Origin of the sequence: Kocuria palustris (genome assembly GCF_007666205.1) — a bacterium.
In the GTDB taxonomy this organism is placed as follows: domain Bacteria; phylum Actinomycetota; class Actinomycetes; order Actinomycetales; family Micrococcaceae; genus Kocuria; species Kocuria palustris_A.
The window spans coordinates 1-56,577 of record NZ_VDOR01000007.1 but is presented as its reverse complement, the minus strand read 5'-3'; the positions used below and the strand labels follow the sequence as shown (position 1 = coordinate 56,577).

The following is a 56,577-nucleotide window of genomic DNA, read 5'->3' as shown; positions in this document are numbered from 1 at the left end:
GGACGCCTTCGTCGCGCACAGCGCCGTGCTGATCGGCGACGTCGCGATCGGCGCCGGCAGCGGCGTCTTCTACGGCTCGGTGGTGCGCGGCGACCGCTCGCCGCTGCGCCTGGGCGCCGGCTCGAACCTCCAGGACAACTGCACCGTGCACTCGGATCCGGGCAACCCCTGCACGATCGGCGACGGCGTGTCCGTGGGCCACGGCGCCGTCCTGCACGGCTGCACCGTGGAGGACGACGTCCTGATCGGGATGAGCGCGACCGTGCTCAACGGCGCGGTGATCGGCAGCGGGTCGCTCGTGGCGGCAGGGGCCGTGGTGCTCGAGGGCACCGAGGTCCCGCCCGGGAGCCTCGTGGCCGGGGTCCCCGCGAAGGTGCGCCGGCCGCTCGAGGACGAGGAGCGCGACGCCGTGCGCCGCAATGCCGAGCACTACCTCGAGCTCTCCCGGCGCCATCGCCGGATCGCCGACGAGGCTGCCGGCGACTGAGACCGCGCCCGCGGGGTGCCCGGCCCGCCAGGAGACGGGCGGGCCGGGAGCGGCGGATCACACGGCTGCGCCGCGTGGGCGGCGGCCGATGGCCACAGCGATCTTCTGCCCGCCCTTGAGGATGTACTCGGCGTCCGCGACGTGGATCGTCACCGGATCGGCCCCGCGGGAGGCGCCCTCGAGCTCGAGGACCTCGTGGTCGATGCAGACCCTGATGATCTGGCCGCGGTAGAGCACCGTGAAGCTGACGTCCTCGAGCTGCGGGGGCAGGTGCGGGCTGAACTCGAGCCACTCGCCGCGCACGCGCAGCCCCGCGTAGGCGCGGGTGACGACCTCCACGGATCCGGCCATCGCGCCGAGGTGGATGCCCTCCCCGGTCGTGCCGCCCTGGGTGTCGTCGAGGTCGATCACGAGCGCGTCCTGGAAGGAGGCCCACGAGCGGTCCGGGTTCAGCCACGCCTGCACCGAGGCGTTGACGACCTTGGACAGCGACGAGCCGTTCGACGAGCGCTGGATGTAGTAGTCGACCGTGCGCTGGACGACGTCGTGGTCGATGTCGTAGCCCATGCGCCCGAGCTCCTCGATCAGGCCCTCCGGGCCCAGCAGGTGCACCAGCATGATGGTGTCGGCCTGCTTGGACAGCTTGTAGTTGTTCGTCATGTCGCCCTCGTTCTCCAGCAGGAGATCGAGGCGGCCGATGTTCCGGTACTTGCCGCGGTAGTAGTCCCAGTCCAGCTCGTCGAGCTCGTCGTAGCCGTCGTACTGGGAGATCGTGCCGTCCGAGTTGAAGGGCACCGCGAGCTTCTGCGACAGCTCGTGCCAGTGCTGGGCCTCCTCGCGGCTCACGCCGTAGCGGGCCGCGAGCTCCTCGCGCTGGTGCTCGACCATGTCGTGGAAGATGTGCGCCGAGTGGCGGAAGAGCCACGCCGCCAGGACGTTCGTGTAGGCGTTGTCCTTGAGCCCGCCGCCGTGCTGGCCGCGGGGGCCGTCGTGGTACTCGTCCGGGCCCATGACGCCGCTGATGTGATAGCGGCCGTCGGCCTCGTCGTACTCGGCCAGGGAGTCGAACAGCCGCGTGATGCCGATGATCAGCTCGGAGCCCTGGCCCGAGAGCCAGTCGAGGTCGCCGGTGGCCTCGTAGTACAGCCAGGCGTTGTAGGCGATGGCCAGGCCCACGTGGAACTGCCGCCACGAGTTGTCGGGCATCCAGCGCTGCGAGTGGTGGTTGAACAGCTCGGGAGGGGTCTCCTCCCGGCCGTCGGAGCCGGACTGCCACGGGAAGGCCGCCCCGCGCAGGCCGAACTGCTGGGCCCGGAACTGCGCCTGCGCGAGGCGGCGCCAGCGGTAGGACAGCAGCGAGCGGGTCACGTGCGGCTGATGCAGGGAGATGATCGGCAGGATGTAGAGCTCGTCCCAGAAGATGTGGCCGCGGTAGCCCTCGCCGTGCAGGCCCCGGGCCGGCACGCCGGCATCGCGCAGGGACATGTGCGGGGCCAGCGTCTGCGCCGTGTGGAACGCGTGCGTGCGCAGGGCCAGCTGCGTCAGCACGTCCTCGGGACGGGGGTCGTCCTCGAGGTCGATGTCGACGTCGTAGCGGTTCCACAGCTGCTGCCACTCGATCAGATGGGCCGCCAGGATCTGGCCGAAGTCCTGCGGGTTGCGGTCCAGCTGGGCCAGGGCTCCGTCGCGCGGGGAGCCGATCGCGGCGTCGCGGCTCGTGACCACGGCCGTCGTCTGATCGATCGTGACCGGCTCGCCCTTGCGCAGCGCGATCTGGTGGCGGCGGAACTCGGTGCCGCCGGGGCGGATCTCGCGGCGGGCGCGCACCGAGGCGGCGCCGTCCACGTGCGTGCGCTGGGCGGTCGCGATCTGGATCTGCGACTGATTGGTGGCCACCAGGCTGAGCAGCGTCTCCTGCTCGTCCGGGAGGGTGGTCGAGTCCATGAGGACCAGGTGGTGCGCGTTCAGCTCGCGGTACTCCTGGACGCCGTCGTTGACGACGCTGGGGTCGATGCCCGTGCGCACGTGGATGCGCCCCGTGAAGTTCTGCGACTCGAAGACCGTCTCCTGCGCCCCGATGTGCCGCTGGCGCAGCGAGACCACGCGGCGCTGGGTCACGCGCAGGACCGCGCGCTCGCCGGACTCGGCGACGTCGCCCTCGCGGTCGGTCAGCGTCATGGTGCGCGTCATCAGGCCCTGGCGCAGGTCCAGCTCGACGCGCTCGTCGGAGTAGTCGAACCCGCCCTCGGACAGCCAGGAGCCGCCCGAGATGCGCACGTCCAGGTGCGTCCAGTTGGGGACGTTGACCATCGACTCGTGCTCGACGTCGCGGCCGTTGATGTGGCTGACCACGCGGTTGAACACGCCGGCCAGGTAGTTGCCGGGGCTGTGCACGCTGTCGCGCGAGCGCTCGCTGTGCGAGCCGCGCACGCCCATGTAGCCGTTGGACAGGGTCATGAGGGTCTCGCGCCGCGCCTGCGCGGCCGGATCGAATCCCTCGAAGACGAGCTTCCAGGGGTCGTCGCGCCGCGCGCCCAGATCGAGCTCGCCGACGTCGTTGAGCACCACGTGGGCGCCGCCGCGGTAGAGGGCCTGGCGGTCGCCGTGGCGGGCGATGCCCACGACCAGGCCGAACCCGCCGGCCGAGCCGGCCTGCACGCCCGAGACCGCGTCCTCGACGACGACGGCCTCCGACGGGTCGACGCCCAGCTCGGCGGCGCAGCGCAGGAACGTGTCGGGGGCGGGCTTGCCCGGCAGACCCTCGGCCTTGGCCAGGGCGCCGTCCACGATGAAGTCGAAGAGCTCAGCGACCCCGGCCTGCTCGAGGACCATCGCGGAGTTGCGGGAGGCGGTGACCAGGCCGGCCGGCACCGAGCCGTCGCGCAGGCGGCGGATGAGCTCGACGGTCGCGTCGAAGACCCGGACGCCCTTCTCCTCGAGGGCCTCGGTGAAGTAGTCGTTCTTCAGCGCCGCCTGGCCCTGGACGCTCCATGCGCCCGGCTCGTCGTCGTCGGAGCCCTCCGGGAGGTGCGCGCCGCGGGAGGCCAGCAGGGTGCGGATCCCGTCCTCGCGGCGGCGTCCGTCCACGAAGTCGCGGTAGTCGCGGGCGATGTCGAAGGGGCTGCGATCGATCTCGCCGTCCGTCTCGAGGGCCATGAGGCGCTCATCCGCGAGCAGCGCGTCGAACAGCGACTTCCAGGCGCTCGCGTGGACGGCGGCGGTGTCGGTGACCACGCCGTCCATGTCGAAGACGACGGCCGCGAAGCGGGTCCGCAGGCTGTCGGCGGACGGCTCGACGGCAGCGGCGCCGCCGTGCTGGATGCGGTCCAGGGAAGCGGTGAAGGTCGATTCGGCAAGGGCGTTCACGGGCACTCCTGTGTTCCCGCGCTGCGGCCCCGGACCGGCCGGCGGGCAGCCGGCAGTGCGAGGTCGTGGCGCGGCTGTGCGTCGGACGTGGTGGGCGCCTCCGGCAGTCGATCCTGCGGCGCGCCCGGGACTCCTGCGGCGCGCGCTGCCGGAAGCGCGTTCTCTCGCAATCGTAGCGTCGAGCGGCCCTCGGCGCAGTCCCGCGCGGCGCACCGCAGGTGAACAGCGGGGCCGGCGGGTGCCGACGAGCGCCGCGGAGGCTCGGACGCGCGGACCACGGGCCGCGTGCCGCGTGAGCGGGCGCACTAGAGTGGAGCTGCGCGTGCCGATGCGAGTCGGCGCACGCTGGAATCCCGCCGGCGCGGCCGTCCCGTCCTCGAGGGCGACCGCCTCGATGCGACCACAGGCCGCCTCCTTCGCGGAGGGCCTCACAGGAGGAGACCTCATGAGTCCCAGCAGACCCACCATCACCGACACGCCGCTGTCGGAGGTCGACCCGGAGATCGCCGCGGCGATCACCGCCGAGCTCGGCCGCCAGCGCGACACCCTCGAGATGATCGCCTCGGAGAACTTCGCCCCCCGCGCGGTGCTGGAGGCCCAGGGGTCGGTCCTGACGAACAAGTACGCCGAGGGCTACCCCGGCCGGCGCTACTACGGCGGGTGCGAGCACGTGGACGTCGTGGAGAACCTCGCCCGCGACCGCGCAACGTCGCTGTTCGGCGCGTTCCACGCGAATGTCCAGCCGCACTCGGGCGCCCAGGCCAACGCCGCGGTGATGGCCGCGATGATGCAGCCGGGCGACACCCTGATGGGGCTCTCGCTGGCCCACGGCGGTCACCTGACCCACGGCATGAAGCTCAACGTCTCCGGCAAGCTCTACGACATCGCCGCGTACGAGGTCGATCCGGACAGCCTGGTCCTGGACATGGACAGGGTCCGCGAGCAGGCGATCGCCGCCCAGCCCAAGGTCATCGTGGCCGGCTGGTCCGCCTACTCCCGCCAGCTCGACTTCGAGGCCTTCCGCTCGATCGCCGATGAGGTCGGGGCCACGCTGTGGGTCGACATGGCCCACTTCGCCGGCCTGGTCGCCGCCGGGCTGCACCCCAACCCGGTGCCCCACGCCGACATCACCACCTCGACCGTGCACAAGACCCTCGCCGGCCCGCGCTCGGGCCTCATCCTCACGACCGAGGAGTGGAAGAAGAAGGTCGACTCCAACGTGTTCCCGGGCCAGCAGGGCGGCCCGCTCATGCACGCGATCGCCGGCAAGGCCGTGGCCTTCAAGATCGCGGCCTCCGACGAGTTCCGCGCCCGTCAGGAGCGCACCCTCGAGGGCGCGCGCATCCTGGCCGAGCGGCTCACGGCCTCCGATGTCGAGGAGGCCGGCGTCTCCGTGCTCACCGGAGGCACCGACGTCCACCTGGTGCTGGTGGACCTGCGCGACTCGGAGCTCGACGGCAAGCAGGCCGAGGACCTCCTGCACGAGGTGGGTATCACGGTCAACCGCAACGCGGTGCCCTTCGATCCGCGCCCGCCCATGGTCACCTCGGGCCTGCGCATCGGCACGCCGGCCCTGGCCACCCGCGGCTTCGGCGCCCAGGAGTTCGAGGAGGTCGCGGACATCATCGCCACCGCCCTCAAGCCGGGCGCCGATGTCGCCGCGCTGCGAGGCCGGGTGGACAAGCTGGCCGCCGACTTCCCGCTGTACGAGGGGCTCGAGAACTGGTGACGGCGCAGACTCTGGACGGGCGCGCGACGGCCCGGAAGGTCAAGGAGGAGCTGGCCCAGCGCGTCGCGGCGCTGGGCGAGCGGGGCGTCGTGCCGGGACTGGGGACGGTCCTGGTCGGGGACGACCCCGCCTCGCACTCGTACGTCGCGGGCAAGCACCGCGACTGCGCGGAGGTGGGCATCACCTCGATCCGGCGGGACCTCCCGGGGGACATCTCCCAGGAGGACCTCGAGGCGGAGCTCGAGGCGCTGAACCGGGATCCTGCCTGCACGGGCTACATCGTGCAGCTGCCGCTGCCGAAGCACCTCGACACCCACCGGATCCTCGAGCTCGTGGACCCGGACAAGGACGCCGACGGCCTGCACCCGACCAACCTGGGGCGGCTGGTGCTCAACGTGAGCGAGCCCATGGCCTCGCCGCTGCCCTGCACGCCGGCGGGCATCGTGGAGCTGCTGGACCGCCACGACGTCGACCTGCGCGGCAAGGAGGTCCTGGTCGTCGGTCGAGGCGTCACCGTCGGGCGCCCCATCGGGCTGCTGCTCACGCGCCGCGAGATCAACGCGACGGTCACGCTGGCCCACACCGGCACCCGGGACCTCGCGCCGCTGCTGGCCCGCGCCGACGTGGTGATCGCGGCCGCGGGCCAGCCGCACATGATCCGAGCGGCGCAGATCAAGGACGGCGCCGTGCTGCTCGACGTCGGGGTCTCCCGGGTCGAGGACGAGCAGACCGGGAAGAAGGTCCTGACCGGGGACATCGACCCGGCCGCCGCCGAGCGCGCGTCCTGGCTCTCGCCGAACCCCGGCGGAGTGGGGCCCATGACGCGGGCCATGCTGCTGGCCAACGTGGTCGGGGCCGCCGAGCGCATGGACCGGCAGGGCTGAGCCCGGGGCTCAGCCGACGCGCCGAGTGCGCGGGGCCGAGCCGACCGGGCCGGGCCGAGAGGGCTCCGGCCCGGCCCCGGCCCGGTTCGCCCGCCGCGAGAGCCGCGGACCGTGATTCGCCGGGTGCGGAGCCGATGCGGAACAATGTCGGGCATGCAGCAGATCGGCACCGAGTCCCAGGCCCCTCAGAAGTCCCCGTCCGCGAGCGGACGAGCGGGGCTGTGGATCTCCGTGATCGGCATCGCGGCCCTGGTGGTGATCTTCGTGGTGGCCCTGCTGCAGGCCGCCGACACGAACTCGCTGCTCGGCTGGGTCCTCGCCGGCATCGCCCTGGGCTGGCTGCTGCTCGCCGTGTTCGTGCTGTGGTCGGTGCGCAAGGCCGCCCGCTACGGCGCCCGGCAGATGGAGCAGGCGCAGGAGAACGCCCAGCGGGCCTTCGGGCGCGCGCCCGCCGCCGCGGCCAGCTCCGCGGCCCCGGACCGCTCGATCACCGACCAGAAGATCGAGCACTCCTTCCAGATCATCATGGTCCAGACGCGTGTGATCGCGGCCAGCCTGCCGGCCGCCGACGGCTCGAGCGAGGGCGACCGGGCCCAGGTCGACCGCGCTCTGGATACGATCGCCGTGACCGCCTCCAACGGCATGGGGATCGTCCAGGACTCCTCCGCGCCCGTGGACGGCGACATCGTCGACTGACCGTCGCCGATCCGGCCCTGGTGCCCCTTCCGGCCCCCGCCGGAGCGGGTGAGCGGCGGAACGGCCCCTGGCCCGACCGCCGCGTCGGTGCGGCCGCGGCACCGGTCGGGATCCGCCGCCCCCGGTCCCCGGCCGCGGCGGCGGGGGAGACGACGACGCAGGACCGATCAGCAGTACCGAGGCCGCCGCGCGGCCGCGCACGAGAGGAGCTCCGGTGAGCGAGCAGACCACGTCCGATGCCGACGAGCAGACCGGCCGGGGGGCGGCCGCGGGCCCCACGCCCCCGCGGGAGCAGACCCTGCGCGTGGCCAGCGTCAACGTCAACGGCATCCGCGCCGCCTACAAGCGGGGAATGGCCGACTGGCTGGCCCCGCGCGACGTCGATGTGCTGTGCCTGCAGGAGGTCCGAGCGCCCGACGCCGTGGCCCACGAGCTGCTCGGCGACGACGTCTGGGACATCCATCACCACGAGGCCGAGGCCAAGGGCCGCGCCGGAGTGCTGACCGCCGTCCGCCGCGACGCCCACGGCGGCGCGCTGAGCCCCGAGGACCGCCGCGAGGGCCTGGCCGAGGGTCTCAACGACTCCGGGCGCTGGGTCGAGGACGACCTGCGGCTGCCGGACGGGTCGCTGCTCACGCTCGTATCCGCCTATGTCCACTCGGGCGAGGTCGAGACCCCCAAGCAGGTCGACAAGTACGCGTTCCTCGACGCCATGCTCACCCGCCTGCCCGAGCTGGCCGGGCACGCCGATCACGTCCTGATCGTGGGCGATCTGAACGTGGGCCACACCGAGCTCGACATCAAGAACTGGAAGGGCAATGTCAAGAACGCGGGGTTCCTGCCCGAGGAGCGCGCGTACTTCGACCGGTTCTTCGGCGACCTCGGCTACGTCGACGTCGCGCGCAGGCTCGCCGGCGACGTCCCCGGCCCGTACACCTGGTGGTCCTACCGCGGCAAGGCCTTCGACACCGACGCGGGATGGCGCATCGACTACCACATGGCCACTGCCGATCTGGCCGAGCGCGCCGTCAGCGCCGTCGTGGACCGCGCGCCGAGCTACGACACGCGGTTCTCCGATCACGCCGCGCTCGTCGTCGACTACCGCCTCTGACGACCCCGGTCGCGCCCCGGCCGCCCGCTCCGGGCCGCGACCGGGGCAGGCCCTCCTCACCCGCCTCCCGCCCGATCCCCGGCTCCGACGACGGCCCGCAACGGGCCCGCACATGAGAGAAGCTCCACCGTGACCTCCGCAGCATCCGCGACCTCCTCCGCCGACTCCGCGACCCCCGCCGTGCCCCGCGTGCTCTCGGGCGTGCAGCCCTCGGCGGACTCCCTGCACCTGGGCAACTACGTGGGGGCCATCCGCAACTGGGTGGCCATGCAGGACTCGAGCGAGTGCGTGTTCTTCGTGGCGGACCTGCACTCGATCACGGTGCCGCAGGACCCGGCCGAGCTGGCCCGCCGCACCCGCGTCACCGCGGCGCAGTACATCGCCGCCGGGATCGATCCCGAGCGCTCGACGCTGCTCGTGCAGTCGCACATGCCCGAGCACGCCCAGCTGGCCTGGGTCCTGAACTGCATCACGGGCTACGGCGAGGCCGCGCGCATGACGCAGTTCAAGGACAAGTCCGCCAAGCAGGGCGCGGAGTCCACGAGCGTCGGGCTGTTCACGTACCCCGTGCTCATGGCCGCCGACATCCTCATCTACCAGGCCGATCAGGTCCCGGTGGGGGAGGACCAGCGCCAGCACCTGGAGCTCACGCGCAACCTCGCCCAGCGCTTCAACCAGCGCTTCGGCGAGACCCTGCGCGTCCCGGCGCCGCGGATCATGACGGAGACCGCCAAGATCTACGACCTCCAGAACCCGACGGCCAAGATGTCCAAGTCGGCGGAGTCGGAGAACGGGCTGATCCGGCTGCTCGATCCCGCCAAGCGCAACGCCAAGAAGATCAAGTCCGCCGTGACCGACGACGGCACCGAGATCCGCTTCGACCGCGCGGCCAAGCCGGGGGTCTCCAACCTGCTGACGATCTACTCGTCGCTGACGGACCGCTCGATCGACGACCTCGTGGCGGAGTACGAGGGCAGGATGTACGGCCACCTCAAGGTCGACCTGGCCGAGGTCGTCGCTCAGACCCTCGAGCCGATCCAGAACCGCGCCCAGGAGCTGCTCGACGACCCCGCCGAGCTCGACAGGATCCTGGCGCGCGGCGCCCGGAAGGGCCACGAGATCACCTCGAGGACGCTCTCCGAGGTCATGGACGCCGTCGGCTTCCTGCCGCCCGAGCGCTGAACCGGCCATGTCCACCCGGCTCGACCACGAGCGCCCCGGCAGCCATCGCACTCAGGCAGGAGCGGCGTCGTACGTCCTGGAGCCGCCGGCGGTCCCGCCCTCCGCGGTCGACCGCGACGGCCTGCGCCGCGAGGCCAAGCGCCAGCGCTCGATCCTGCGCCTGAGGCGGCGCGAGGGCGCCGGTCCGCTGGCGATGCTGGGCAGCGTCCTGGGGTGGCTGCTGGCCTCGATGTGGACGTTCCTGCCGGGGCGGCTGATCATGCACTATCTCTTCCACGGCGGCCCGCTGATGGCCGCCGGGCTGTCGTACAACATGCTCTTCGCCTCGGTGGCCGTGCTCGTGATCGGATTCGCGGTCATGGGCAGGTGGCTCGGCTCGGACTCCGAGTTCCGGGACCTCGCCGTCGACGCCGTGGACCAGACCGTGCCGGGTCTGCTCAACACCGGCGACGGCGGCCTGCTGCCCGTGTCGATGCTCGAGTCGACCCAGCCGTTCACCATCACGTGGATCATCGGCGCGGCCGTGCTGGGCTTCACGGCGTGGCGCTGGGCCGCCGGGCTGCGGCTGTCGAGCCGCCGCATGTTCGAGGTCCCGCCCTCGCGCGGGGCGCCGGCCGCGGCCGTCCCCCGGGACGTCCTGGGCCTGCTCGTGCTGGTGGCGGTCCTGACGACCTCGCTCGTGCTCAACGCGGAGGCGGCGGGAGCCCTGCGCCTGCTCGAGGACCAGGTGGGCCAAGTCCCCCTGCTGAGCCCGCTCGTGCGGTTCATGGACGGCGACGTCGCCTTCGGGGCGGCCACGGCCGTGGGGGTCGGCGCCGATGCGCTGATGCTCTTCCTCATGTACCGCGTGGTCGCCCAGCTCAAGCCCTCGGCGTGGGCGATGACCTGCATGCTCATCCTGGGCGCGAGCGGCAACTACCTGCTGCGGGAGATCGGCGGCGTCGTCATCCAGGCCATGACCTCGAGCCCGTACCTGCTCTCGATCGCGATCACGGTCGGCGTCCTGCTGTGGTTCTACTTCTTCAGCCAGATCATCCTGGTCTCGGCTGCCTTCGGCGCGCTGGTGCAGGCCGACACCCACGGCGGCCACCCGCAGCCGGCGGGGGAGTCCCGGGCCGTCACCGCCGTGGCCGTGTCGACCCTGGACGAGGTCCGCACCCGGGAGCGGCGCCTGATCTGAGCTCCGCCCGGATCGCGACGGACCGCGACGGCGGGTGCGGGGCGGTCGCGGAGGCCTCCACCGACCTCAGCGGGCGGGCGGCGCCGCGGGGGCATGCGCGGACGACAGGAGCCCCGTCGGTCGGCGGACGACCGGCGGGGCTCCTGAGTGGGCTGCGGTGCGGGCCTGGGGAGGCCCGTCCGCGATGCCTTCGGGGATCACATCGAGGTGGACAGCGCCGCCTGCTTGACCTCGGCGATGGCCTTGGTGATCTGGATGCCGCGGGGGCAGGACTCGGTGCAGTTGAAGGTCGTGCGGCAGCGCCACACGCCCTCCTTGTCGTTGAGGATCTCCAGGCGCATGTCGCCGGCCTGATCGCGCGAGTCGAAGATGAAGCGGTGCGCGTTCACGATCGCGGCGGGGCCGAAGTACTGGCCGTCGGTCCAGAACACCGGGCACGACGACGTGCACGCGGCGCACAGGATGCACTTGGTGGTGTCGTCGAAGCGGGCGCGGTCCTCGGGGGACTGGTAGCGCTCGTACTCGGGCTCGTTGTCCTCGTTGACGAGGAACGGCATGACCTCGCGGTACGACTGGAAGAACGGCTCCATGTCGACGATCAGGTCCTTCTCGCAGGGCAGGCCCTTGATCGGCTCGACCGTCAGCGGCTTGGACAGGTCCAGGTCCTTGAGCAGCACCTTGCAGGCCAGGCGGTTCCGGCCGTTGATGCGCATGGCATCCGAGCCGCACACGCCGTGCGCGCACGAGCGGCGGAAGGACAGCGAGCCGTCGAGCTCCCACTTGATCTTGTGGAGGCAGTCCAGCACGCGGTCGGTGCCGTACATGGTGAGCTGGAACTCGTCCCAGGTCACCTCGGACGAGAACTCGGGGTCGTAGCGACGGACGCGCACCGTGACGTCGAAGGACGGAACGGCCTCCGACTGGGTGCTCTCCTCGGTCTTCTCAGCTGCGGCGGTCGACATCAGTACTTACGCTCCATCGGCTCGTAACGGGTGAAGATGACGGGCTTGGTCTCCTGGCGGATCCCGGCGGTGTCCGACGACGGGTCGTCGTAGACCATCGAGTGGACCATGAAGTTCTCGTCATCGCGCTGGGGGAAGTCCTCGCGGGCGTGGCCGCCGCGGGACTCCTCGCGGTGCAGGGCCGCGACGGACATGACCTTGGCCAGCTGGAGCAGGAAGCCCAGCTCGACGGCCTCGAGCAGGTCCAGGTTGTAGCGCTTGCCGCGATCCTGGATGGAGATGCGCGAGTAGCGCTCCTCCAGGGCGCTGATGTCCTGCAGCGCCTGCCAGATCGAATCGTGGGTGCGGAACACCTGCATGTTGGTGTCCATGGTCTCCTGCAGGTCCTTGCGGATCGCGCCGACCTTCTCCTCGCCGTGGTCCGAGCGGGCGTTGTCCAGCAGCGCCTGGGTGCGCTCGACGGCGTCGTCGGGGATCGGCAGGAACTCGGAGCGCTGCGCGTACTCGGCGGCGTTGATGCCCGAGCGCTTGCCGAACACGTTGATGTCCAGCAGCGAGTTGGTGCCCAGGCGGTTGGAGCCGTGGACGGACACGCAGGCGACCTCGCCGGCGGCGTAGAGCCCCGGGATGGTCTTCTCGGAGTCCTCGAAGACCTCGCCCTTGATGTCCGTGGGGATCCCGCCCATGCAGTAGTGCGCGGTGGGGAACACGGGGATCGGCTCGGTGTAGGGCTCGACGCCCAGGTAGGTGCGCGCGAACTCGGTGATGTCCGGGAGCTTCTCGTCGATGTGCGAGGGCTCCAGGTGGGTCAGGTCCAGCAGGACGTAGTCCTTCTCGGGGCCGCAGCCGCGGCCCTCGCGGACCTCGTTGGCCATCGAGCGGGCCACGATGTCGCGGGGGGCGAGGTCCTTGATCGTGGGGGCGTAGCGCTCCATGAAGCGCTCGCCGTCCGAGTTGCGCAGGATGCCGCCTTCGCCGCGGGCGGCCTCGGAGACGAGGATGCCCAGCCCGGCCAGGCCCGTGGGGTGGAACTGGACGAACTCCATGTCCTCCAGGGGCAGGCCGCTGCGGAACGCGATGGCCATGCCGTCGCCCGTCAGGGTGTGCGCGTTGGAGGTGGTCTTGAAGACCTTGCCGGCGCCGCCGGAGGCGAACACGACCGACTTGGACTGGAAGACGTGCAGCTCGCCCGTGGCCAGCTCGTAGGCGACGACGCCCGCGGGGCGACGGCCCTCGGGGGTGTCCACCATGATCAGGTCGAGCACGTAGAACTCGTTGTAGAACTCGATGTTGTGCTTGATGCAGGCCTGGTACAGGGTCTGCAGGATCATGTGGCCGGTGCGGTCGGCGGCGTAGCAGGCGCGTCGGACCGGGTTCTTGCCGTGGTCGCGCGTGTGCCCGCCGAAGCGGCGCTGGTCGATCTTGCCCTCGGGCGTGCGGTTGAACGGCAGGCCCATCTTCTCGAGGTCCAGCACGGCCTCGATGGCCTCCTTGGCCATGACCTCGGCGGCGTCCTGGTCGACCAGGTAGTCGCCGCCCTTGATGGTGTCGAAGGTGTGCCACTCCCAGTTGTCCTCCTCGACGTTGGCCAGGGCGGCGCACATGCCGCCCTGCGCCGCGCCGGTGTGGGAGCGGGTCGGGTAGATCTTGGTGAGGACCGCGGTGCGTGCGCGCTGGCCGGCCTCGAGGGCCGCGCGCATTCCCGCGCCGCCCGCGCCGACGATCACGACGTCGTACTTGTGAACCTGCATTCCAGATGTTCTTTCTCTAGGGAGTTCTAGGTCGAACAGCACTGCGCCGCGGAAGGTCTGCGCCGGACTCCGTCGTCGGCGGGGCCTTCCGCGGCCCGGCAGTCAGTTCGCGGTGCAGAAGCTGGCGAGCAGCTCGGGATCGGCGCCGGCGGGGCAGGGCTCGAAGGTGAAGATCACCAGGGTGCCCAGCAGGATGGTGAACCCGACGGCCACGAACAGGGCGATCTTGAGCCAGAAGCGCAGGCTGCTGCGCTCGGCGTAGTCGTCGATGATCGTGCGCATGCCGTTGCCGCCGTGCAGCAGGGCCAGCCACAGCAGGAGCAGGTCCCAGACCTGCCAGAACGGATTGGCCCACTTGCCGCCGACGAACCCGAAGTCGATCGCGTGGACGCCGTTCTCGGGGGCGATCAGGTTGGCGAAGAGGTGGCCGAACACCAGGATCAGCAGGACGACGCCGGAGATGCGCATGTAGAGCCACGCCAGCATCTCGAACTTGCTGCGCCCGGAGGAGGCCCGGTTGTACTTGACGCCGGCGACCTCGTGGTCGTGGCTGCGAGGGACGGCGATCTTGGACTTCAGCGGAGTGCTCATGTGTGTGGATCCCCTCGCGATCAGTGGAAGAACATGTTGGACACGTGGACGATGACGAACGGCACCATCACGACGAGCCAGGCGATGAGCACTGCCCAGAAGAGCTTCTTCTGGTGCTTCGCGCCGTTCGACCAGAAGTCGATGAGGATGATGCGCACGCCGTTGAAGGCGTGGTAGACGATGCCCGCGACCAGACCCATCTCGCCGATGCCCATGATCGGGTTCTTGTAGGTCGCCATCACGGCGTTGTAGGCCTCGGGGTCCACGCGGACCATGGCCGTGTCCAGGACATGGACCAGCAGGAAGAAGAAGATCCCCACGCCGCTGATGCGGTGGGCCACCCACGACCACATGCCGAACCCGCCGCGGTAGAGGGTTCCCGAGCCGATCTTCCCGGCGGAGTCCGGACGAGTCCGGACCGCGGGTGCTGTCGTCGTCACGATGTGATACCTCCCTGTATCGCCTCAGACGGGCCGCCCGGCAGACCTGTCGACGGGCGCAGCCGCGCATCGACGGTCGAGCGTCTGAGGCCGGTTGCATTGAATTGTCAGCGAATTCGGAGGTCATGCTATCAGTCGGACGGCTCCGCGGACTCCACTTGGTGACGAGGTGTCCGCCCTCCCGCGCCCGGTCCCGCGGGGTGCGCGGCGGCCCGAGGCCGCCGCTGCCGTCCGGGCCTCCGACGCCGCCGACGAGCGGCGCTGAGCCCGGCGGGGGCCCGCGGGCGATATCCTGCCGGGGTGACGGAACCTCTTGAGCATTTCCACCCCTTCATCCCCGCCGGCGGCGTGGGGTCCCGTCTGTGGCCCCTGTCGAGGGCCGACGCCCCCAAGTTCCTGCTGGACCTGACCGGCTCGGGGTCCTCGCTGCTGCGCGCGACCTACGAGCGGCTCGCGCCGCTGAGCGCCGGCCCGGTCATGGTCGTGACCGGGCGCAGCCACGCCGGGGCGGTGAGCCAGCAGCTGCCGGAGCTGTCGGCCAAGGATCTGGTCCTGGAGCCCTCGCCGCGCGATTCGGGCGCCGCGATCGGGCTGGCCTGCATGCTCATCGAGCGGCGCGATCCCGGGGCCGTCGTCGGCTCCTTCGCCGCCGATCACGTGATCGAGCCCGCCGACGTCTTCCAGGACGCCGTGCGCGAGGCCGTGCTCACCGCCCGCACGGGCAAGGTCGTCACCATCGGCATCCGCCCGACATCGCCGTCCACGGGCTTCGGCTACATCAAGGCCGCGGACCCGCTGTCCGTCGATGGCGCTCCGTCCGCCCGCGACGTCGAGCAGTTCGTCGAGAAGCCGGACGAGGACACCGCCCGCGCCTACGTGGCCGGCGGCGACTACCTCTGGAACGCGGGCATGTTCGTGGCGCCGGCGGCGCTGATGATCGAGCATCTGAGGACCAACGAGCCGGAGCTGCACGACGGCCTGGCCCAGATCGCCGACGCCTGGGGCACGGTGCGCCAGGACCAGGTCATGGCCCGGGTCTGGGAGCAGCTGCCCAAGATCGCGATCGACTACGCCGTCGCGGAGCCCGCCGCCGCCGCCGGCGACGTCGCCGTGGTCCCGGGGGCCTTCTCGTGGGACGACGTCGGGGACTTCGCCGCGATGTCGCGCCTGAACCACCCCGACGAGTCCGACGACGTGGCCGTGCTGGGCGAGAACCCCCGGGTGCTCGTCGACAGCTCCTCGGGCATCGTGGTCTCGGACACCGGCAGGGTGGTCGCGCTGATCGGCGTGGAGGACATCGTCGTCGTGGACACCCCGGACGCCCTCCTGGTCACCACGCGCGAGCACGCCCAGCGCGTCAAGGAGACCGTGAACTCCCTCAAGGCGGCCGGGGACACGGACGTCCTCTGACGCCTGAGACCCGGCGGGCCCGACGTCGGAGGACGGAGGCCCGGCGCGACGCGGGGCCGCGCGCCGGTGTCGGGCGGCCCGCGGGCTCGCCGTATCCTGAGGCAATGTCCGAATCCTCCCCCGAGTCCACCGCGATCCTGTCGGGCAGCCCGGTCCAGGCCCCGAGGCACTGGTCCGACGACGCCGGCCAGGCCCCGGCCATCGCCCCGTTCGTCCGCCGCTTCCTGCCGCATCTGATCGAGTTCCGGCGCGACCTGCACACCCATCCGGAGCTGTCCTACCGGGAGCACCGCACGACCGACCGGCTGATCGAGGAGCTCGAGGCCATCGGGCTGGAGCCGGTCCGCCTGCGCAGCACCGGGTGCTACGTCGACATCGGCAGCGGGGAGCTGGCCGTCGCGCTGCGCGCCGACATCGACGCACTGCCCATCCAGGAGGCCACGGGGCTCGAGTTCTCCTCCGAGAACGCGGGGGTCGCGCACATGTGCGGGCACGACATCCACACGACCGTGATGCTCGGCGTGGCCACGGTGCTCGCGGATCTGAACCGCAGCTCGCCGCTGGCCGGGCGGGTCCGCGTGCTCTTCCAGCCGGCCGAGGAGCAGCTGCCCGGCGGCGCCCTCACCGTGATCGAGCAGGGAGTCCTGGAGGGCGTGCCTCGCATCTTCGCGCTGCACTGCGAGCCCAAGGTCGACGTCGGCCAGGTGGGCACACGGATCGGCGCGATCACCTCCGCCTCCGACACGGTGCGCCTGCGGCTGTCGGGCTCCGGCGGGCACACCTCCCGCCCGCACCTCACGCAGGACCTGGTCTTCGCCATGGCCCAGATCGCGATCAACGTCCCGGCGATCCTGTCCCGGCGCATCGACGTCCGCTCGGGCGTCCAGGTGGTCTGGGGCGAGATGAGCGCCGGCGCGGCCCCCAACGCGATCCCCGCCGAGGGCAGCATGGCCGGGACCATGCGCTGCCTCGACGCCGAGGCCTGGCACCGGTCCGGCGAGCTGCTCGACCAGGTGGTCGGCGACGTCGCCGCGCCGTACGGCGTGCACGTCGACCTCGAGCACGTCCGCGGCGTGCCGCCGGTGGTCAACGGCGAGCTCGAGACCACCATGATCGAGAACGCCGCGCGCTCCGAGCTCGGGGAGGACGCGGTCGTGCTCGTCGAGCAGTCCATGGGCGGCGAGGACTTCGCCTGGTACCTCCAGGAGGTCCCCGGGGCCATGATGCGCCTGGGGACCCGCACCCGCGGAGGCGAGACCCACGACCTCCACCAGGCCGACTACATCGCCGACGAGGAGGCCGTCTCGTGCGGCGTCCAGGTCATGGCCAGCACCGCCCTGCGCGCCGTGATGCACCACGTGAAGGAGTCCGGCGGCCTGTCCCGCTGATGTCCCCTCGCTCCGGCGGTCCTGCGCAGCGGGCCCGCCGGAGTCGATGAGCCCCGCTGCGGCGCACGAGCACCCCCCCACGGCTCGTGACCGCACCTGCCCAGGAGCGTCCCCCGCCCATGACCGTTCCCGCCCCCGCCCCCTGCCGCGGGGCCGACCCCTCGCCGTCGCACGGCTGGGGGGAGCCCCATGCCGACGGCCCGCACCGATCCGGCCCGCACCGACCCGGCCCTCGTCGTCCCGATCCGGCCGACCGGAAGGGGAGACCGCCTCATCGGCCGCTGAGCGGGCTGTGCCTGGCGCTGTCGACGGCCCTGCTGCTCGGCTCGTGCGCGGCCGAGGGCCCCGGCGACCGGGGCCGGGCCACGAGCGAGGACTTCACCGGCTGCGTGCTCGGCTCCGACGGCGGCTTCCGCGACCGCAGCTTCAACCAGGACGTCTACGAGTCGACGGTCGCGCTGCGGGACACGCTGGGCATCGAGGTGCGCACCGAGGAGCCGACCTCCCCGCGGGAGGCGCAGCGGCTGCTCGAGGAGATGGCGGACCCGGCCGGCGGGTGCGACCTCGTGGTCGCCATGGGCTCGCCGAACGTCGCCCAGCTCGAGAGCGCCGCGGAGCAGCACCCGGAGCAGGACTTCGCCATCGTGGACGACACCTCGATCGACCTGCCGAACGTCCGGACGCTGGCCTTCGACGCGACGCAGCCCGGCTTCCTGGCCGGCTACGTCGCGGCCTCGGTCTCGGAGACCGGGACGGTGGGCGCCTACGGCGGCAGGGATCTGCCCGAGGTCCGCGAGTTCCTCGACGGGTACGCGGCCGGGATCGAGCACTGGAACGACGTCCACGACGACGACGTCGCCCTGATCGGCTGGGACCACCGGACGGGGCGCGGGGAGTTCCTGGGCGACTTCACCGACACCGAGGCCGCCGCCGAGCTGACCCGCCGGCAGCTCGACGAGGGCGCCGACGTGATCATGCCCGTGGCCGGGCGGGCCGGGCTGGGGACGACCGAGACGGTCGCCCAGCGCGACGACGCCCTGTTCGTGTGGGTCGACATCGACGGATGGGATGTGCTGCCGGATGAGCAGCGCACTCATCAGCTGACCTCCGTGCGGAAGGACCTGGGCTCCGCGGTCGCCGATGTCATGGCGCAGTCGGCCAGGGCCGAGCTCGACGCCCGGCCCTACACGGGGACCCTCGCCAACGGCGGGGTCGCACTGGGGGAGTACCACGACCAGGCCGATCGGGTGGGGCCCGAGACCGTGCAGGAGGTCCGGACCCTGCGCCAGGAGATCATCGACGGCTCCCGGGCCACCCGGCCCGCGGGCGCACCTGCGCCGTAGACTCCTGGCATCCCCGTCCGCCCGTCCCCGCCGGATGCCGCGGCCGCGCCGACCCGCGCCGGCCGTCGCGCCCGGAACAGCTCCCGGAGCCGCCATGACCTTCCGCCGCCGCGCGCTCGCCGCAGCCCCTCTCGCGGTCGCGAGCGCGCTCGTGCTCAGCTCCTGCGGCGAGCTGCCCCAGGACTCCGCGGTCGGCGGGGAGCAGGACGCCTTCGCCGGCTGCGTCGTCTCCGATCGGAGCGGGTTCGCGGGCGGCTGGTCCGGCCGCGGCGCCCTCGACGGGCTCGAGGCCGCGGCGGGCAGCACCGGGATCGAGGTCCGCGAGGCCGAGTCCCGGGCCGAGGACGACTACGGGCCCAATCTCGCCTCGATGCTCCAGAGCGGCTGCGATCTCACCGTCGCGGCCGGATCGCAGCTGGCCGACGCCGTCCGGGCCGCCGCCGAGCAGAACCCCGAGCGGGACTTCGCGGTGATCGGCGGCGGCATCGCCGAGCGGCCCGAGGACGGGCCCGACAACGTCAAGCCCGTGGTCCACGACTCGGCCGAGGCGGCGTTCCTGGCCGGCTATCTGGCCGCCGGGGTGAGCGGGACGGGCACCGTCGGCGCCTTCGGGGCGGAGCGGACCCCCGAGATCACCGAGGTCCTGGACGGCTTCGCCGCCGGCGTCGAGCACTGGAACGAGCAGAACGACGACGACGTCGAGCTGCTCGGGTGGGATGCCCAGGAGCAGGAGGGCGCGGTGCTCGAGCCTGCCGACGACGAGGAGGCCGACGAGGCCGCCCGCGCCGCGGCGCAGGAGCTCCTGGACCAGGGGGCCGACGTCGTCCTTCCGGCCGCGGGGCGCACGGCGGCCGCGGAAGCCGCGCAGGCCGTGGCCGAGGCAGGATCCGAAGCGGAGGAGGACGATGCCGCGGAGGACCCGCTGTTCGTGGGGATCGGGGAGGACGGCTACGACGCCCTGCCCCCGGAGCAGCGACGGCACCAGCTGACCGCGGTGCTGCTGGACGTCGCCGGGCCCGTCGAGCAGATCGCGACCTCGGCGGCCGACGGCGGCTTCGACACCGCTCCGTACATCGGCACCCTGGAGAACGGGGGCGTGGGCATCGCCGAGTACCACGACCAGGCCGACCGCGTGGGCGAGGACCTCGCCGCCGACGTAGCGCGGCTGCGACACCAGGTGATCGACGGCGAGGTCGCCGTCGAGTCCGGCAACCCGCCGCGGCCCCCGGCCTGACCCTCCGGTCAGCAGGGCCGCGGCACCGACAGCACGAGAGGATCACGGGATGACCGAGAGCATCAGGGGCGGCGCAGCCGCCGGGGAAGAGCACGCGGGGCAGGACGACGGGGCCGCGCAGCTGCGCGAGCTGCAGGCCCTCGAGCCCTGGGCGCAGCTGATCGAGGCCGCCCGGGCGGCGATGGCCCACGCCTACGTCCCGTACTCCGAGTTCCGCGTGGGAGCGGCGGCGCTCGTCGACGACGGGCGGATCGTGTCGGGGTGCAACGTGGAGAACGGCAGCTACGGGCTGACCCTGTGCGCCGAGTGCGGGCTGGTCTCCGCCCTGCATGCCACCGGCGGCGGGAGGCTGACTCGCTTCGTGTGCGTGGACGGCGGGGGAGAGGTCCTGATGCCGTGCGGGCGCTGCCGCCAGCTGCTGCTCGAGCACGGCGGGCCCGAGCTGCAGCTGCTCACCGTGAGCGGCCTGCGCACGATGGACCAGGTCCTGCCCGACGCGTTCGTGCTGTGAGGCGGCCGAGGAGGGAGATCATCATGAGCCGGCACCACCAGGACTCCGAGCGCCCGGGGCGCGAGCCCTTCGCGGCGGTCGACATCATCCGCGCCAAGAGGGACGGGCAGCGCCTCGACGACGAGCGGATCCGCTGGGCCGTGGACGCGTACGTCCGCGGCGCGCTGACCGGCGAGCAGATGGCGGCGCTGGCCATGGCCGTCTGGTTCCGCGGCATGGACCGCGAGGAGACCTCGGCGTGGACCGAGGCCATGATCGCCTCGGGCCGCCGGATGGACTTCACGTCCCTGCGCCGCGACGGCCGCGCGCTGCCGGCCGTGGACAAGCACTCGACCGGCGGCGTCGGCGACAAGACCACGCTGCCCCTGGCTCCGCTCGTTGCCGCCCACGGGGTGGCCGTCCCGCAGCTGTCGGGCCGCGGGCTCGGGCACACCGGCGGGACGCTGGACAAGCTCGAGGCGATCCCGGGCTGGCGCGCCGAGCTCGAGCACGAGGTCCTCGTGCGCCAGCTCGAGGAGGTCGGCGCCGTGATCTGCGCGGCCGGCGGCGACCTGGCCCCGGCCGACCGCAGCCTCTATGCCCTCCGCGACGTCACAGCGACCGTCGACTCCGTGCCCCTGATCGCCTCGTCGATCATGTCCAAGAAGATCGCGGAGGGCGCCGGCGCCCTGGTGCTGGACGTCAAGGTCGGCTCGGGGGCCTTCATGAAGGACCGCGCCGCGGCCGAGGAGCTCGCGCGCACGATGGTCGGGCTCGGGCGCGACCACGGCCTGCCCACGAGCGCGGTGCTGACCGACATGTCCGTCCCGCTGGGGCGCGCCGTGGGCAATGCCTGCGAGGTCCGGGAGTCGGTCGAGGTCCTCGCCGGCGGCGGCCCGGACGACCTCGTGCAGCTCGTGCTCGAGCTCGCCCGACGGATGCTCGCGCTCGCCGGGGTCGACGACGATCCCGCCGATGCCCTGCAGGACGGCCGCGCCATGGACGTGTGGCGCCGGATGATCGCGGCCCAGGGCGGCGACCCCGATGCGGAGCTGCCCCGGGCCCGGCACGAGCACCAGGTCCTCGCCCGGGGGTCCGGGACGGTCGTGGGCCTGGACGCCCTGGGCATCGGGACCGCGAGCTGGTCCCTGGGCGCGGGGCGCGAGCGCAGCCAGGACCCGGTCCAGGCCGGGGCGGGCGTGCTGCTGCATGCCAAGCCGGGGGAGACGGTCCGGGAGGGCCAGCCGCTGGCGACGCTCATGACGGAGACCCCCGAGGCCCTCGAGCGGGCGGAGGAGCTCGTGACCGGTGCGTTCGCCCTGGGGGAGGGCTCCGGCATCGCTTCGCCCGCAGCGGACGTGGTCCTCGGCGCCGTGGAATTCGGGGACTTGTGAGGCGCGACTTGTAGTCTGGTGCACAAGGACACCGGTGTCGCGACGCTGCGGCGCCGACGAACCGCTACGGACGACCTGGAGGACGAGATGGGACTTTTCAGCCGGAAGCAGACCCCCAAGAGCGAACCGCGCCAGGAGGTCCGGGAGCCCGAGGCCGCCGCCACTCCTGCCTCGCAGCGCCGGGAGCAGCTGCCGTCGGACGGCCCGCTGCGGCGCCTCGTGGACGGCCTGCTGGTGGACGGGGCCCAGCGGGGCAAGCTGACCCTCGTGCAGCGCGGCTCGACCATGAGCTACCAGTCCGAGCGCGCCGCGGCCGGCGGCTCCGCCGAGACCGACTCCGGTGTGGTCGACCAGGCCTCGCCGCTGTTCGATGACGTCGCGGCCCTGTACACCGAGTCCATGAACGCTCCCACCGGCGCCTGGCAGACCGTCGTGATCTCGGCCGGCGCCGAGGAGGCCGGCAGCCGCAGGGTCACGGTGGACTACGACTTCCCCTCCGCGGATCACCGCACCGACGAGTACGAGCTGGGCGGCGGCACCGGGGGCGCCGACCGCGGTGCCGCCCAGGGCTCCGAGCTCCGCGACTCCGATGCCCGGGGCGCCGAGGCGCCGCGCGACGGCGGGACCTCCCAGGACGCCGCCTCGCGCGGCCCGCTCGACGGCGACCGCGATCGCCGCTCGGGCGCTTCGGCCGCGGCTGTCGGCGCGGGTGCCGCTGCAGGCGCCGCTGCCGGGCGCTCCGGCGACCAGGAGGACCGGGTGCGCGTGGTCGACTCCGCCTCCCGGGACGCGGACCGCCGCGACGACGACCGGTCGCGCGGCGCGGACGAGCGCGGCCCGCAGCTGCGCGGCTCCGACCTCAGCCGCGACGAGGGCCGTCCGTCCGAGCGCTCCGATGCCGATCGCCCCGGAGACGGCTCCGCAGGCACGGGCGCCCTGGCCGGCTCCGGCATCGGCACGGGCGCTGCCGCGGGCGGTGCGGCCGCAGGTCGCGACTCCGAGCAGGATCGCGTCCCGGAGGGCCAGCTGACCGAGGACGGCACGGTCGACAACCTGGCTCCGCGCCAGCAGGGCCAGGAGCCCATCGAGGTGGATCGCGAGGTCCAGGAGTCGGTGGCCCGGACCGCCGGCCACCAGTCCACGGCCGGCAGCGACACGGGCCGGCACTTCGCGGACGAGCAGGACGGGCGCGAGAACCGCGCTTCCGGAGGCTCCGGCGACCAGGTCCCGTCGCACGTCGATCACGACGAGTGGCGCGACGACCAGCGCGGTGCCCGCGGGACCGGTGCCGCCCCCACGGGCGCGGCCGCGGCGCGGTCGGCGAGCACCCCGGACGAGGCGGGCGCCCCCACGATCGCCAGCGGCGCCGACGTCGCCCCGTCCTACCGCGCCGCCGAGCAGGCGGCCGGCGGCGACGAGCTGGCCCAGGGCAACAAGGTGCTCTCCCAGAAGGAGATCGCCCGCCGCGTAGCCGGCGCCCAGAAGCGCCTCTTCGGCCCCGAGGGCTCGGCCCGCGACGTCTCGACCGTCCTGGTCCGCGTCCGCACGCTGGGCACCTACTACGACGCCCTGACCCACGTCCGCCAGGGCGGGTTCTGGGATCAGCGCTCGACCTTCGACCTGATCCCCGAGGAGGACCTGCAGGTCCAGTCGCTCAAGCAGGACTCGTACGTCGAGGGGGAGGGCGCGCCGCTGGCGATCATGTTCCGCTTCCGCGCCGGCATCCCGCCCGAGGTCTCCTTCGACTACGACGACGAGGAGGCGTTCGTGCGCTACGAGAACCGCCTGCCGTCGCAGAACTACGTCGAGGAGCTGCGCATGTACCCGCGCACGGGCGCCAACATCCCGCAGCACGTGAACGACGCCCTCCAGGATTGGAACTACTGATCCCATGACCGAGATCCCGAGCGCCGGCCAGGCCGGCCGGCCCGGGAGCCAGGACCCCGCCGGCATGGCCGGCGGGGTCCTGCGCTCCCTTCCCAAGATCAGCCTCCACGACCATCTCGACGGGGGGATGCGCCCGCAGACCCTGCTCGAGCTCTCCGCCGCGGCCGGGCGCGAGGTGCCCGCCGACACGGCCGACGGGCTGGCCGCCTGGATCCGCGGCGCCGCGGACTCCGGCTCCCTCGAGCGCTATCTGCAGACCTTCCAGCACGCCCTGGCCGTGCTGCAGGACGCCGGCGCCCTGCGCCGCACCGCTCGCGAGGCGGTCGAGGACCTCGCCGACGACGGCGTCATCCACGCCGAGCTGCGCTGGGCGCCCGAGCAGCACCTGTCCGGCGGGCTGAGCCTCGGCGAGGCCGTCGACGCCGTCCAGGAGGGCCTGCGCGAGGGCATCGCCGCCGCGGCCGGGCAGGGCCGGGAGATCTCCGCGGGGCAGCTGCTGTGCGCCATGCGGCAGGGGGCGCGCAGCCCGGAGATCGCCCGGCTCGTCGTGGAGCGCTTCGCTCCCGACGAGCCCGGCGGTGTCCTGGGCTTCGACCTGGCAGGGCCGGAGGACGGCTTCCCGCCCAGTGCGCATCGCGAGGCGCTCGATCTGCTGGCCCAGCACCTCGTCCCGGTCACGCTGCACGCGGGGGAGGGCTCGGGACTCGGCTCCCTCCGCTCGGCCGTCGTCGACGGACGGGCCCTTCGCCTGGGCCACGGGGTGCGGATCGTCGAGGACATCGAGCTCTCCGACGCCCCCGACGACGACGTCTCGATCGAGCTCGGCGAGCTCGCGCGCTGGGTGCGCGACCGGGGCATCGCCCTGGAGGTCTGCCCCCGCTCGAACGCCCAGACGGGGGCAGTGGCCGCGTGGCGCCCGCCGGGCAATCTGGTGCGCGTGCTCGGGCCGGGCACCGACCGCCATCCCGTCGGCTTCCTGCACCGGGCCGGATTCCGCGTGGTGATCGGCCCGGACAACCGGCTCGTCTCCGGCTCGGACATCACGACCGAGCTCGGCGACCTGATCACGCTACACGGGTTCACGCTGGACGACGTGGAGGCCCTGCAGCGCAGCGGCGCCCAGGCCGCCTTCCTCCCGCTGGACCGGAGGCTGGCCCTCGAGGCGCGGATCGGCGCGCAGTTCGACGCCGTCCGGCAGTCGGGGATCCCGCTGGGCCTCGGCGACCTCATGGCCGCGGCTCCGACGGCCGGGCAGCAGTGAGCGCCCCGCAGCAGCGGGGGGCCGCACCGGGGTCCGAGCCGCAGCAGCCCGATGCGCGGCAAGGCCCCGGCGGCACGGGGCAGCGCTTCGAGCGGCTCACGGAGGTCATGGACCGGCTGCGCTCGCCCGGCGGGTGCGCGTGGGATGCCCGGCAGAGCCACGAGTCCCTGCTCAAGCACCTGATCGAGGAGTCCTACGAGGTCGTGGAGGCCGTCGAGGCCCCCGGCGGTCCGCGGGAGCACCGCGACGAGCTGGTCGAGGAGCTGGGCGACGTCCTGCTGCAGGTCGTCTTCCACTCCCGCGTGGCCCAGGAGCGCGAGCCCGCCGAGGGCGGCTTCGGGATCGACGACGTCCTCGAGGCCGTCACGGCCAAGCTGATCCGCCGCCACCCGCAGGTCTTCGGAGCGGGCATGCCGGATGCCGGCCTGGAGGCCGCGGCCGACGAGCCTGCCGCCGAGGCCCGGCTGCACACCCGCTGGGAGGACCTCAAGCGCGCGGAGAAGCCGCAGCGCACGGGGCCCTTCGACGGCATCCCCCCGGGGCTGCCGGCCCTGCAGCGCGCGGAGAAGATCCTCGCCAAGGCCCGTCGCCACGGCCTCGAGCCCGCAGTCCCGACCCCGGCCGAGGACGCCCCCGGTGCCTCGGAGCCCGGCCCGCGCACCCAGCAGGAGCTGGGCGCCGCGCTCTTCGAGATCGTGCGGCAGGCCTCCGCGGCGGGGCTGGATGCAGAGCGCGCCCTGCGGGAGCACAGCGCCGCCTGGGCGAGGCGTCAGGAGGAGCGGGGGCCGTCGGCTCCGCAGTCGCCGGACGCTTCCTGAGCAGGTCGTGCAAGCCCTGGCCGACATGGTGTGGGCGCCGTTCCCGCTGGCTATGCTCGGAGGAGACGCAACGGCCCGGTCCCCCGGGAGCGGGCCGCCGAAGAACCGATCGAAGGAGATCTTCCATGGCCATGATCATCGACGTCCACGCGCGTCAGATCCTCGACTCCCGCGGCAACCCCACCGTCGAGGTCGAGGTCCGCCTCGAGGACGGCAGCTTCGGTCGCGCCGCGGTGCCGTCGGGCGCCTCCACCGGCGAGCACGAGGCGGTCGAGCGCCGCGACGGCGACAAGGGCGCGTACCTCGGCAAGGGCGTCCTGGGCGCCGTCGAGGCCGTCAACGAGGACATCGCCGAGGCCGTCATCGGCCTCGAGTCCACCGATCAGCGCCTGGTCGACCAGGCCATGCTCGAGCTCGACGGCACGGCCAACAAGTCCAAGCTGGGCGCCAACGCGATCCTGGGCGTCTCGATGGCCGTGGCCCGCGCCTCCGCCGAGGAGGCCGACCTCCCGCTGTACAAGTACCTGGGCGGGCCCAACGCGCACGTGCTGCCGGTGCCCATGATGAACATCCTCAACGGCGGGTCCCACGCGGACTCGAACGTGGACATCCAGGAGTTCATGATCGCCCCGATCGGCTTCGCCACCTTCTCCGAGGCCCTGCGCGCCGGCACCGAGGTCTACCACGCCCTCAAGTCCGTGCTGAAGGACCGCGGCCTGTCGACCGGCCTGGGTGATGAGGGCGGGTTCGCGCCGGACCTCGAGTCCAACCGCGCCGCCCTGGACCTGATCCTGGAGGCCATCGAGAAGGCCGGCTACAAGCCGGGCGAGCAGGTCGCGCTGGCCCTGGACGTCGCCTCGTCCGAGTTCTTCGAGAAGGGCTTCTACCGCTTCGAGGGCGGGAAGAAGTCGGCGAAGGACATGGCCTCGTACTACGAGAAGCTCGTGGCCGACTACCCGCTGGTCTCGATCGAGGACCCCCTGGACGAGAACGACTGGAAGGGCTGGGCCGAGCTCACCGCCTCCGTCGGCCAGAAGGTCCAGCTCGTGGGCGACGACCTGTTCGTCACCAACCCGGAGTTCCTGGCCCGCGGCATCCGCGAGGACGTGGCCAACGCGCTGCTGGTGAAGGTCAACCAGATCGGCTCCCTGACGGAGACCCTGGAGGCCATCACCCTGGCCCAGACCAACACCTTCCGGTGCATGGTCTCCCACCGCTCGGGCGAGACCGAGGACACGACGATCGCCGACATCGCCGTGGCCACGAACGCCGGGCAGATCAAGACCGGCGCCCCGGCCCGCTCCGAGCGCGTGGCCAAGTACAACCAGCTGCTGCGCATCGAGGAGGCCCTGGGCGACGCCGCCGCCTATGCGGGCGCCTCCGCCTTCCCGCGCTACTCCGCCTGAGACCGGCCCGCCCCGCCCGGAGCTCGCGCGCCCGGTCCGGGACGAACGGGCCGGCCGCGCACCAGGACCGCCGCGTCCGTCGGATCCCCGGCGACGCGGCGGTCCTGCGTCGTCGATGCGTGCCACTAGACTGGCCCCGCCCGCCCGGGCCGAGCAGCGCGGACCCGGGCTCCCGGAGCCCGCTGCTTCCGGGACGCCGCCCGCAGCACAGCCAGGAGCCGCACCCGTGTCCGATCACCGCACCGAGGGCCTCGCGCCGGAGCGCGATGCCGACGAGGACGGGATCCCCGCGCGCCGTCTGCAGCGGTTCACGTCGTCGCCGCGGCGCACCGGACTGCTCGCGGCCGTGGCGATCTCCCTGTTCATCGTGTTCCTGGCAGCCCCCACGACCAAGATCTACCTGGACCAGAAGGCCGAGATCGAGCAGCTCGAGGCCAGCATCCAGGAGAAGTCCGCCGACCGCGACGAGCTGAAGGACGAGCTCGAGCTGTGGGAGAACCCCGACTACGTCCGCCAGCAGGCCGGCGAGCGGCTCCTGATGGTCGAGCCGGGCCAGCGCTCGTACCTGGTGGTCGGCGCCGACGAGGTCGGCTCGGGGGCCCCCGACACCTCCGCCGTGGAGGAGTCGGCGGGCAGCCCCGCCTGGGCCGACGCCCTGTGGGGCTCCCTCAAGGACTCGGCCTGGCCACAGCGCACGCAGGACGGCTCCGCCGGGGAGTTCCCCGAGCTCGGCGGCGGGCAGGACCCCGCCCAGGACGAGACGGCACCGTCAGAGACCCCCGCACCCACCGACTGAGGACCCCGTGAGCGAGCACAGCACCACCGGCGACCGGCAGGGCAGCGTCCCTGCCGCTGCCCTCGACGCGACCGTCTCCGGCATCGCCCCGGCGGGCGCGGACGTCGCGGAGGCCCGAGGGCTGAACTCGACGCCGCAGAACCGCCGCCCGTCCGAGCAGGACCTGCGGGTCCTGGCCCGGCAGCTGGGCCGCCCGGTGCGCGACGTCGTCGAGATCCCGGCGCGCTGCGCGTGCGGCAACCCGCTCGTCGCCTCGACCGCTCCGCGGCTGTCCGGCGGCAGCCCGTTCCCGACCGTCTACTACCTGGCCCACCCCGTGATCACGGCGGCCGTCTCCCGGCTCGAGGCGGACGGGGCCATGTACGGCATGACCGACCGGCTCGGATCGGACGAGCGGCTCGCGGACTCGTACCGGCGCTCCCACGAGGACTACCTGGCCCGGCGCGATCGCATCGGCCGCATCGCCGGCTCCGGCGACGTCCCGGAGATCGACGGCATCTCCGCGGGCGGCATGCCCACCCGCGTGAAGTGCCTGCACGTGCTGGTGGCGCACTCGCTGTCGGCGGGCCCGGGCGTGAACGTCCTGGGGGATGAGACGCTCGAGCGGATCGCCGGCACCTGGACGCCGGAGATCTGCCGCTGCGACCCCGACTGGCGACAGGCCTGAACCGCTCCGGCGCGACCCGAGCATCCCAGCGCGAGCGGCCCGGTGCCGCCGCATCCACGACCGATACCCCGAGGAGATCCCATGCGCGTCGGCGCCATCGACTGCGGCACGAACTCGATCCGCCTGCTCATCACGGAGGCCGACGACGACGCGCGGGGCGCCGCGCCCGCCGACCTCGAGCTGCGCGAGCTCGTGCGCACCAAGGAGATGGTCCGCCTGGGCCAGGGCGTCGACGCCACGGGCTGGCTCGCCCAGGAGGCCCTCGACCGCACGTTCGCCGCCGTCGACGGCTTCGCGCGGCTGCTCGACGAGCACGCGGTCGACTCCGTGCGCTTCGTGGCGACGTCGGCCACCCGCGATGCCGGCAACCGCCATGTCTTCGTCGACGGCATCCGCTCGCGGCTTGGCGTGGCTCCCGAGGTGATCTCCGGGGAGGAGGAGGCCGCGCTCTCCTTCGCCGGGGCGACCCTCGTGGCCGCGCCCGAGAGCGAGGACGACCGCATCATGGTGATCGACCTCGGCGGCGGCTCGACCGAGCTCGTGCTCGGCAGCTCCGCGGGCATCCTGGCCTCCCGCTCGATGAACATCGGCTGCGTGCGCATGACCGAGCGCCACCTCGGCTCCAACCCGCCCACCGCCGCCCAGCAGGAGGCCGTGCTGGCCGACGTCGACCGCGCCCTGGACTCCGCCGCGCAGACCGTCCCGCTCGGCCAGACCCGCCGGATCGTCGGCGTCGCGGGGACCGTCACGACCATCACCGCACTGGCGCTCGGGCTCGAGGAGTACGACGAGGACCGCATCAGCGGCGCCGAGCTGCCGATCGCGGATCTGGACCGCACCTGCCGGGAGCTCACCGCCATGACGCGCGAGCAGCGCGACGCCCTGGGCGTCATGCACGCAGGGCGCGCCGACGTGATCGGCGCCGGCGCCCTCGTGTGGCGGCGGGTCCTGGAGCGGATCTCGCAGGCCGCCGACGGGCGTGTGACCACAGCCACCACGAGCGAGCACGATATTTTGGACGGCATCGCACTGTCGCGGCTGTCGGCCGTCCCCCAGAAGGCTCCGCTGGTCTGAGACCCCTGTGCGTCGCCGCGACCGCACCAGCGGAGGCGGGCCGTCGATCCTGTGGAGGACCTGCCCATGAGCCCCTGGCATGCCGAGACGACCCCCCTCGGGCAGCGCGGCGGCGCTCGACGCGCCGCGCTCGCGATCGCCGTCGCCGTGGGGGCGACCGGGCCGCTGGCCGGAGGCGCCCTCGGGGCCGGCGCCCCCTCGGCGCATGCCGTCGAGGAGGCGCCGCTGCCCGACGGGCCCGCGCCGTCGATCCCGGTGACGGACCCCTCGGACATCCCCGCGATCGAGCCCACGGAGCCCCCGAAGCCCGCTGCGATCTCGGAGGGGCAGGCGCGCGAGCGCGAGTACTGGCTCGAGGACTACGGGGTCCGCGAGGCCTGGAAGACCTCGCGCGGCGAGGGCACGCGGATCGCCGTCATCGACACCGGGGTGGACGGCTCGCACCCCGACCTCGAGGGCGCCGTGACCGGCGGTGCTGACGTGTCCGGCATCGGAGCGGCCGACGGGCGCAGGCCGCTGGGCGCGGATCCCGACCACGGGACCATGGTCACCTCCGTGGCCGCGGGCCGGGGCAACGGCACCACGTCCGAGGGCGCCGCGGGCGGCTCCGAGGGCATCATCGGCGTGGCCCCCGAGGCCGAGATCCTCGCGGTCTCGACGGCCCTGGGCACGGACGAGCCGGGCGTGCGCTCGACCGATCAGCAGATCCCGGACGCCGTGCGCTGGGCGGTCGACAACGACGCCGACGTCATCAACATGTCGGTGGGCTCACCGCAGCAGTCGTGGCCCGAGTCCTGGGACTCCGCCTTCGCCTACGCGGAGGAGAACGACGTCCTGATCGTCGCCGCCGCGGGCAACCGCGGCAACGGGATCGTGCAGGTCGGGGCCCCGGCCACCATCCCGAGCGTCCTGACGGTGGGCGGCGTGGACCGGAGCCTGCAGGCCGGGCGCGAGTCGTCGTCGCAGGGCATCTCGATCGCGGTCGCCGGCCCGGCGGAGGACCTCGTCGGCGCGACCCCGGGCGGGGGCTACGGCAGCTGGACGGGGACCTCGGCCTCGGCGCCGATCGTCGCGGGGACCGCCGCGCTCATCCGCTCCGAGCACCCCGAGCTCAGCGCCGACGAGGTCGCCCACCGCATCACGGCCTCGGCCCAGGACGCCGGGGAGCCGGGCAAGGACCCGCTCTACGGCTACGGGATCCTCGACGTGGAGGCCGCCGTGTCGGCGGATCTCCCGGAGATGGAGGAATCGCCCCTGGGGTCGATGGAGGAGTGGATCCAGGTCCACCGTCGCCATGACGCGTCGCCGAGCCCCTCGGCCGCCGCCTCCGGTCCGCCGCTCACGGAGGACGTCCGGGTGGAGGCCCAGCCGCCGGAGCCCGTCGAGCCGCTGAACTCGACCGGAGCCCTGCCGATCGTCGTGCTGGCCGGCTTCGGCCTGCTCGTCGCCGCCATCACGGCCGGGGCCGTGCGGCACATCCGGTGGCTCACGCGCCGCGGGGGCTGAAGCCGCCCCAGGCGGTGCGGAGATGCCGGCTCGCGGTGTGCGGGATGTCTCGGAGAAGTCTGGGAGCACGGTGGAGAACGACAGGCCGCCTGGGATTAGACTGGCGCATATGTCTAGCTCATTCCTGGCCAAGGACCGCAATCGCATCCTCATCGTGGGCGGCGGCTACCTGGGCTTCCATGTGGCCCAGGGCCTCCAGAAGCGCATCAAGGAGTCCGGCGGCATCGTCACGATCGTCGATCCGAACCCGTACATGATGTACCTGCCGTTCCTCCCGGAGGTCGCGGCGGGAAGCCTCGAGGCCCGCTCCGCGGTGGCTCCCTTCCAGCAGTTCCTCAAGGACACGGAGTCGCTGTCGGGCCGCGTCGTGGCCATCGACCACGACAAGCGCGTGGCCACGGTGGCCTCCATCAACGACGGCCCCGTCTTCGAGGTCCCGTACGACGAGATCGTGCTCTCGGCCGGCTCGGTCACCCGCGCCTTCCCGATCCCGGGCCTCGGCGAGTCGGCGATCGGCATGAAGTCGATCGAGGAGGCCGTGGCGGTGCGCAACTGGGTGCTCGAGCGCATCAACGTCGCCTCCCAGATGGAGGACGGCCCCGAGCGCCGCAAGGCCCTGACCTTCGTGCTCGTCGGCGGCGGCTTCGCCGGCATCGAGACCATCGGCGAGCTCGAGGACGTGGCCCGCAAGGCCGCCGAGCGCAATCCGCGGCTCAAGGTCTCGGACCTGCGCTTCGTGCTGGTCGAGGCGGCCGGGCGCATCATGCCCGAGGTCTCGAAGGACCGCGCCGAGAAGGTCGTCGCCGAGCTGCGCTCGCGCGGCGTCGAGGTCCTGCTCAACACCTCGCTGGACTCCGCCGAGGACGACCACATCAAGCTGATCAACATGGAGGACAAGTCCCCGGCGGGCGAGTTCGACGCCGACACCCTGATCTGGACCGCCGGCGTCCAGGCGAACCCGCTGTTCAAGAAGAGCACCAGCTTCCCGGTCGACGACCGCGGCCGCGTCCGCGCCGGCGCCGACCTGCGCGTCACCGGCGACGACGGCCCCATCGAGGGCGCCTGGACCGGCGGCGACAACGCCGCCGTGCCGGATCTGTCCGGTCAGGGCCCGGGCGGTTTCTGCGTGCCGAACGCGCAGCACGCCATCCGCCAGGCCAAGGTCATGGTCAAGAACATCCTGGCGTCCCGCGAGGGCAAGCCCCTCGAGGACTACTACCACGAGAGCCTCGGCACCGTGGCGGGGCTGGGCCTGTTCAAGGGCGCGGCCAACGTCAAGGGCATCGAGTTCTCCGGCCCGCTGGCCTGGCTCATGCACCGCGGCTACCACCTCTACGCCATGCCCTCCCTGGACCGGAAGGCCCGGATCCTCGGCGAGTGGGGCGTCAACATGCTGTTCGGGCGCAACACCACGCAGATCCGCCACGTGCGCGATCCGCGCCTGAACTTCGAGACCGCGACCGGCCAGGAGGTCGTGCGCAAGCAGGTCAAGCTCTGAGCCGAGTCAGCTCGTCCTGAGCCCCGGCCGCTCCTCGGCCCCGCGACAGCGCCCCCGCACCCACGGTGCGGGGGCGCTGTCCATTAGGCTCGAGCGCAGCTCGCCGGGAGGCATCGGGCGGCGGGCCCCCGTAGCCCAACCGGCAGAGGCATCGGACTTAAAATCCGCTCAGTCTGGGTTCGAGTCCCAGCGGGGGCACACGACGACGGCGGCGCCCCGTCTCTGCGGGGGCGCCGCCGTCGTGCTGCGCGTCGGGTCCGGATCAGGCCCGGACGGTCGGGTAGGTCATGGAGCGCGCGCTCGTGGACGGGATCACGTCCTTGCCGAACGGGAAGCAGGTCACGGGGATCATCTTGACGTTGGCCCAGGCCAGCGGGATGCCGATGATCGTGATGGCCTGCACCGCCGCCGTGAGGAGGTGACCCAGGGCGACCCACCAGCCGGCCACGACGAACCAGATCACGTTGCCCACGGTGCTGACGGCGCCCGACCGGCGGGTCGTGACGACCTCGCGGCCGAAGGGCCAGATCACGAAGCCCGCGATCCGGAACGAGGCCACCCCGAACGGGATGGTCACGATCAGCAGGCAGGCGATCACACCGGCGACGACGTACGCCAGGAACAGCGACCAGCCGGCGGTGAGGAGCCAGATGATGTTGAGGATGAATGACAGGAGCCGTCTCATGGCTCGAGGCTAACCGGGGGTCGGTGCCGCCACCACCGGATGCCGGGGTTTTCCGCGGCGGTGCGGTGTCTTCCCGGGGGACGTGGGCGGACGTGGAGCGGTGCGGGTGGCCGCGGTCCCCTCAACGGGGGACCGCGACCGCGGGCCGGCCGGAGGGCGGGCCTGCCCCGGGCCCCTAGGATGGGCGGACGGGCTTCCGGCCCGCATCGTGACCGAAGGACAGGGGCAACGACCATGAGCGCTCAGCCGCAGCTTGCGGGGACCTGGACGATCGACCCGGCGCACTCGCGGATCGGCTTCTCCTCGCGCCACGCCATGGTCACGAAGGTCCGCGGGGCGTTCAACGACGTCGAGGGCACGGCCGTGCTCGATCCCGAGGACATGGCGCGCTCCCGGGTCCGCGTCGTCCTGCGCGTCGAGAGCGTGGACACCCGCAATCCGCAGCGCGACGAGCACCTGCGCAGCGCGGACTTCTTCGACGCCGCGAGCCACCCGACGATCGAGTTCGCCTCGAGCGCCGTGGACGAGATCGACGAGAATCAGTTCATCGTGACCGGCGACCTGAGCATCCGCGGCATCACCCGGTCGATCTCGGTCCCGCTCGAGATGACCGGGATGGATGCGGATCACCTGGGCCTGCTGCGCTTCGGGCTCGAGGGCAGCCGTCGGATCGACCGCAAGGACTGGGGCGTGAGCTGGAACACTCCGCTGGACTCCGGCGGCGTGCTCGTCTCGGACAAGATCACCCTGGAGTTCGAGCTCTCGCTCGTGAAGGACGCCGAGCAGCCCTCCTGAGGCGCGAGCTCGAGCCGGCCGCGATCGGCGCGGCCCTGCCGGGCGGGCTTGTAGGGTCCGACGCATGGATCCTTCCGCTGAGCACCCCGAGACCGACCTCCTGAGCATCGACATCTGGTCGGACGTGATGTGCCCGTTCTGCCGCCTGGGGGACCGGCACCTCGAGCTGGCCCTCGAGGAGTTCGAGCACCGCGACGCCGTGCAGGTCGTCTACCACTCCTTCCTGCTGGCCCCCGACTTCCCGGAGGGGGAGTCGATGCCCATGACGAAGATGCTGGCGGGAGAGAAGGACATCCCGCCCGAGCAGGTCGAGCAGATGAACCGCCCGGTGATCGAGCGCGGCCGGGAGATCGGGCTCGACTTCGCGATGGACCGAGCCGTCGCGTCCTCGACCCGGAGGGCGCACGAGCTGGGGCATTTCGCGCAGGCCCGGGGCCTGGGCCGGCCGATGATGCAGCGGATGTTCCGCGCGTACTTCGCGGAAGGGGAGGTGCTCGACGACGTCTCCGTGCTGGTCCGCCTGGCGGGGGAGGTCGGGCTGGACCCCGAGCAGGCGCGGGCCGCGCTGCGGGAGCGGACCTGGCGTCGGGCCGTCGAGGACGACCTGACGGTCGCCCGGCGCCTGGGCATCGGCGGAGTCCCGTTCTTCGTGCTGGGCTCCCGGTACGCGGTCTCCGGAGCCCAGGCGCCGGAGGTCCTGCTCGAGGCGCTGCGGACCGCGTGGGAGGCCCGGGGCACGGAGTCAGACGTCTCACAGCCGGCCCGATGAGCTGGATCGAGTCCACCGAGGCCCCTAACCTTGCCGGGTTGGCCGTAACTGAGAAGAATCTGGGAATTGCCATGTAAAGCATGTCTCATGCGGGTGCCCTGGCGTCTGCATGCCCCTCGGTGCGGTCCGACGACGACTCGACACCAGCGAAGGGAGCAGCGCGTGACGGAATCCGAGCAGGAGAGGCCCGCAGACGCAGCAGCCCGGGGGCAGCCGATCGATCGGCGGCGGCTCGGGGGCACGGAGAAGGACCAGCAGCGATCCACCAGGCACGAGGACAAGCGCCCGCCGGTCTCGTCCTCGGAGCTCTCGGCGGGCTACTCGGCGCTGACGGAGGACCGCGGCCCCCGGGTGAACTGGGTGGTCTTCCTCGTGGCGGCCGCGGCGATCCTGGCGTTCTCGATCTACGCCATGACCGCACCGGACCACGCCCGCGAGACGATGCACGGCATCGTGCAGTGGATCTCGGCGAACCTCGGCTGGTACTACGTCCTGACCGTGACGCTCGTGATCGGCTTCGTCCTGTGGGTGGCGCTGTCCAAGCAGGGCTCCGTCCGGCTCGGCCCCGATCATTCCCGCCCGGAGTACAGGTTCTTCACGTGGCTGGCCATGCTCTTCGCCGCCGGCGTGGGCATCGACATGCTCTTCTACTCGGTGACCGGACCCGTCACCCAGTTCATCCACCCGATCGACGGCGACCCGCGCAGCCTCGAGGCCGCGGAGGAATCGGTCGTGTGGACCATGTTCCACTACGGCATCGCCGGGTGGTCCATGTACTCCCTGATCGGCATGGCCCTGGGCTACTTCGCCTACCGCTGGGGCATGCCGCTGTCCATCCGCGCGGCCCTCTACCCGCTGCTCGGCAAGCGCGTGCGCGGAGGCACCGGCGATGTCATCGACATCTTCGCGCTCGTGGGCACCGTGTTCGGCGTGGCCACCTCGATGGGCATCGGCGTGGTCCTGCTCTCCGTCGGATTCTCCACCCTCTTCGGGATCCCCGACGGCCTCGGGCTGCAGATCGCCCTGATCGTCGTGGCGGTGCTGCTGACCATCGCCGCGTGCACCTCGGGCGTCGACAAGGGCATCCGGATCATCTCGGAGCTCAACATCTGGTCGGCGGCGGCCATGCTCGTCTACATCCTGATCTTCGGGCAGAGCGCCTTCCTGATGAACGGCATCGTGCAGAACATCGGCCGGTTCGTCTTCACCCTGCCGGAGCGCACCCTGCAGACCATGGGGTACAACCCGGAGGGTGCCGAATGGATGGGGTCCTGGACCCTGTTCTTCTGGGCCTTCTGGCTGGCCTGGGGCCCGTTCGTCGGGCTGTTCCTGGCGCGCATCTCCCGAGGGCGAACGCTGCGCGAGTTCGTGCTGGCGGCGATCACCGCGCCCGTGCTGTGCGACTTCCTGATCGTGACGATCTTCGGCAACTCCGCCCTGCACGAGGTCATGGTCAACGGCAACGAGGAGTTCGCCCAGCTCTCGATGGACAGCCCCGAGCAGGGCTGGTACGCGCTGCTGGAGATGTTCCCGGGCTCGACCTTCCTGATCGGGCTGGCCACGCTGTCCGGTCTGCTCTTCTACCTGACCTCGGCCAACTCCGGTGCGATGGTCATGTCGAACTACTCCTCGACCATCCCCGACCCCGCCGACGACGGCCCCAAGTGGCTGCGCATCTTCTGGGCCGTGCTCACGGCCATCCTCACGATCGCCATGCTGATCGCCGGCGGCGTGGTGACCATGGAGTACGCGACGCTGATCTTCGCGCTGCCCGTGACGATCGTCGCCTACCTGATCATGGCCTCGTTCATGAAGGCGCTGCGCATGGAGAAGGCCGACCGCGAGGGCCGCGAGCTGCGCCGGTCCAACATGGCCGCCAGCGGCGGCACCGCGCCCGAGCGCAGCTGGCGCCAGCGGCTGGCGAACCTGCGCTCGTACCCGTCGAGGCACCAGGTCTCCGAGTTCGTGACGGCCGCGGTCCAGCCGGCGCTGAGCGATGTGGCCCGCGAGTTCGAGAACCAGGGCTACACCGCGTCCATGGCCGTCCACGAGCTGACGGAGCACGGGATCCCGTCGTCGAGCATCGAGGTGGACATGGGCGATCACCGCCCGTTCCGCTACGAGGTCGCGGCCATCGAGAGCACCGTCCCCGTGGTGGGCGGGCGCATGGCGCAGAAGCCCGAACGGTACTTCCGCCTCGAGGTCTTCACGCACACGGGCTCCGAGGGCTACGACCTGATGGGCGTGACCCGGCAGCAGATCATCGACGACGTCCTGGACCGCTTCGAGTCCCACCTCGGCTTCCTGGACTACTCGACCATGCATGCGACCGCCTCGGTGCTCACCCCGCCCCAGGAGACCGATCCGGCCTCCGACCTCACGGCGGTGCCCGGCGACCTGCCCGGCCCGCAGCCGGACTCCTCGCTCGTGACCATGCCGTCGCCGGACGCCCGTCCCGGTGATCGCCTGCCGTGATCCGCTCCGGACCCGCGGCGGCGGCCCCCTCCCGGCGACTCCGGGCGGGGGCCGCTCGCATCCGCCGGAGGATCCGGGGGAGAGTGGGAGGCCCCGGTGTGCCGCGATCGCCGGGGCAGGGGGCCGGGCAGAGGAGGAGAGCAGCATGGCCGTCTTCACGCACCAGGAGACCGTCGAGCACCCGCTGGGCGAGGTCTGGGCCTGGCACGCCAGACCCGGAGCACTGACCCGGCTGAGCCCGGAATGGGCGCAGTCCGTGGCCCGGGAGTCCTGGCCGCCGCTGTCCCCCGGGGTCGCGGGCGCACCTGCGCACGAGCGTCCCCGGCACGGCAGGGGCGGTGCGCGTCCCGTTCGTCTCCGAGCACGGGCCCGGGCCCTCCGAGCACTCCTTCGCCGACCGCATGGTCCGCGGACCTCTGCGCAGCTGGAGGCACACCCACGCCTTCGCCCCCGCCGAGGACGGCTCCTCCACGAGCGTCGAGGACCGCATCGAGTACGAGCCGCTGCCCGGGACAGCGGGGGAGCGCACGGGCTTCCTCGCCGCTGCCATGCAGCCCACCCTGGAGGCCACGTTCGCCGCGCGGTCCCGGAAGCTGCGCGCGGATCTGGGGTTCCAGCAGGACATGGCCCGCCTGAGCGGTGGTGCTTCCCTCAACGTGCTGATCGGCGGCGCCTCCGGGCTCGTGGGCCGCCAGGTCTCCGCGATGCTCTCGACGGGCGGGCACCGGGTCCGGCGGCTCGTGCGCCGGCCGGCGCAGCGCGAGGACGAGGTCTCATGGGATCCCTCGGCGGGCCGTCTCGAGGCCTCCGACGTCGCCTGGGCCGATGTCGTGATCCATCTGGGCGGGGCGAGCATCGCCCGTCGACTCACGGACGCCGGCAAGCGCGCCGTCCGGGACTCGCGCCTCGATTCGACGCGGCTCATCGCCGATGCGTGCGAGCAGCTGCCGGCCTCGGCGCGCCCGGGCGCGCTGGTGTGCGCCTCCGCCATCGGGTACTACGGCGGGCAGCGCGGCGACGAGCCGCTCGAGGAGGCCTCCGCGTCGGGCGGGGGCTTCCTGGCCGAGGTCTGCCGCGACTGGGAGGCGCAGGCGGCCCGCGTGGAGGCACTGGGCATGCGCCGGGTCTCCGTGCGCACAGGCGTGGTGCTCACGAGCCTGGGCGGGATGCTGCGGATCCAGCTGCCGCTCTACCTGGCAGGGCTGGGTGGGCCGCTCGGGGGCGGGCGCAACCGGCTGTCCTGGATCTCGCTCGAGGACCTCACCCGGATCTACGTGCTGGCGGCGCTGGACCCGTCGCTGTCCGGGCCGCTCAACGCCGCAGCGCCGGAGCCGGTGCGCCAGCGCGAGTTCGCCCGAGAGGCCGGGCGGGCGCTGCGGCGGCCGAGCCTCGTGCCGGCACCGGCCCTGGGCCCGCAGCTGCTGCTCGGACGGCAGGCCGCCGAGGAGTTCGTCATGGCGGATCAGCGGGTGCGGCCCGCGGTCCTCGAAGCCCGAGGGCACGTCTTCCGCCACCCGCAGCTGCCCGATGCCCTGGCGGAGACCCTGCCGCCGCGCGGCTGAGCCCGCGCCGCGGGCCCTCCGCGCCGCCGAGCGCCATCGGCGCGGTCCCGACGGCCCCCGCTAGCCTGGGCAGATGAGCAGCCGCGACGTCCGCATCCCCCTGCCCACGGGCGAGACGATCCAGGCCGTCGTCGCCGAGCCCGACGGGCCGCCGAGCGCGGTGGTCGTCATCCACCCCGCCACCGCCACGCCCCAGGGCTACTACCGCCGCTTCGCGCAGTTCCTGACCGAGCAGGGCGTCGCGGTGGTGACCTACGACTACCGCGGCACGGGCCGCTCCGGCGCGCCGAAGGAGCATCGCGGCGTGCGCATGCGCGACTGGATGAGCACGGAGGTCCCCGCCGTCGCCGCATGGGCTCGCGGCGAGCACCCGAGCCTGCCGCAGCATGCGGTGGGACACAGCGTGGGCGGGCACGCACTGGCGCTGGGCTGGGGCACGCAGCACCTGACGAGCTTCGCGACCGTCGCCTCCCACGCCGGTGTCACGGCGACCATCCCGCGCCCGGCCGAGCGCCGGCGCATCGGCGCGTTCTTCGCCGTGGCGCCGGCGATGAGCAGGGTCCTGGGCTATGCGCCGGCCCGCCGCGCGGGCTTCGGGGAGGACTTCCCCTCGGCGGCGCTGGTGGACTGGGCGGCATGGACCAGGCGCCCCGGCTACTTCTACGACGATCCGAGCATGGACGCGGCCGCCCGCGCGGCATCCGTGCGCCTGCCCGCGCTCGGCATCGGCGCCTCCGACGACGACTGGGCGACCCCGCGGCAGATCGACGCGATCCTGGACCGGATGACGGCAGCCCGGGTCGAGCGCTGGACCCTCACGCCGCAGGAGCTCGGGGTGGACCGGCTCGGCCACCACGGGATGTTCCGCAAGGAGCCGGGGAGGATCCTGTGGCCGCGGCTGCACGGGTGGCTGCGCTCGCACGAGGCCTCGGAGGGCCTGGCATGACGAGGGGCCCGGTCTGCGCACACTGCGCCGACCGGGCCCCTCTGAACAGTGGAGCTAAGGAGAATCGAACTCCTGACCTCTTCATTGCGAACGAAGCGCTCTACCAACTGAGCTATAGCCCCTGACGAACCAGACCAGGGTACGCCTCCCGGGGCCCGTCGTCCAACTCCGCTCGGATCCCGCTGTCCGACCCGGTCGGCGCGCGGCCACCGGCGGAGCCTCTAGTCTGAGCGGCATGGAAACCCCCGCGCACCCGGACCCCGAGCCGCAGGACGCCGCAGGGCCGCAGGACGACGCCGGACAGCCGGGGATCGCCGGCCCCGAGCCGCAGGACGTCCCGGTCCTGCGCGTGGGCTACGAGGTCGGGATGATGCCCGGCAAGTGGTTCCGCCGCTGGCGCGAGCGCACGCACGGCGACGGGCTCGAGGAGCGGCAGCTGGCCCCCGGACGGTGGCCGCAGGTCCTGGGGGAGGCGGTGGACGTCGCGCTCGTCCGGCTGGCGCCGCACCCGCGGCCCGACGGCGACCTGACGCTCGCCGATCTGACCCGTGTCCGGGAGTCCCTGCATGCGGTCGAGCTCTACGAGGAGCAGCAGGTCGTCGTCCTGCCCGTCGACGAGGAGCTGACGCTGCTCGACGACGTCCCCATCGCCGAGCTCGCGGACGAGTGGCTGCTGCAGGACCTGGGCCAGCTGCCCGAGCACCGGCCCTCGACCGAGGGCCGCGGGACGGACGACTCCGGCGAGCCGCGCGAGCTGCCCGAGATCGCCGACTCCGGGGCCGCGGTCGAGCTGGTCGCGGCGGGAGCCGGGCTGCTCGTGACGCCCATGTCGGTCGCGCGCTGGCACCACCGCAAGGACCTGACCTACCGCCCGATCCCGGATCTGCCGCTCGTGCCGGTCGTCCTCGTGTGGCCCCGGGACCTGCCGGAGCGGACCGAGGCCATGGTCCAGGACTTCCTGGGCATCGTGCGCGGTCGCCGGGAGGGGACCTCGCGCAGCAGCGAGACGGGCCCCTCGGCGGAGCAGGACGGCCTCCCGGCCGGTCACGCTCCCGAGGCGCGGCGGGCGGCGGGCTCTGCGCGCAGGCGCGGCTCGGCGACGAAGTCCGGCGGCGGGAGCGCGCGCACCGGGAAGGGCACGAGCCGCGGCGACCAGCTCGCGGGCAAGCGCCTGGCCGGCGGGAAGCCGCGCCGTTCGGGCGGCGGGCGCCCCGGAGGCAGGCCCAAGGGCCGCGGCGGACGGCCCGGGCGCGGCCGCTGAGCCGGTCGCCGACTCGAGCACCGCCTCGGCCGCCCGGCCGGGGACTGGACCCGGAGTCGTCAGGTCTGCTGCTGTCGTCCGGGCTGCTGCGGCTGCCCGCCGCCGACGATCGGCTGGGCTCCCGTGGGCGGTGCGCCGCCGTGCGGGAAGCCTGTCGACGGCCCGCCGTCGCGGATCACGGTCTGGTTCACGAGCGGGACCCGCAGGCCCTCCCGGTCGAGCATCTTCTTGATCCGCACCCGCAGCGCCCGGGCCACGGCCCACTGCTGCGCCGGGGCCGTCCGCACGGCCAGGCGCACCGTCAGCGACTCCCCGGACAGCGCCTCGACGCCCCACACCTCGGGCTCGCCCATGACGTGCCGGCCGACCTCGGGATCCTCCGGCAGGCTCGCCAGCTCGGTCTCGAGCGTGCCCACCATGGCGTCCAGATCGGCGTCGTAGGGCAGCGGCACGTCCAGCACGCACTGCGCCCAGCCCTGCGACTGGTTGCCCACGCGCAGGATCTCCCCGTTGCGCACGTGCCACAGGGTGCCCTCCACGTCGCGCACGCGGGTGACCCGCAGCCCGACGTCCTCGACCGTCCCGGAGGCCTCGCCCACATCCACGACGTCGCCGATGCCGAGCTGGTCCTCGGCGACCATGAAGATCCCCGAGAGGTAGTCCTTGACCAGCGACTGGGCGCCGAAGGACAGGGCCACGCCCGCGATGCCGGCCGAGGCGAGCACGGGCGCGATGTCGAAGCCGAGCTCCGAGATGATCATGAGCAGCGCGACGGCCCAGATGACCAGCACCACGACCGAGGAGAGCACCGCGCCCACGGTGCGGGCCCTCTGCGCCTGCCGCTGCGTGGCGATCCCGGAGTCCTCGACCCACTGCAGGGACCCCGACTCGAGCTTGGAGACCACCCGGGCGTGGGTTCCCCGGGCGATGCTGCGCGTCACGCGCTTGATGATGAGCCGGATCAGCGCGGAGGCCACCAGTGCGATCGCCAGGATCAGCAGCACCCGGGCGGGGGTGCCGAGCCAGAAGGACCAGGAGGTGAGATCCGCGGGGGCGGGCTCCGTCGAGCCGAGCATCTGCATGCCCTGGAGGCTAGCGGGCCTGCCTGCACGCGACCTGGCTCCTGCGGCGCGCCCGCCGGGCGCTCCCAGCCCGCACTCGGACCCGTCTGGAACAATGCCCGGCAGATTCGACGCCGCTCGTCGGCTCGTGGGCCCCGCCCGACCCCCGTGAACCCTTCCGAGGAGACCCATGCCCTTGTTCAGCTCCGCAGCGCTGACCGCAGCCGCCCAGGCCGCCCCGCAGATCCCCGCCCAGAGCGCCTCGGAGGAGGCCGGGCTGACCGGCATCGCCGGGTGGTCCGTGGACCTCATGGACGCGATCGGCGCTCCGGGGGCCGGGCTCCTGGTGGCCCTCGAGAACCTGTTCCCGCCGCTGCCCTCGGAGATCATCCTCCCCCTGGCCGGCTTCACGGCCACCCAGGGCGGGTTCACGCTGTGGGAGGCCATCTTCTGGACCACGCTCGGCTCGGTCGTCGGGGCCATGGCCCTCTACGGGCTGGGCGCCTGGCTGGGCCGTCGCCGCCTCTACCTCATCGTGGACCGGATTCCGCTCGTGGACATCCACGACGTCGAGCGCACCGAGGACTGGTTCGACAAGTACGGCCCCTACACCATCTTCTTCGGGCGCATGGTGCCGCTGTTCCGCTCGCTGATCTCGATCCCGGCCGGCGTCGAGCGCATGCCGTTCTGGTTCTTCACGGTGCTGACGACGATCGGCTCCCTGATCTGGAACACGATCTTCGTGGTCGCGGGCTGGATCCTGGGGTCGCAGTGGCACCTCATGGAGCAGTGGGCCGGCGTCTTCTCGAACATCGTCTACGTCGTGGTCATCGTCCTGGTGCTGTGGTGGGTGATCCGCCGCATCCTCAAGATCCGCAGCGGCAAGACGGACAGCTCCCGCCAGGAGAGCGTGGACGAGGTCCTCGAGCGGCGCGCTCGCAAGGACGAGCAGGTGCGGCAGCAGCGCGAGGAGCGCAAGGCCGCGCGCCGCTCCCGCCGCGCCTGAGCCCAGGCTCGCGCACTGCGACGGCCGGCCGCCCTCGATGCGGAGGGCGGCCGGCCGTCGTCGTGCTGCGGAGCCGACGCCTCAGAGCCAGTCCTTGCGCTTGAACACGATGTAGAGCACGAGGGAGGCGAGGGCCATCAGCCCCAGGGCGTACGGGTATCCCAGAGCCCAGTGCAGCTCGGGCATCTCGTCGAAGTTCATGCCGTAGACGCCGGCGATCAGGGTGGGCACGACGAGGATCGCCGCCCAGGACGAGATCCGCTTCGTCTGCTCGTTGAGCTGCATCGCGGCATCGTTCTGCCGCCCGGCGGTCAGGGTGGCGTCGAGCTGCATCGCGTCGTTGAGCGCCTGGCGCAGGGACTCGACGCGGCGGGTCACCGAGACCGCGTGATCGGCCACGTCGCGCAGCCGGTGGCGCAGGTCCTCGTCCTCGCGGATCCGATCGCTGCGCGCCGCGCGGGCGAGCATGTCCTCGAGCGGCTCGACGGCCCGGTGGAATGCGGTGACCTGGCGGGCCAGGCTGTAGATCCGCGGGGAGACCCGGGGCTCGCCGGCCAGCAGGGCGTCCTCGATCTCGTCCAGGTCGGTCGAGATGCCGTCGAGGACCGGGAAGCAGTCGTCGACCGCCTGATCGACGATCGCGTAGAGCACGGCCGTGGGACCGCGCGCCAGCAGCTCGGGATCGGCCTCGAGCCGCTCGTGCGCTCTCCGGATCGTGCTCGTGCGGTCGTAGCGCACCGTGATGACGAAGTCCGCTCCCAGGAAGACGTGGATCTCGTCGAGGCGGATCGTCTCCTGGTCGTCGTCGTAGGCCGCCGGGCGCAGGACGGTGAACACGTCCCGGCCGTAGCGCTCGGTCTTGGGCCGCTGATGGGCCAGCAGCGAGTCCTCGACGGCCAGCTCGTGCAGCTCGAAGCGCTCCTGCAGCTGGTCGAACTCCTCCTGGGCGGGCGATTCCAGCGCGATCCAGGCGAAGCGGCCGTCGTCGTGCTCCCGGCGCTCGCCGAGCAGGCGCGCGCATTCGCGCGGGGACTCGGGAGAGGCGATCCGGCGCCCTCGGGCGTAGACGGCGCAGTGCAGCATGCTCATCCCGCGATCCTAGAGCGGCGCGGCGGGCCCGTCGGGCTTCCCTAGACTGGCCCGCATGGACTCGATCGGGCAGCAGCGCACCACCGCGAGCCGGCGCATCCCCGGTTCCCGGCGGGGTCTGCGCGCGGCCGCGGCTGCGGGGGCGGCGGGCCTGCTCGCGCTCAGCGGGTGCGCCGCGGAGCAGGAGCCCGCCCCGGAGCCCTCCGAGGAGGGGCCGGTGCTCGTGGGCGCGGGGCCCACGCTGCAGACCCGCACGATCGCCCACGCCTGGGTCCTGGCCCTCGAGGACGGCGGCGTGCCGGCGGAGGTCCGCGAGGTCGACGGCGGCCGGTCCGGCTACCTCGAGGCCGTCGAGAGCGGCGGGCTGGACGTGTACCCGGACTTCACGGGCGACCTCTACCTCGAGCTCGACGCGGCCTCCCCGGACGACGGCCCGTCCGCCGGCCCCTCCGCCGCAGCCGGCCCCAGCCCCGGCCCCAGCGGCGAGGACGACCAGGACGGCCAGGGCGGCGGCGGGGCCGAGCAGCGCGGGCTGGTCGACCCGCTCGGCTCCCTGCTGGGTCAGAGCCCCGACGGGGAGGGCTTCACCGATGCGGACGTCGAGACCGCCCTGGCGCAGGAGCTCCCCGAGGGCACGGAGCTGCTGCGCACGTCGGCCGCCGACCGGACGCGGTCCATGGCCGTCACCGCCGCGACCGGCGCCGAGCTCTCCGGCGGATCGGTGGAGTCGCTGGCCGAGCAGTGCTCGGAGATGACCATCGGCGTGCTCCAGGAGGAGATCGAGCGTCCCGTGACCGTGCCGGCCCTCGAGGCCCTCTACGACTGCCGGCCCGAGGAGGTCGTCGGCTTCGACACCCCGCAGCAGGCCGTCGACGCCCTGCTGCGCGACGAGGTGCAGGCCTCCGTCGTGGTCACGACCCGCCCGGAGATCGAGGACAACGCGCTGGTCGTGCTCGAGGACAACCGGGGCGCCATGATCCCGGAGCGCGTCGTGCCGGTGGCGCGCGAGGACCTGCCCGGCCAGGCCCGCGGAGTGATCGACGACGTCGGCGGGCGCCTGGACGAGGAGGCGCTGCGGCAGCTGACGCGGATGACGACGTCGTCGACCCCGTACACGCCGTACGAGGCGGCGGACTACTGGTGGGGGACCCAGCAGTAGTCCGCGGCGGTATCGTGACCGCATGCGCAAGATCACACAGTCCCAGAAGCTCGCCGACGTCCGCTACGACGTCCGCGGTCCGGTCCTCGAGCAGGCGGAGCGCATGGAGGACGCAGGCCACCGCATCCTGCGCCTGAACATCGGCAATCCCGCGCCGTTCGGCTTCGAGGCCCCGGATGCCGTCCTGGTCGACATGATCAAGAATCTTCCGCATGCCCAGGGCTACTCCGACTCCCGCGGCATCTACTCGGCGCGCACGGCCGTCGTGCAGTACTACCAGACCCGCGGGATCATGAACCTCGACGTCTCGGAGGTCTTCCTGGGCAACGGCGTCTCCGAGCTGATCAGCATGTCGCTGCAGGCGCTGTGCGACGAGGGCGACGAGATCCTGGTCCCGTCGCCGGACTACCCGCTGTGGACCGGAGCCACCTGCCTCTCCGGCGGCACACCGGTCCACTACCAGTGCGACGAGGCCGACGGCTGGAACCCGGATCTCGATGACATCCGCTCCCGGATCACCCCGAGCACCCGGGCCATCGTGGTCATCAACCCGAACAACCCCACGGGCGCCGTGTACTCGCGCGAGACGCTGCAGGGGATCGTGGACCTGGCCAAGGAGCACGGCCTCGTCGTCTTCGCCGATGAGATCTACGAGAAGATCACGTACGACGGCGCGGAGATGATCAACCTGGCCTCGCTGTGCGGGGAGGACGTCCTGTGCCTGACGTTCTCGGGACTGTCCAAGGCCTACCGCGTGGCCGGGTACCGCTCCGGCTGGCTGGCCATCACCGGCCCCAACTGGGCCGCCGAGTCCTATCTCGAGGGCCTCAAGCTGCTGTCCAACATGCGCATGTGCGCCAACGTCCCAGCTCAGCACGCGATCCAGACGGCGCTGGGTGGCTACCAGTCGATCAACGACCTCATCCTGCCCGGGGGCCGGCTCAAGGCGCAGCGCGATCTGGCCTACGAGCGGCTCAACGCGATCGACGGCGTGAGCTGCCAGCCCGCCCGCGGCGCGCTCTACCTGTTCCCCCGGCTGGACGTGGAGAAGTTCGGCATCGTGGACGACGAGCGCTTCGCCCTGGACCTGCTCAAGGAGCAGAAGATCCTGGTCAGCCACGGCTCGGCCTTCAACCTGGCCACCCCGGATCACTTCCGGCTGGTCTTCCTGCCGTCCGTGGAGATGCTCTCGACCGCGCTCGATCGCATCGAGGAGTTCCTGGGCTCGTACCAGCAGGTCGCCTGAGCCGGTGCGGCGCCCGCCCCGGTGAGCACGAGCGCCCCGGACCCCTCCGCGGGGTCCGGGGCGCAACCGTGCTCGGGGCCCGTCGCCCCGACCGGATCAGTCCTCGTCGTCGCGCGCCGGAGGCACGACCGACATCTGGCCCGTGCGGGTGTCCACCGTGGCCGTGTGCGCCGGGCGGCGCAGCATGCGCAGGATCAGCACCGCGAAGGCGACCAGGACGAGTGCCGTCATGACTCCCGTCGTCTGGATGGCCTGGGTGTAGGCCAGCCCCGCGGCATCGATGAGCTGATCGCCGTCGGGCACCTGGGCGCCCACGGCGTAGGCGCCGCCGAGCGTCTCCTGGGCCGCTTCGGCGCTCTCGGTGTCGATGCCCTCGGGAATCCGAAGGAAGCGCTGGTAGAGGCCCGTGACGATCCCGCCCAGCAGGGAGGTGCCCAGCACGGCGCCGACCTCGTAGCCGGTCTCGGAGATGGCCGAGGCCGATCCCGACTTCTCCGGCGGGACGGAGCCGACCACGAGCTCGGTGGACAGCGTCGTGGCCATGCCCAGCCCGGCGGAGAGCACCGCGTAGCCGATGGTCAGCGGCCAATGGGTGGCATCGGCGAACAGAGCGATCACGCCGTAGCCGGCCGCGATGAGCAGGATGCCGGTGACCACGACCGTGCGAGGCCCGGCCGTCCCGGCCCAGCGGGCGCCCACCAGCCCCGAGACGATCGCCAGGGCCATGCCCGGGATGATCATCAGGCCTGCCGTGAAGGAGTCCATGCCGACCACGAGCTGCAGGTGCTGGGTCAGGAAGAACAGGAAGCCGAACTGGGCCATGTTGGCGGCCAGGTTCACGAGCACGCCGCCCGAGAAGCGCCCCGAGCGGAACAGTCCGAGCTCGAGCATGGGGTGGCTCAGGCGGCGCTGGCGCATGATGAACAGGGCGCCGAAGGCCAGCCCGACGAGCACGGCCGCCAGCGCGGTCAGCAGCGAGCCGGCGGTGGCCGCCGTCTTGATGCCGTACACGAGCGGCGTCATGGTCAGGATCGCCAGGGCCGCGGAGGCGATGTCCAGCTTGCCGGGATGCGGATCGCGGGACTCCGGCAGCAGGAAGGGGGCCAGCACCGCGAACAGGAGGCAGAAGGGCACGGGCGCCAGGACAGCCGCGTGCCAGCTGAACCAGGTCAGCAGCCCGCCGCCGAGGAGCGGGCCCAGGGCGGCGCCGGCGCTGAAGCCGGCGGTCCACACGGCGATCGCGATGCGGCGGGAGCCGTCGCTCGTGAAGAGCACGCGGATCAGGGCGAGAGTGGCCGGCAGCAGCATCGAGCCGAAGACCGCCACGGCCACCCGGGCCGCGATGAGCATCTCCGGGGACGTGGACAGCCCGCCCGCCACGGAGGCCAGGGCGAAGCCGACCGCGCCGATCATCAGCAGGCGCCGGCGGCCGATGCGATCGCCCACGGTGCCCATGGGGATCAGCAGCCCGGCGAGGATCAGCGGATAGATGTCGACGATCCACAGCAGCTGCGTGGCGGACGGGCGCAGATCCGCGGCGATGTCGGGCAGCGCGAAGCTGAGGGTCGTCGTGGTGATGGCCACGGTGAGCACCGGCAGCATGAGCACGGCGAGGCCGACCCATGCGCTGCGACTCGTGCTCTGCTCCTGGGCGGCGGTCTGGACGGTGGACACACGGACCTCCTCACCTGATCTCGGCTCGTGAGCGCGAGCCGGGGCAGGGCCTCACCGGCGACTCGGACGAGCGGATGACGTCATCGGCGCCGTGACAGCGGCGCCCGCGTAACTGTACCGTCTGGACGGTCGGGCAGCACGCGAGTGTCGCGCGGCTCACCGGGAACGGGGTCCGCGGCATGCGCATCCGCCCGGGACCAGGACCAGCTCGGCCGCCGGTGCGGCGGCGGAAGGACGGAACGTGGCGCGCAGGCCCGAGGCACGAGAGCGGCTCATCGAGGCGTTCGACCGGACGGTCGTCGAGGACGGGGAGCGGGCGGCGACCCTCGAGGCGGTCGCGGCCCGCGCCGGCGTCTCCAAGGGCGGGCTGCTCTACCACTTCTCGACGCGCCAGGATCTGGCCGACGCGTCGGTGGAGCGGATGCGGGCCCTGGCGGCCGAGGGGGCGCGGGCGATCGCCGAGTCCCCGGAGGGCGCGGCGCGAGCCTTCCTGCGCGCCTCGCTGTGGGAGGACTCGCCGCTGGACCGCTCGATCCTCACCGCCTCCCGCCTGGTCCAGAGCGGCGACCGCGGAGCCCGGGAGGCGCTGCTGGAGCTCGAGGGCTGGTGGTACCGCCTGCTGCTGGGCGAGCTCGGCGATCCCGTGATCGCCCAGGCCGTGCTGCACATGGGAGACGGCCTCTACCAGAATGCGGCCCTGGGAATCCTCGCGGACCGGGCCGCGCAGCGCGAGGCGGTCATGGCCCAGCTGCTCGAGGCCGTCGAGCGGATGCGCCCGGCGGACTGAGCGGGGCCCGGGGGCAGCAGGAGCCTCAGTCCTGCGCGTCCTCGGAGTCCTCGCGGCGGGCCCGGGCGGCCTCGAGCCGGTCGCGGGCGCCGTCGAGCCACTGCTCGCAGCGGTTGGCCAGGGCCTCGCCGCGCTCCCACAGCGCGAGCGACTCCTCGAGGGCCGTGCCGCCGGCCTCGAGCTTCGTCACGGTGGCCACGAGCTCCTCGCGGGCCTGCTCGTAGCCCATGGACTCGATGTCGGAGAGGTCCGGGGCGGCGCCGGGGGAGGAGGGGGCGGTCTCGCTCATGATGCGGGGTCCTTTCGATGCGGGTCTGGGGCGGGCGGATCAGTCGTCGTCGCGGCGCTGGCCGGGGCGGCGGTCGGAGACGGCCCGGGCCTGAACCGTCAGCTCGCCGGCGGACAGGCGCACCGTGAGCTCGTCGTCCACGGTCACCTGCTCGGCGGAGCGGACCACGGCGCCGTCGTGGTCCTGGACCACCGCGTAGCCGCGGTTGAGGGTCTCCTGGGGGGACAGGGCCCGCACGCGCAGCTTCATCTGCTCGATCGCGGTGCGGTCCCGCTCGATGCGGTGGGCGGTGGTGCGCTGGGCGCGCTCGCGCAGGCGGTCGACGTCCTCCTCGCGCACCAGGATCATCCCCTCGGGCTGCTGCAGGGCGGGACGGGACCGGAGGGACTCCAGGGCGCTGCGCTCGCGGTCCAGGAACTGCGTCACGGCGCGGTCGAGCACGGCCCGGGCGCGGGCCACGTTCGCCTTCTCCTCGACGAGGTCGGGGACCACCCGCTTGCCGGCGTCCGTGGGGGTCGACGCCCGGACGTCGGCCACGTGGTCGAGCAGCGGCTGGTCGTTCTCGTGCCCGATGGCCGAGACGACGGGGGTCGAGGCCTCGGCGACCGCCCGGACGAGCTGCTCGTCGCTGAACGGCAGCAGGTCCTCGAACGCGCCGCCGCCGCGGGCGATCACGATGACGTCCACGTCCGGATGGGCGTCGAGCTCCGCCAGCGCGCCCATGACCTGGCCGACGGCGGACGCGCCCTGCACGGCGACATTGCGGATCTCGAACTGCACGGAGGGCCAGCGCAGCGTCGCGTTGCGCACGACGTCCTTCTCCGCATCCGAGTTGCGCCCCGTGATCAGCCCCACGCGCCGGGGCAGGGGCGGGATGGGCTGCTTGCGCTCGGGGTCGAAGAGGCCCTCCTGGGCCAGGGCCCGGCGCAGCTGCTCGATCCGCACCAGCAGATCGCCCAGGCCCACCGGGCGCACGCCGTGCCCGATCATGGACAGACGCCCCGTCTTGGTCCAGAAGTCCGGGCGGACCTGAGCGACCACGCGCATGCCCTTCTCCAGCGGAGTGGTCATGGCCTGCATCTCCCGGGCGAACAGCGTGACGGGGACGGAGATCTCCTCGTCGACGTCGCGCAGGGTCAGATACGTCACTCGCGCCCGTCGGTTCAGCTCGATGACCTGGCCCTCGACCCACGTGGGATCGCAGCGGGCGATGTAGGCATGCAGGTTCTCGGACAGCAGCCGCAGCGGCCAGGGGTTCTCCGGCGTGGTCAGCCCGGCCCGCGGGGCCAGCGCGGGGCGGTCGCCGTCGTCGGGGGACGGATCGCTCATGCCCTCATGCATACCACCTGACGGTCGGGCGAACCGGATCCGACGTCGCGCGGTGGACGGCCGCGGGGCCGGTAGCGTGGTGGACATGACTGCCGCGAGCCGCAAGAGCGCCGAGGGCCACCTCACCCGGGAGGGATCGCCGGAGCGGCGCACCGGCCCGCTCGGGTGGGTGCGCACCGTCCTGGCCGCCGTGCTGGCGCTGTGCGCGGGGCTCGCCGCGGTCGTCGCCCTGCTGACCACCTGGGTGGACGACACGATCATGGACCGCGGGGGGTTCGCCGCGCTGTCCGAGCAGCTGCTCTCCGACCAGCAGCTGCGCGACGAGCTCGAGGCCACGGCGCTGGAGACCACGTCCGAGGCCGTGCAGGACATCGACACCGGCGGCGTGCCGCTGGGCGGGCTCATGAAGGACTACGCGGACCGCGCCGCGCAGGACGTGCTGGGCGGCTACCTGGACAGCGACCTGTACTCGCAGGACGTGCGCGAGGTCCTCGAGGGCACCTACGACGCCAATGTCGCGGCCGCGGCGGGACCCGACGGGGCACCCGAGGACCTGCAGCTCGAGATCGCCCCGGTCATCGACGGGCTGACGACGGCGGTGAGCGACCGCCTCCCGATGGGCCTGGAGATCGACCTGGGGTCCATGGACCTCTTCGGCAGCTCCGACGGCATGCTCACCGTGCCGGACTCCGCGACCGGGCCCGTCCTGGACCTGATCGCGGCGATCGCGCAGCAGGCCCCGTACTGGTGGGCCGGCGCCGTCGCCGGGGTCGTCCTGGCCCTGCTGATCGCACGGCACCGCGAATGGGTGCTCGTGGGAGCAGGTCTGGGCCTGCTGGGCGGGGTGATCGCGGCCGGAGCGGCCATGCAGAGCTTCGCGGAGGACCTGCTGGCCTCCCCGGAGCTCGAGGGGGTCGCCCGGACCGTCCTGGAGCGGCTCATGGCCGTGCTGGGAACGGGCCTGGAGGAGCACCTGGCGCCCTGGATCTGGGCCGGCGCGATCCTGACCCTCGCGGGTCTCGTGCTGTGCGTCGTGCGCCTGACCTGGAGGGCCGGGGCCGACGGGGACGCCGCGGACGGCTCGCTGGCGGATCTGAGCCGACGCAGCGGTCGGCGCGTCATCGAGGGCTGAGGCCGGCAGGCAGGGGCCTGGGCGTCGCGGCCCGAAGCCGGAAGTGCGGGCCGGTGACTTGCATGACATGTCCCCGGCACCGGGGGAGCCCGTAGAATGCGGGGCATGTCCGCTCCCGTCGCACTCTCCATGCCCGTCGTCCCGCGCGAGCGCCGCTCTCCCCAGGAGATCGAGGCCGCCGCGCCCGTCGAGGGGCGGAAGAAGGTCCTGCTCGCCTCGCCCCGCGGCTACTGCGCCGGCGTGGACCGGGCGGTGATCGCCGTCGAGAAGGCCCTGGCGCACTACGGATCCCCCGTCTACGTGCGCAAGGAGATCGTGCACAACAAGCACGTCGTGCAGACGCTCGAGGCCGACGGCGCCGTGTTCGTCGAGGAGGTCGACGAGGTCCCCGAGGGCTCGCTGCTCGTGTTCTCGGCCCACGGCGTCTCCCCGGCCGTCGTGCAGTCGGCCGCCGAGCGCGGGCTGCAGACCATCGACGCCACCTGCCCCCTGGTGACCAAGGTGCATCGCGAGGCCGTGCGCTTCGCCAAGCAGGGCCGCCAGATCCTGCTGATCGGCCACGTGGGCCACGAGGAGGTCGAGGGCACCTTCGGCGAGGCCCCGGACCGCACGATCATCGTCAACGGCCCGGAGGACGTGGAGCACCTCGAGGTCGAGGACCCGGACAACCTCGTGTGGCTGTCGCAGACCACGCTGTCCGTGGACGAGACGCTCGAGATCGTCACGGCCCTGCGCGAGCGCTTCCCGAACCTGCAGGACCCGCCCTCCGACGACATCTGCTACGCGACGTCCAACCGCCAGGGCGCCATCAAGGAGATCGCGCCCCGCACGGACCTGGTGATCGTGGTGGGCTCGCCGAACTCCTCGAACTCGGTGCGGCTCAAGGAGGTCGCCGCCGAGTACGGGGCCGCCCGCGCCGAGCGGGTGGACAATGCGAACGAGGTCGACGAGGCCTGGTTCGAGGGCGTGCGCACCGTGGGCGTGACCTCCGGCGCCTCGGTGCCCGAGGTCCTGGTCCGCGACGTCATGGCCCTGCTGGCCGAGTACGGCTACGACGACGTCGAGGAGGTCGTCACGGCCGAGGAGGACATCCTGTTCTCCCTGCCCAAGGAGCTGCGGGCGCGGCTGTCGGCCGACGGCGACGCCTCCCGCAACCTGGGCGGCCGCGGAGCGCGCCCGCCCCGCTGAGACGCGGCCGGGGCTCGCCTGACGCCCCGCCGGGGCCCGCGCGGGTCTCAGGAGCTCCGAGCGTCCCCGCCCGGTGATCCCGCCCGGTGGGGACGTCCCTGCCCGGCGGTGGTCTCCGGCCTGTCAGAGCGCTCCGAGCCGCGGTCCGTCTGCGACGGGTCTGCGCCGCCCCCGGGCGCCGTCTCGAGCAGCTCGGGAGCGGTGATCGCCCGGGGCGTGGCCTCCACGGTCGAGGTCTCCAGCCGATCGTCGGCGGCGGCGGTGACATCCAGGTCGTTGAGCCGGCGAGCGGTGGGCAGCACGCGGGTCTCGAGCGATCCCACGAGCTTGTTGTAGGTCTCCACCGAGCGTCGGATCGAGCCGCCCATGGCGCTGAGGTGCCCGCCCACGGTGCCCAGGCGGTCATAGAGATCGCGGGAGAGCTGCAGCAGCTGCGCGGCGTCCTGGGCCAGCGACTCCTGCCGCCACGAGAAGGCGACCGCCTTGAGCGAGGCCAGCAGCGATACCGGCGACACGAGCGCCACATTGCGCGATGCGGCGTGATCGAGCAGGGAGGGGTCCGTCTCCAGGGCTGCCGACAGGGCCGACTCCACCGGGACGAAGCACAGCACGAGCTCGGGGGAGCCGACGGCCGAGGTCCAGTACTTCTTGGAGGCCAGCTGGTCCACGTGGGTCCGCAGAGCATCGGCGTGGGCCGTCCTCAGCTCGGCGCGTGCGGCGCGGACCTGATCCGAGCCGTCGTCCTGGAGGTCCTGGGCCTTCAGGTAGGAGGCCATGGGCGCCTTGGAGTCCACGATGAGCCGCTGCTCGCCGGGCAGCCGCACGACCATGTCCGGACGATGGGCTCCGTCCTCCGTGCGCACGTGGACCTGCTCGTCGAAGTCCACGTGGCGCAGCATGCCGGCGGCCTCGACCACGCGGCGCAGCTGGATCTCGCCCCAGGTGCCGCGAGCGGAGTTCGAGCGCAGGGACCCCGCCAGGGAGCCCGTGACGCGCTGCAGCTCGGCATCGGAGTCCCGGGCCTGCTCGAGCGCACGGGTGACCTCCCCGAACTGCTGCGAACGATCCTTCTCCATCCGGGTCACGTGCTCCTGGACCCCGCGCAGCCGATCGGCCAGCGGTGCCAGCGCGGTGAGCACGTCCTGATCCTGCGCCGAGCGCTCCTCCAGCGCCTCCACCCGCTCGGTCTGCAGGCGGGAGCTCTCCGCGGCCGTGGCCAGACGGCGCTCGAGCTCCGTGTTCTCCTGCCGCAGGGCCGCGATCTCCTGCTCCTGGGCCGCGGGCTCGGCGCGGCGGGAGGCCAGAAGCCACCCCACGGCCAGCCCGGCCGCGGCCCCCGCGAGGAACAGCAGCAGCGGGATGACGACGGCGAGGGCGGGGCTCTGTTCCATGCCCGTCAGATTCTCAGGGGCCTCCGACAGCACAGCGCGGCCCCGCCCGAGGCGGGACCGCGCCGTGCGGCAGCTGAGGGGGTCAGCCGATCAGAGGCTCCATTCCCACCCGGCCGAGTCGTAGACCGGCTGGAAGGCCAGGGTCCCCGAGGAGTCGGTGACGTCCAGCACGAGGGCGCCGGACACGTTCTCGCCCGGGCCGATGTCAGAGGGAAGGGCCTCGTTCTCGTCGAGGCACATGTAGGAGGCTGCCGTGCTGGTCTCGTTGGCGGTCCGGCCGGAGGAGTCCACGAACTTCCAGTCGAACGGGTTGAACATCATCGAATCCGAGTAGAAGAGCTCCTCCATGTCCGCGGCCGAGCCGGTGGTCGCCTCGATGTCGATCCGCACGAAGGACTCGTTCTCGGGCGCCTCCGCGTACGGAGCCGTGCACTGGTAGTCCGGCTGGATGCCGGTCACCGTGAAGGCGAGGGCCTGGTCGCCGGAGGAAGCCGTCAGGCGCGCCTCCTCGCCGATCTGCTTGGGGATGTTGCCGCGGGCGCTGAGGCCGTCGGCGCCCGCCGCCTCCTGGGCGCCGGAGCCCTCGGAATCCTCGGAGGACTCCGGATCCCCCGCCTCGTCGGAGCTGTCCGAGGACTCCGGGTCCTCGGGCTCCTCGGACGCGTCGTCCGAGGAGTCCTCCTGCGCGGAGCCCCCCTGTGCCGAGGCGTCGTCGTCGGCCTCTGCGGAGGCCTCCTGGGACTCAGGAGCCGGGGCCGTCTGCGTGACCGTCACGGTCTCCGGGGCGGGCTCCTGAGCCGAGTCCTCGGCGGAGTCGGGGGTGCAGGCGGACAGGGCCAGGGTCAGTCCGAGAGCGCCGATCACGACGGCGGGGCAGCGCAGGGGCAAGGGATCCTCCAGATCATCAGGGGCCCGTCGCGGGGCCGACGAGCCCCCAGAGCCTAAGCAGATTCCCAGGGAACTGCATGTTGTTGCCGCAGATGGCCCCGGACCGGCGCGCGTCCGTCCGACGGCGGCCTCAGAGCCACCCGTTGTCCTGCGCCGCCCGCGCCGCGGCCGCTCGGTTCGCGGTGTGGGTCTTGCCGATCGCCGAGGACAGGTGATTGCGCACGGTCCCCGCGGACAGGTGCAGCGCAGAGGCCATCTCCTTGACCGCGGCCCCCTCCAGGGCGAGGCGCAGGACGTCGCGCTCCCGCTCCGTCAGCGGGCTGCCGCCGGCGACCAGGGACTCCTCGGCCAGCGACGGGTCGATGACCCTCCCGCCGGAGTGCACCGTCCGCACGGCCCGGGCGAGCTCCGCGGCGGGGGTGTCCTTCACCACGAAGCCGCTGGCGCCGGCGTCCAGGGCACGGCGCAGGTATCCCGGCCGGCCGAAGGTGGTGACGATCAGCGCGCGGCAGGCCAGTCCCGCGGCCCCCAGGTCCCGGGCGGCGTCGATCCCGGAGCCCCCGGGCATCTCGATGTCCAGCAGGGCGACGTCTGCGCGGTGCTCGCGCGCCAGCTCGACGACCCGCGCGCCGGAGCCCGTCTCGGCGACGATCTCCAGATCGGCCTCGAGGCCCAGCAGGGCGGCCATGGCACCGCGCACCAGGGCCTGGTCATCGGCCAGCAGGACTCGGATGGGGGAGCTCATGGGCCCAGGCTCTCAGCTGCCGGCCCGGGGCAGCATGACCTCGAGGCGGGTCCCCGGTCGGTCGCAGGGTGCGCCCAGCCGGGACGGCCCGAGACTCAGCTGCCCGCCGGCCTGCTGCACGCGCTCGGACAGGCCCCGCAGGCCGCTGCCCGCGCCGCGCTCCTCCGGCAGCCCGATGCCGTCGTCCTCGACGACCAGCCGGCCCGGCTCCGCGTGCACGACGCAGCGCGAGGCGCCGGAGTGCCGCACGACATTCGTGGCTCTTCACAATTCGGGGTGTAGGTGTGGTCTGAATCCGCCGGCTTCGAGGAGTGCGCGGGCTATGTAGTTGGTGAGGTTGCGGAAGCCGAGGGCCAGGCCACGCAGGTGCTCGAGGCGACCGTTCACGGCTTCGGTAGGTCCGTTGCTCGTGCGCGGCCGGTCGAAGTAGGCCAGGACGTCGCAGGCGCGTCTGGTCAGGGTGCGGCCGAGCTTGCGCAGTTCTACGGGGATGAACCCTGAGTGGTGGACACGCTGAGTCTGGCCCATAATGGGCCGGAGAATGCGAGT

The 56,577-nt window shown here is 72.6% G+C and carries 50 protein-coding genes and 2 tRNA genes (1 of these 52 only partly in view); 35 read left to right on the top strand and 17 right to left on the bottom strand.

What is annotated here, in order from left to right; all coding sequences use genetic code 11:
* A protein-coding gene (locus FSY66_RS08240) for a gamma carbonic anhydrase family protein (RefSeq protein WP_144793479.1) crosses the window boundary here: on the top strand, window positions 1-487 show its 3' portion. 74 nt of this gene lie to the left of the window's left edge; the window shows 487 of its 561 coding nt (coding positions 75-561); its start codon lies off the left edge, out of view; the stop codon is at window positions 485-487.
* A gap of 57 nt (window positions 488-544) precedes the next feature.
* Here the strand turns inward: FSY66_RS08240 and FSY66_RS08235 are convergent, their stop codons facing one another.
* Window positions 545-3,853 (bottom strand): beta-phosphoglucomutase family hydrolase, encoded by a 3,309-nt coding sequence (locus FSY66_RS08235; RefSeq protein WP_144793474.1) that lies wholly within the window; start codon window positions 3,851-3,853, stop codon window positions 545-547.
* A gap of 445 nt (window positions 3,854-4,298) precedes the next feature.
* Between FSY66_RS08235 and glyA the strand changes: the two genes are divergently transcribed.
* From glyA to FSY66_RS08205, 6 genes are all read left to right on the top strand, one after another.
* Window positions 4,299-5,582, top strand: coding sequence for a serine hydroxymethyltransferase (gene glyA / locus FSY66_RS08230; protein WP_144793471.1), 1,284 nt, complete (start codon window positions 4,299-4,301; stop codon window positions 5,580-5,582).
* Window positions 5,579-6,466 (top strand): bifunctional methylenetetrahydrofolate dehydrogenase/methenyltetrahydrofolate cyclohydrolase, encoded by an 888-nt coding sequence (locus FSY66_RS08225; protein ID WP_144793468.1) that lies wholly within the window; start codon window positions 5,579-5,581, stop codon window positions 6,464-6,466. Before glyA ends, FSY66_RS08225 begins: the two co-directional genes overlap by 4 nt.
* Window positions 6,467-6,619: 153 nt before the next feature.
* Window positions 6,620-7,162 (top strand): hypothetical protein, encoded by a 543-nt coding sequence (locus tag FSY66_RS08220; protein WP_144793465.1) that lies wholly within the window; start codon window positions 6,620-6,622, stop codon window positions 7,160-7,162.
* Window positions 7,163-7,514: 352 nt separating this feature from the next.
* Complete coding sequence (locus FSY66_RS08215; RefSeq protein WP_396350891.1) at window positions 7,515-8,273, top strand: exodeoxyribonuclease III; 759 nt, start codon at window positions 7,515-7,517, stop codon at window positions 8,271-8,273.
* Between the two features lie 129 nt (window positions 8,274-8,402).
* On the top strand, window positions 8,403-9,455 hold the full coding sequence (trpS, locus tag FSY66_RS08210; protein ID WP_144793462.1) for a tryptophan--tRNA ligase: 1,053 nt from the start codon (window positions 8,403-8,405) through the stop codon (window positions 9,453-9,455).
* 7 nt (window positions 9,456-9,462) lie between these two features.
* Entirely contained in the window at window positions 9,463-10,635 is a 1,173-nt protein-coding gene (locus FSY66_RS08205) for a YhjD/YihY/BrkB family envelope integrity protein (RefSeq protein ID WP_144793458.1), read from the top strand.
* 197 nt (window positions 10,636-10,832) lie between these two features.
* Here FSY66_RS08205 and FSY66_RS08200 read toward each other — a convergent pair whose 3' ends face one another.
* From FSY66_RS08200 to sdhC, 4 genes are all read right to left on the bottom strand, one after another.
* On the bottom strand, window positions 10,833-11,597 hold the full coding sequence (locus FSY66_RS08200; protein WP_144793454.1) for a succinate dehydrogenase iron-sulfur subunit: 765 nt from the start codon (window positions 11,595-11,597) through the stop codon (window positions 10,833-10,835).
* Entirely contained in the window at window positions 11,597-13,348 is a 1,752-nt protein-coding gene (sdhA, locus tag FSY66_RS08195) for a succinate dehydrogenase flavoprotein subunit (protein ID WP_144793450.1), read from the bottom strand. Before sdhA ends, FSY66_RS08200 begins: the two co-directional genes overlap by 1 nt.
* A 102-nt stretch (window positions 13,349-13,450) precedes the next feature.
* The gene (locus FSY66_RS08190) at window positions 13,451-13,939 is read right to left on the bottom strand and encodes a succinate dehydrogenase hydrophobic membrane anchor subunit (RefSeq protein ID WP_144793447.1); all 489 of its coding nucleotides are present in this window, start codon (window positions 13,937-13,939) and stop codon (window positions 13,451-13,453) included.
* Between the two features lie 20 nt (window positions 13,940-13,959).
* Window positions 13,960-14,379, bottom strand: a complete 420-nt coding sequence (gene sdhC, locus FSY66_RS08185; RefSeq protein WP_144793444.1) for a succinate dehydrogenase, cytochrome b556 subunit — start codon at window positions 14,377-14,379, stop codon at window positions 13,960-13,962.
* A gap of 300 nt (window positions 14,380-14,679) precedes the next feature.
* Here sdhC and FSY66_RS08180 point away from each other — a divergent pair, with 300 nt between their 5' ends.
* The 16 genes from FSY66_RS08180 to FSY66_RS08105 all read left to right on the top strand — a co-directional run bounded on the left by FSY66_RS08180 (window position 14,680) and on the right by FSY66_RS08105 (window position 32,749).
* Entirely contained in the window at window positions 14,680-15,789 is a 1,110-nt protein-coding gene (locus FSY66_RS08180) for a mannose-1-phosphate guanylyltransferase (protein WP_144793441.1), read from the top strand.
* A gap of 104 nt (window positions 15,790-15,893) precedes the next feature.
* On the top strand, window positions 15,894-17,177 hold the full coding sequence (locus FSY66_RS08175) for an amidohydrolase (protein ID WP_144793438.1): 1,284 nt from the start codon (window positions 15,894-15,896) through the stop codon (window positions 17,175-17,177).
* Window positions 17,178-17,296: 119 nt separating this feature from the next.
* A complete protein-coding gene (locus FSY66_RS08170; RefSeq protein WP_144793435.1) occupies window positions 17,297-18,520 on the top strand; it encodes a BMP family ABC transporter substrate-binding protein in 1,224 nt (407 codons plus the stop codon).
* A gap of 94 nt (window positions 18,521-18,614) precedes the next feature.
* Window positions 18,615-19,754, top strand: a complete 1,140-nt coding sequence (locus FSY66_RS08165; RefSeq protein WP_186304508.1) for a BMP family lipoprotein — start codon at window positions 18,615-18,617, stop codon at window positions 19,752-19,754.
* Window positions 19,755-19,803: 49 nt separating this feature from the next.
* The gene (locus tag FSY66_RS08160; RefSeq protein ID WP_144793427.1) at window positions 19,804-20,265 is read left to right on the top strand and encodes a cytidine deaminase; all 462 of its coding nucleotides are present in this window, start codon (window positions 19,804-19,806) and stop codon (window positions 20,263-20,265) included.
* Window positions 20,266-20,288: 23 nt separating this feature from the next.
* Window positions 20,289-21,638 (top strand): thymidine phosphorylase, encoded by a 1,350-nt coding sequence (locus FSY66_RS08155; RefSeq protein WP_144793424.1) that lies wholly within the window; start codon window positions 20,289-20,291, stop codon window positions 21,636-21,638.
* An 87-nt stretch (window positions 21,639-21,725) separates the two neighbouring features.
* Window positions 21,726-23,525, top strand: coding sequence for a hypothetical protein (locus tag FSY66_RS08150; RefSeq protein WP_144793421.1), 1,800 nt, complete (start codon window positions 21,726-21,728; stop codon window positions 23,523-23,525).
* Window positions 23,526-23,529: 4 nt separating this feature from the next.
* Window positions 23,530-24,786, top strand: a complete 1,257-nt coding sequence (locus FSY66_RS08145) for an adenosine deaminase (protein WP_144793417.1) — start codon at window positions 23,530-23,532, stop codon at window positions 24,784-24,786.
* A complete protein-coding gene (locus FSY66_RS08140) occupies window positions 24,783-25,604 on the top strand; it encodes a MazG nucleotide pyrophosphohydrolase domain-containing protein (protein ID WP_396350890.1) in 822 nt (273 codons plus the stop codon). The genes FSY66_RS08145 and FSY66_RS08140 overlap by 4 nt, the downstream gene beginning before the upstream one ends.
* A 125-nt stretch (window positions 25,605-25,729) precedes the next feature.
* On the top strand, window positions 25,730-27,010 hold the full coding sequence (gene eno, locus FSY66_RS08135; protein ID WP_144793414.1) for a phosphopyruvate hydratase: 1,281 nt from the start codon (window positions 25,730-25,732) through the stop codon (window positions 27,008-27,010).
* A gap of 226 nt (window positions 27,011-27,236) precedes the next feature.
* The gene (locus tag FSY66_RS08130; RefSeq protein ID WP_186304507.1) at window positions 27,237-27,806 is read left to right on the top strand and encodes an FtsB family cell division protein; all 570 of its coding nucleotides are present in this window, start codon (window positions 27,237-27,239) and stop codon (window positions 27,804-27,806) included.
* A 121-nt stretch (window positions 27,807-27,927) separates the two neighbouring features.
* On the top strand, window positions 27,928-28,473 hold the full coding sequence (locus tag FSY66_RS08125) for a DUF501 domain-containing protein (RefSeq protein ID WP_260853601.1): 546 nt from the start codon (window positions 27,928-27,930) through the stop codon (window positions 28,471-28,473).
* Between the two features lie 81 nt (window positions 28,474-28,554).
* On the top strand, window positions 28,555-29,547 hold the full coding sequence (locus tag FSY66_RS08120) for a Ppx/GppA phosphatase family protein (RefSeq protein ID WP_144793408.1): 993 nt from the start codon (window positions 28,555-28,557) through the stop codon (window positions 29,545-29,547).
* Window positions 29,548-29,613: 66 nt separating this feature from the next.
* Complete coding sequence (locus FSY66_RS08115; RefSeq protein WP_144793405.1) at window positions 29,614-31,053, top strand: S8 family peptidase; 1,440 nt, start codon at window positions 29,614-29,616, stop codon at window positions 31,051-31,053.
* Between the two features lie 109 nt (window positions 31,054-31,162).
* Window positions 31,163-32,551, top strand: a complete 1,389-nt coding sequence (locus tag FSY66_RS08110) for an NAD(P)/FAD-dependent oxidoreductase (RefSeq protein ID WP_144793402.1) — start codon at window positions 31,163-31,165, stop codon at window positions 32,549-32,551.
* Window positions 32,552-32,675: 124 nt separating this feature from the next.
* Window positions 32,676-32,749, top strand: a tRNA-Leu gene (locus FSY66_RS08105).
* A gap of 64 nt (window positions 32,750-32,813) precedes the next feature.
* On the opposite strand, the gene FSY66_RS08100 is transcribed toward FSY66_RS08105, so the two are convergent.
* Window positions 32,814-33,236 (bottom strand): YccF domain-containing protein, encoded by a 423-nt coding sequence (locus FSY66_RS08100; protein WP_144793399.1) that lies wholly within the window; start codon window positions 33,234-33,236, stop codon window positions 32,814-32,816.
* Window positions 33,237-33,470: 234 nt separating this feature from the next.
* On the opposite strand from FSY66_RS08100, the gene FSY66_RS08095 reads away from it, so the two are divergent.
* From FSY66_RS08095 to FSY66_RS08075, 5 genes are all read left to right on the top strand, one after another.
* Window positions 33,471-34,031 carry a YceI family protein gene (locus tag FSY66_RS08095; protein WP_144793396.1) on the top strand — a complete coding sequence of 187 codons (561 nt, stop codon included), beginning with the start codon at window positions 33,471-33,473 and terminating at the stop codon, window positions 34,029-34,031.
* Between the two features lie 64 nt (window positions 34,032-34,095).
* A complete protein-coding gene (locus tag FSY66_RS08090; protein ID WP_144793393.1) occupies window positions 34,096-34,800 on the top strand; it encodes a DsbA family oxidoreductase in 705 nt (234 codons plus the stop codon).
* A 162-nt stretch (window positions 34,801-34,962) separates the two neighbouring features.
* Complete coding sequence (gene betT, locus FSY66_RS08085; RefSeq protein WP_144793390.1) at window positions 34,963-37,275, top strand: choline BCCT transporter BetT; 2,313 nt, start codon at window positions 34,963-34,965, stop codon at window positions 37,273-37,275.
* 338 nt (window positions 37,276-37,613) lie between these two features.
* Complete coding sequence (locus FSY66_RS08080; protein WP_260853592.1) at window positions 37,614-38,837, top strand: TIGR01777 family oxidoreductase; 1,224 nt, start codon at window positions 37,614-37,616, stop codon at window positions 38,835-38,837.
* Between the two features lie 73 nt (window positions 38,838-38,910).
* Complete coding sequence (locus FSY66_RS08075; RefSeq protein WP_144793387.1) at window positions 38,911-39,783, top strand: alpha/beta hydrolase family protein; 873 nt, start codon at window positions 38,911-38,913, stop codon at window positions 39,781-39,783.
* 49 nt (window positions 39,784-39,832) lie between these two features.
* Here the strand turns inward: FSY66_RS08075 and FSY66_RS08070 are convergent.
* A tRNA-Ala gene (locus FSY66_RS08070) sits at window positions 39,833-39,905 on the bottom strand.
* 113 nt (window positions 39,906-40,018) lie between these two features.
* Here FSY66_RS08070 and FSY66_RS08065 point away from each other — a divergent pair.
* On the top strand, window positions 40,019-41,044 hold the full coding sequence (locus tag FSY66_RS08065) for a LysR family transcriptional regulator substrate-binding protein (protein WP_144793384.1): 1,026 nt from the start codon (window positions 40,019-40,021) through the stop codon (window positions 41,042-41,044).
* A gap of 59 nt (window positions 41,045-41,103) precedes the next feature.
* Here FSY66_RS08065 and FSY66_RS08060 read toward each other — a convergent pair whose 3' ends face one another.
* Entirely contained in the window at window positions 41,104-42,126 is a 1,023-nt protein-coding gene (locus tag FSY66_RS08060) for a mechanosensitive ion channel family protein (protein ID WP_144793381.1), read from the bottom strand.
* 169 nt (window positions 42,127-42,295) lie between these two features.
* Here FSY66_RS08060 and FSY66_RS08055 point away from each other — a divergent pair, with 169 nt between their 5' ends.
* Complete coding sequence (locus FSY66_RS08055; protein WP_144793378.1) at window positions 42,296-43,111, top strand: DedA family protein; 816 nt, start codon at window positions 42,296-42,298, stop codon at window positions 43,109-43,111.
* An 81-nt stretch (window positions 43,112-43,192) separates the two neighbouring features.
* Here FSY66_RS08055 and corA read toward each other — a convergent pair whose 3' ends face one another.
* The gene (corA, locus tag FSY66_RS08050) at window positions 43,193-44,200 is read right to left on the bottom strand and encodes a magnesium/cobalt transporter CorA (RefSeq protein ID WP_144793373.1); all 1,008 of its coding nucleotides are present in this window, start codon (window positions 44,198-44,200) and stop codon (window positions 43,193-43,195) included.
* A gap of 55 nt (window positions 44,201-44,255) precedes the next feature.
* On the opposite strand from corA, the gene FSY66_RS08045 reads away from it, so the two are divergent.
* The gene (locus FSY66_RS08045; RefSeq protein WP_144793370.1) at window positions 44,256-45,359 is read left to right on the top strand and encodes a glycine betaine ABC transporter substrate-binding protein; all 1,104 of its coding nucleotides are present in this window, start codon (window positions 44,256-44,258) and stop codon (window positions 45,357-45,359) included.
* Window positions 45,360-45,381: 22 nt separating this feature from the next.
* Window positions 45,382-46,605 (top strand): pyridoxal phosphate-dependent aminotransferase, encoded by a 1,224-nt coding sequence (locus FSY66_RS08040; protein WP_144793367.1) that lies wholly within the window; start codon window positions 45,382-45,384, stop codon window positions 46,603-46,605.
* Window positions 46,606-46,701: 96 nt separating this feature from the next.
* Here FSY66_RS08040 and FSY66_RS08035 read toward each other — a convergent pair whose 3' ends face one another.
* A complete protein-coding gene (locus tag FSY66_RS08035; RefSeq protein ID WP_144793364.1) occupies window positions 46,702-48,279 on the bottom strand; it encodes an MFS transporter in 1,578 nt (525 codons plus the stop codon).
* Window positions 48,280-48,520: 241 nt separating this feature from the next.
* On the opposite strand from FSY66_RS08035, the gene FSY66_RS08030 reads away from it, so the two are divergent.
* A complete protein-coding gene (locus tag FSY66_RS08030) occupies window positions 48,521-49,066 on the top strand; it encodes a TetR family transcriptional regulator (protein ID WP_144793361.1) in 546 nt (181 codons plus the stop codon).
* Between the two features lie 25 nt (window positions 49,067-49,091).
* On the opposite strand, the gene FSY66_RS08025 is transcribed toward FSY66_RS08030, so the two are convergent.
* Together FSY66_RS08025 and xseA are read right to left on the bottom strand one after the other, a co-directional pair.
* Window positions 49,092-49,355 (bottom strand): exodeoxyribonuclease VII small subunit, encoded by a 264-nt coding sequence (locus tag FSY66_RS08025; protein WP_144793358.1) that lies wholly within the window; start codon window positions 49,353-49,355, stop codon window positions 49,092-49,094.
* Window positions 49,356-49,394: 39 nt separating this feature from the next.
* Window positions 49,395-50,684 carry an exodeoxyribonuclease VII large subunit gene (gene xseA / locus FSY66_RS08020; RefSeq protein ID WP_144793355.1) on the bottom strand — a complete coding sequence of 430 codons (1,290 nt, stop codon included), beginning with the start codon at window positions 50,682-50,684 and terminating at the stop codon, window positions 49,395-49,397.
* A gap of 85 nt (window positions 50,685-50,769) precedes the next feature.
* Here xseA and FSY66_RS08015 point away from each other — a divergent pair, with 85 nt between their 5' ends.
* Window positions 50,770-51,816 (top strand): hypothetical protein, encoded by a 1,047-nt coding sequence (locus tag FSY66_RS08015; RefSeq protein ID WP_144793352.1) that lies wholly within the window; start codon window positions 50,770-50,772, stop codon window positions 51,814-51,816.
* A gap of 105 nt (window positions 51,817-51,921) precedes the next feature.
* Window positions 51,922-53,004, top strand: a complete 1,083-nt coding sequence (locus FSY66_RS08010) for a 4-hydroxy-3-methylbut-2-enyl diphosphate reductase (protein ID WP_144793349.1) — start codon at window positions 51,922-51,924, stop codon at window positions 53,002-53,004.
* A gap of 47 nt (window positions 53,005-53,051) precedes the next feature.
* Here the strand turns inward: FSY66_RS08010 and FSY66_RS08005 are convergent, their stop codons facing one another.
* The 5 genes from FSY66_RS08005 to FSY66_RS07985 all read right to left on the bottom strand — a co-directional run.
* Window positions 53,052-54,395 carry a DNA recombination protein RmuC gene (locus FSY66_RS08005; protein ID WP_144793344.1) on the bottom strand — a complete coding sequence of 448 codons (1,344 nt, stop codon included), beginning with the start codon at window positions 54,393-54,395 and terminating at the stop codon, window positions 53,052-53,054.
* A gap of 90 nt (window positions 54,396-54,485) precedes the next feature.
* Complete coding sequence (locus FSY66_RS08000) at window positions 54,486-55,283, bottom strand: hypothetical protein (protein ID WP_144793341.1); 798 nt, start codon at window positions 55,281-55,283, stop codon at window positions 54,486-54,488.
* Window positions 55,284-55,413: 130 nt separating this feature from the next.
* Window positions 55,414-56,028 carry a response regulator transcription factor gene (locus tag FSY66_RS07995; protein ID WP_144793338.1) on the bottom strand — a complete coding sequence of 205 codons (615 nt, stop codon included), beginning with the start codon at window positions 56,026-56,028 and terminating at the stop codon, window positions 55,414-55,416.
* Between the two features lie 12 nt (window positions 56,029-56,040).
* Window positions 56,041-56,277: a hypothetical protein gene (locus FSY66_RS07990; RefSeq protein ID WP_144793335.1), complete on the bottom strand. Its 237-nt coding sequence runs from the start codon at window positions 56,275-56,277 to the stop codon at window positions 56,041-56,043.
* Window positions 56,278-56,292: 15 nt separating this feature from the next.
* On the bottom strand, window positions 56,293-56,577 hold a 285-nt coding region (locus FSY66_RS07985), incomplete at its 5' end, for a transposase (RefSeq protein ID WP_260853590.1).

What these genes read in the sequence shown, in the direction of transcription:
- glyA (WP_144793471.1), top strand. Translation starts at nt 4,299, where the DNA reads ATGAGTCCCAGCAGACCCACCATCACCGACACGCCGCTGTCGGAGGTC.
- FSY66_RS08220 (WP_144793465.1), top strand. Translation starts at nt 6,620, where the DNA reads ATGCAGCAGATCGGCACCGAGTCCCAGGCCCCTCAGAAGTCCCCGTCC.
- FSY66_RS08215 (WP_396350891.1), top strand. Translation starts at nt 7,515, where the DNA reads ATGGCCGACTGGCTGGCCCCGCGCGACGTCGATGTGCTGTGCCTGCAG.
- FSY66_RS08205 (WP_144793458.1), top strand. Translation starts at nt 9,463, where the DNA reads ATGTCCACCCGGCTCGACCACGAGCGCCCCGGCAGCCATCGCACTCAG.
- FSY66_RS08200 (WP_144793454.1), bottom strand. Translation starts at nt 11,597, where the DNA reads ATGTCGACCGCCGCAGCTGAGAAGACCGAGGAGAGCACCCAGTCGGAG.
- sdhA (WP_144793450.1), bottom strand. Translation starts at nt 13,348, where the DNA reads ATGCAGGTTCACAAGTACGACGTCGTGATCGTCGGCGCGGGCGGCGCG.
- FSY66_RS08190 (WP_144793447.1), bottom strand. Translation starts at nt 13,939, where the DNA reads ATGAGCACTCCGCTGAAGTCCAAGATCGCCGTCCCTCGCAGCCACGAC.
- FSY66_RS08175 (WP_144793438.1), top strand. Translation starts at nt 15,894, where the DNA reads ATGTCCGAATCCTCCCCCGAGTCCACCGCGATCCTGTCGGGCAGCCCG.
- FSY66_RS08170 (WP_144793435.1), top strand. Translation starts at nt 17,297, where the DNA reads ATGACCGTTCCCGCCCCCGCCCCCTGCCGCGGGGCCGACCCCTCGCCG.
- FSY66_RS08165 (WP_186304508.1), top strand. Translation starts at nt 18,615, where the DNA reads ATGACCTTCCGCCGCCGCGCGCTCGCCGCAGCCCCTCTCGCGGTCGCG.
- FSY66_RS08160 (WP_144793427.1), top strand. Translation starts at nt 19,804, where the DNA reads ATGACCGAGAGCATCAGGGGCGGCGCAGCCGCCGGGGAAGAGCACGCG.
- FSY66_RS08155 (WP_144793424.1), top strand. Translation starts at nt 20,289, where the DNA reads ATGAGCCGGCACCACCAGGACTCCGAGCGCCCGGGGCGCGAGCCCTTC.
- FSY66_RS08150 (WP_144793421.1), top strand. Translation starts at nt 21,726, where the DNA reads ATGGGACTTTTCAGCCGGAAGCAGACCCCCAAGAGCGAACCGCGCCAG.
- FSY66_RS08145 (WP_144793417.1), top strand. Translation starts at nt 23,530, where the DNA reads ATGACCGAGATCCCGAGCGCCGGCCAGGCCGGCCGGCCCGGGAGCCAG.
- eno (WP_144793414.1), top strand. Translation starts at nt 25,730, where the DNA reads ATGGCCATGATCATCGACGTCCACGCGCGTCAGATCCTCGACTCCCGC.
- FSY66_RS08120 (WP_144793408.1), top strand. Translation starts at nt 28,555, where the DNA reads ATGCGCGTCGGCGCCATCGACTGCGGCACGAACTCGATCCGCCTGCTC.
- FSY66_RS08115 (WP_144793405.1), top strand. Translation starts at nt 29,614, where the DNA reads ATGAGCCCCTGGCATGCCGAGACGACCCCCCTCGGGCAGCGCGGCGGC.
- FSY66_RS08110 (WP_144793402.1), top strand. Translation starts at nt 31,163, where the DNA reads ATGTCTAGCTCATTCCTGGCCAAGGACCGCAATCGCATCCTCATCGTG.
- FSY66_RS08100 (WP_144793399.1), bottom strand. Translation starts at nt 33,236, where the DNA reads ATGAGACGGCTCCTGTCATTCATCCTCAACATCATCTGGCTCCTCACC.
- FSY66_RS08095 (WP_144793396.1), top strand. Translation starts at nt 33,471, where the DNA reads ATGAGCGCTCAGCCGCAGCTTGCGGGGACCTGGACGATCGACCCGGCG.
- FSY66_RS08090 (WP_144793393.1), top strand. Translation starts at nt 34,096, where the DNA reads ATGGATCCTTCCGCTGAGCACCCCGAGACCGACCTCCTGAGCATCGAC.
- FSY66_RS08075 (WP_144793387.1), top strand. Translation starts at nt 38,911, where the DNA reads ATGAGCAGCCGCGACGTCCGCATCCCCCTGCCCACGGGCGAGACGATC.
- FSY66_RS08065 (WP_144793384.1), top strand. Translation starts at nt 40,019, where the DNA reads ATGGAAACCCCCGCGCACCCGGACCCCGAGCCGCAGGACGCCGCAGGG.
- FSY66_RS08060 (WP_144793381.1), bottom strand. Translation starts at nt 42,126, where the DNA reads ATGCAGATGCTCGGCTCGACGGAGCCCGCCCCCGCGGATCTCACCTCC.
- FSY66_RS08055 (WP_144793378.1), top strand. Translation starts at nt 42,296, where the DNA reads ATGCCCTTGTTCAGCTCCGCAGCGCTGACCGCAGCCGCCCAGGCCGCC.
- corA (WP_144793373.1), bottom strand. Translation starts at nt 44,200, where the DNA reads ATGAGCATGCTGCACTGCGCCGTCTACGCCCGAGGGCGCCGGATCGCC.
- FSY66_RS08045 (WP_144793370.1), top strand. Translation starts at nt 44,256, where the DNA reads ATGGACTCGATCGGGCAGCAGCGCACCACCGCGAGCCGGCGCATCCCC.
- FSY66_RS08040 (WP_144793367.1), top strand. Translation starts at nt 45,382, where the DNA reads ATGCGCAAGATCACACAGTCCCAGAAGCTCGCCGACGTCCGCTACGAC.
- FSY66_RS08025 (WP_144793358.1), bottom strand. Translation starts at nt 49,355, where the DNA reads ATGAGCGAGACCGCCCCCTCCTCCCCCGGCGCCGCCCCGGACCTCTCC.
- xseA (WP_144793355.1), bottom strand. Translation starts at nt 50,684, where the DNA reads ATGAGCGATCCGTCCCCCGACGACGGCGACCGCCCCGCGCTGGCCCCG.
- FSY66_RS08015 (WP_144793352.1), top strand. Translation starts at nt 50,770, where the DNA reads ATGACTGCCGCGAGCCGCAAGAGCGCCGAGGGCCACCTCACCCGGGAG.
- FSY66_RS08010 (WP_144793349.1), top strand. Translation starts at nt 51,922, where the DNA reads ATGTCCGCTCCCGTCGCACTCTCCATGCCCGTCGTCCCGCGCGAGCGC.
- FSY66_RS08005 (WP_144793344.1), bottom strand. Translation starts at nt 54,395, where the DNA reads ATGGAACAGAGCCCCGCCCTCGCCGTCGTCATCCCGCTGCTGCTGTTC.
- FSY66_RS07995 (WP_144793338.1), bottom strand. Translation starts at nt 56,028, where the DNA reads ATGAGCTCCCCCATCCGAGTCCTGCTGGCCGATGACCAGGCCCTGGTG.